Consider the following 57,671-nt stretch of genomic DNA (forward strand, 5'->3'; position numbering starts at 1 on the left):
TTACTGTTACGTATACCTTTAAATCTTTAATTAAAGAAAAATATACGCGATTTTTAATCAAAATCAGCATTTCGATTGTTTCTATAAAATAAACCATTTAAATTAACATCTGATTTATAAAAACTTGAGGATTATGGAAGATTTTGAACTGAATGATAAAGAAACGAAAGAACTAAAAGCTTTGAAACGAAAAAACAGAAGGCAGAATGCCTTTTGGGTATTAGTTGCCTTGCAGGCAGGGTCGCTGCTGTTATCTTATTATTTGGGTCGATCTCATAAATAACAGCACTTGAAAAACAATATGGAGTAAGGCATTGTATACTTTTGCCTTACTCCATATTGTTTGTATCAATCGGCTATTTGAATTTATTGTTGAATTAAATGTTGGATTTCTCTAACGCGCCGTCCGGCTTGTTTTTCATTTTGCCTTGATGCAAAACGAAACAAAAAATCAAGGCTGCATCCCCCGGCGACCCAAAACCGCAGCTGCGGTGGGGCAAAATAATACGGAATCATCTTTTACCGGATTATCAGCCGTGTATAGCAGCTACCCTATTTTGCCCTACACCTCCGCTTTACGGATTGGGTGCCCCGCCTGTGGGACGAGGCCGTTACCGCGATGCGGCGACAGGACAGAGGCTCTTCATGCTTTAGCTCCGCGTGCGTCAGCCCCTGCGCATTAGCGACGCAGGCGGGGTACCCAATCCGTTGCAGGCGGCGTAGAATCAAACGGGGCGATAGCCCGTGTGTTTGATTCAGCCGTCAAAACGGTTTTGGGTCGCCGAGGAGCGGAGCGCTAGCCTTTTGGTTCGTTTTGGGCAATGCCAAAATGAACATTTAAGCGGAACGAAGTGGAGCATAAAAAATCCAACATTAAATCTCAACTACTGATTCGCATGAATAATTGATATTATTGTAAACTCTAATAATTGCAACTAAAATAAACGACTAACAACTATTATCTTTACTTTTGTATAAAACAAATAACAATATGAAAAAGGTAACATTACTTTGCGCCCTGCTCATCTCGGTTTCGGCCCTGCTTGCTCAGGATTACAACTACAAATTCCGACTGACACTCAAAGATAAAGGACAGACACCCTACACAATAGATAAGCCCGAAGAATTTCTTTCTTCCAAAGCGATCGAACGCCGTCATAGACAAGGGTTTGCGATAGACACTTCCGACCTTCCAATTTCATCGGAATATCTCAAAGCTATAGAAAATGTGGGAGGAGTTATCGTCGCTAAAAGTAAGTGGATGAAAACGGTAGCCGTCCATTGCAGCGACAGTATGCTGGTAGATAAATATAAAGAACTCCCCTTCGTATCCGATGCTCTCTTTGTCTGGAAAGGAAAGCCGAAGAGTGAAACAAAAACGGACAGTATTGTGAACTATCCGTCCACAGAAACAGTAGCATTTGGCAACTACTATTCAAAATCGGGTACAAATATCGAGCTGAACAACGGGCAGAGTTTGCATCATGCCGGATTCAAAGGCAAAGGCATGACTATAGCAGTTATCGACGCCGGGTTTAATCACTTACCTCAGATAGAAATGCTCAACAATCTGGATATAAAAGGATACAAAGGCTTTGTGTATGAAAACGAAGACCTGTTCAACAATGCTAATCAGCATGGATTGAACGTATTATCCTGTATAGGCACAAACAAGCCGATGCAGTTTGTAGGCACTGCGCCCGAAGCCAGCTTTTGGTTGTTTGGCTCGGAAGATTCCCGCAGTGAATTTCCAATAGAGGAAGACTATTGGGCTACAGCAATAGAATATGCCGATAGCGTGGGAGTAGATGTGGTAAATACATCGTTAGGATATAACAACTTTGATAAGCCTGCAAAAAGCTATACCCATAAAGATCTAGACGGTAAAACGGCTCTTATTTCACGGGCGGCAGACAAGGCGTCTCAGAAAGGGATGCTGGTAGTAATCAGTGCAGGCAACTCCGGCGATTCGGAATGGAAAAAGATAACCCCTCCGTCTGATGCAGTGAATGTACTGACTGTGGGTGCTATACAACAGGATTCAAGCATTGTCGGTTTCAGTTCGCGTGGTCTGACCGCCGACCTGCGGATAAAGCCTGATGTGATGGCATTAGGACTAGGAGCGGCAACTATCGATGACAAGGGACATGTAAGTTTCAAGGCCGGGACTTCATTTTCATCTCCTATCATGTGCGGGATGGTCGCATGCCTGTGGCAGGCATTTCCGACATTGACTAACCGGGAAATAGTAAATATTGTACGCCAATCGTCCAATAATTTCGAAACTCCCGACCAGGACTACGGGTACGGTTTGCCCGACATGGAAAAGGCAATGTCTCTGGCCCAATCTTTAGTGGAAAAGAAAGAAAAAGCAGCAAGTCAGGTTAAAGAAGCTTCAAAGAAAAAGAAATGAACAATCAGGCTATCTCTCTGTATGAACTGAACAACCTTATAAAAGGAGTGCTTAACGACACTCTCCCCGAAATGGTCTGGATCAGGGCGGAGATGAGCGACGTACGGGTCAATCAGAACGGCCATTGCTATTTGGAATTTATAGAAAAAGACCGTGCAGGCAAAACGCTTGTGGCCAAAGCCCGGGGCATGATATGGGCAAATACCTTCCATCTGTTAAGGGCTTATTTCGAAAATTCTACTAAACAGACTTTTTCTTCGGGCCTCAAAGTATTGGTGCAGGTGAGTATAGAATTTCATGAGTTATATGGTTTCAGTCTCACGGTTCACGATATCGACCCCAGCTATACGTTAGGAGACCAGGCCTTGAACCGGGCTGCCATTCTCAAGCAGCTCGAAGAAGACGGAGTCCTTTATCTTAACAAAGAACTGGAATTGCCTGTTCCATTGAATCGCATCGCCATTATTTCTTCTCCTACAGCAGCGGGTTATGAAGATTTTCTCGATCAGCTGCATAAGAATGCTTTCGGATTTGTATTCTATACAAAACTTTTTCCGGCCATCATGCAAGGTGACAGGTCTGAAGATTCTATTATTTCAGCTCTGGAGCATATATATGAATATCAGGATTGCTTCGATGCAGTCGTCATTATAAGGGGAGGGGGAGCCACATCCGATCTTAGCAGTTTCGATTCTTATCTCTTAGCTGCCAGTTGCGCTCAATTTCCACTGCCTATTATCACGGGGATAGGACACGAACGGGACGAAACCGTGCTGGATATTGTAGCGCACACCCGGGCAAAAACACCCACGGCTGTGGCTGAATTTCTCGTTGATAACCTCACAGAAACAGCAACAGAGTTGACTGAAATATCTCAGGATATAGTATCTTTGGTTTCGCAACGGCTACAGGATGAAACCGTGCGCCTGAGCGTATTCGAAACTAAAAATTCATTTGCCCTGAAAGGCTGGTACAAAGAACAGCTTACCGTCCTTTCATCTGCGAGAAACGTATTGGCAAAAGGAATGATACGGATACAGCGCGAAAATCAGAATAAGTTTGCATTCCTCGAAGACAATTTGAAGAGGAAATCTTTACAGTTATTGAAAGATAACCAAAGCAAATTTTCCCTGCTGGAGGATAGTTTGAAAAGAAGTATACAACAGCAATACAAAGAAGAAACAAATAGGTTGGAAACGTTGGATAAACAGTTACATTTATCCTCACCCGAAAATATATTAAAAAAGGGTTACACCCTGACTATAAAAGACGGAAAAGTAGTAAAACAAAGCGGGATGCTAAGAAAGGGTGATGAAATCACCACTTTTTTCCCGGATGGAAAAGTAGAGTCTATTATAAAATGAGGTTATACTCTCTTAAAATAACACTATGAACACAGATAAAAAACCGATTTCTTATTCATATGCTTTCAGTTTTATGGACGGAATGGCACATATAATACGCAAATCGGGTACAGGATTCATAAACAAATACGGAGAACTTGCCGTCCCGTGCATATATGAAATGGCGTATAGTTACTTTGACGGTCTGGCAATGGTACAGAAGAGCAAAAAAAGCGGCTTTATAGATAAAATGGGAAATGTAGTTATTCCTATCGAATATGAAAATGCCGATGCCTTTGCCGACGGTTTGGCAGGAGTTTCCAAAGATGGCAAATGGGGCTTTATAGATAAGCAGGGAAAGCAGGTCATCCCATATTTGTACGATGGCGTAAACTGGTTTTCGGAAGGCCTTTGTGGTGTATTTAAGGAAGGCAAAGCGGGGGTCATAGACAAGCAGGGTAATGAAGTTATCCCTTTTGGCGTTTATGAAGAAGTGATGGATTTCAACAATGGCCTTGCCTATGCCTGTAAAGACGGGCATGGTGGATATATCGACCGATCAGGCAATGAGGTTATCCCTTTTATATATGATTGTAAAGGCAGCGGCCTGTTTAAAGAAGATCTTATCTGCATTTCGAAAGAGAATAAATGGGGAGTATTGGACAGTTCAGGTAACGAAGTTATCCCTTTCATCTATGATGATATGGCAATCGAATTTTCCGAAGAACTCCTTGCTGTAGGAAAAAATGGGAAATACGGCTGTATAGATAAACAAGGACGTGAAATTGTTCCTTTTGCATATGACGACCTGCGTAATTTCTCGGAAGGGCGCGCGGCTGCACGTATGGGAAATGTCTGGGGATTTATAAATAGGGAGAATAAAGCAGTCATACCTTTTGCTTTCGAAACGGTTTACAGCTATTCCGAAGGGCTGGCTCTGGTAATGCCAAAAGGACGTAATGCTTATTTTATAGATAAAAACGGTGAAGTAAATATTGCTTTGAGGAGGAGTTATAATATTCTCGATTATGCAAAGCTAGGATTTCTGGGGCTTGCTGCGGCAGCCTTGATATTTATGCTGATCAGAGCATTGGTATAGAGTAAAATAAATAAAAGGATATGGCAAAGAAAGAACAAACATACGGAGAAGCGATGCAGGAACTACAAGATATTATGTACCGCATCGAAAATGAAGAGCTTGATGTGGATGTGCTTCTCGAGGAGGTGAGAAAAGCAGCTACACTTATCAAGTTTTGCAAAGATAAATTGCAAAAGACCAACATTGAAATACAAAAAATACTCGATAAAATAGAATGAGCAATAGAAGTGTCATTATCGTTGCGGGCGGTAAAGGCCTGCGTATGGGAAGCGATCTGCCCAAACAGTTTATCCCGGTTTCGGGTAAACCTGTTTTGATGCGTACTATCGAGGCTTTTCACTCTTACGATAGCAATATTGATATTATCCTTGTGCTACCATACTCTCATCAGGTATATTGGAAAGAACTATGTGCCAATTATCACTTCGGGATACCTCATACAATCGCGATGGGTGGAGAAACCCGCTTTCATTCGGTAAAAAACGGATTAGGATTGATTAATGGAGGAATAGTGGCCATACAGGATGGAGTGAGACCCTTTGCCTCAAAAGAAATGATTGAGCGATGCTTCGATGCTGCTGAAAGATATCATGCCGTTATACCGGTGATAGACTCTACAGATAGCCTTCGGGAGATGACCGATGGCACAAAGAGCAGGATAATAGACCGCTCTAAAATCCGGTTGGTACAGACCCCGCAGGTTTTCCATACGGATATATTGAAAAAAGCGTATGAAACAGAATTCAAAGATACATTTACCGACGACGCATCAGTAGTAGAGGCCATGGGTATAGATGTACATCTGGTAAAAGGTGAAGTGACGAATATAAAGATTACAACTCCGCTGGATCTGAAAATAGGGGAGTTGATAGTGAGAGGTGAATAGTTTTGTTTTTAAAATTTAAATAAACAGGCTGTGAATTTAGACAAGATACCGGAAGACCGTATTTTTCAGAATAATACACGTGAAGAAATCAAGCGGTGGGGCAACCGGCTGCAATACTTCCACTACATGCGTTCGAGAGGAGGGCATAACTGCGAAGGTGATTCTTTTTGCGCCTATTTCAAATATGCCGATAGAAAAGACCTTGAGGTAAAGCTTGCGGAATTGGGGGTAACACTTAATAAGATTGAAGAAGGTTGTATCCCTTTCGACCCTACAGTCTCTTATTCTTTCGACGATCTGGACAAACTGAGAATCACGATCAATCATTTTCCCGATCTGGAACAACCTCAGCATGTTTCTATTTTAGATAATAAGGTGCATGTATGGGTATTGCCCAACAGCTTCGAATTGTCGGTATCGGGAACAAAAGCAGGATTAGCATACAAGGTGTCGGAAGATGATTTTCAGGTTTGCATGGCATTGGAGGAAATTTTTGAGTCACTTAATTGGAGTAGATTTATAGATGATGATATCAGTCATCAGGTACATTGTATATCCAAGCAACTGTACCCCGAACTATTCGAATAGAAAATGGCATGATAGATATACTTTCAAATTATTACCTGAATAAGGAAGAACCTCCGAAAAGCAGCTTATTAGCCTTGCGTAGCATTATCCTGAATATGGACAAAGATGTTTCGGAGACTGTAAAATACGAGATGCCCTGTTTTTGTTACAAGAAAAAAATGTTTTGTTATTTATGGACAGATAAGAAGACCGGTGAGCCATATATCCTGATGGTTGAAGGCAAGCTCCTCAACCATCCTGAATTGGAGCAGGGTAGCCGTTCACGGATGAAGATATTGAGAATCGATCCGAATGAAGATCTGCCAATCGAAACCATTAAACTTATATTGAATGATGCATTGAATTTGTACAGAAACGGAATAATAAAAATCAAGAAATAAAACCATTTATGGAATACGATATCGACGCGCTATACTACAATGCTGTAGACCTGCTGAAAGATATGATAAAAACACCTTCTTTCAGCAGAGAAGAGCATAATGTGGCAGAGATCATAGCAACATGCATGCATAAGGCTGGTTACGAACCGCAACGAAAAGGGAATAATCTTTGGATACAGTCGAAAGACTTTGATGAAACCAGGCCTACCATCCTCCTCAATTCTCACATGGATACCGTACGCCCTGTATCGGGATGGACTAAAGACCCTTTTACACCTGAGGTGGATGATGGCACATTGTTTGGATTGGGGAGTAACGATGCCGGAGCTAGCTTGGTCTCTCTACTTCATACTTTCTTTATCCTGACAGCAAAGAAACAGGATTATAACCTTATATTCCTGGCCTCGTGTGAAGAAGAGGTTTCGGGAAAAGATGGAGCAGAGGCCGTTGTCCCTCTCCTTCCCAAAATAGAATTCGGTATTGTGGGAGAACCTACGCAAATGAATCCGGCCATTGCCGAAAAAGGACTTCTGGTGCTTGATTGCACTGCATACGGAAAAGCAGGTCATGCTGCCCGTAACGAAGGAGAAAATGCGATATACAAAGCGTTGAAAGATGTAGAGTGGTTTAGAACATACCAATTTCCCGAGGTCAGTGATCTGCTGGGTCCTGTAAAAATGACAGTATCGATGATCAATGCCGGAACACAACACAACGTAGTTCCCGACAAGTGTGATTTTGTCGTAGATGTCCGCAGCAATGAATTATATAGTAACGAAGAACTGTTCAACCTGATAGACAGGCACACCGGATGCGAAGTGAAACCTCGTTCGTTCCGTCTCAATTCATCCCGTATAGCTCTGGAAAATCCTTTTGTCCAGCGTGCTATAATGATAGGTAAAGAACCTTATGGTTCACCTACCCTATCAGACCAAACATTTATGCCGTTTCCTACATTGAAGATGGGGCCGGGAGATTCGGCCCGTTCACACACAGCAAACGAATATATCCTGCTTAGCGAGATACGGGAAAGCATAGAACTATATGTAAAACTGCTGGACGGTTTACGACTCTGATTCATCCGCTGATTGCTTCAACAACTCTTTTAGCTGCTCCTCGGTATGATCGATCTGCCTTAGCGGAACTGTTTCCACTACGGCCAGTGACGGGTCTATATCATACATCTGAGTATCGGAAGTGGTGAGTTTCTTTACCAGATTATAGCAGGCGAGTACGATCTGACGCGATGGATTCATGTGTACATTGCGAAATATACGGTCCACTACCATATACTTGAAATCGCCTCTCTTATCATTTCCTTCCTGCATAGAAGGATAGCGCGTGGTGAGGTCGACAAGTCCGTGACGCTCCAGTTCATTTGCGATTAGTGTTACATACTTATCGGTATGGATACCCAGCTTAAATCCTGCTCTGATATTGATACGGAATACCTTTTTCGGCACATACACCGTCGTTTCATAGCTGAATTCGTATGGTTCATCCGTCCTTTTGATACGGACAAACCAATAAGTGTCGGCGCGCTTAGGAGTCCCTTTAAATAAAGAGTATGCTATTTTACTTTCAAGGAAGTTCTTGTTGTTGGCTTTTACTATATACACCAGATGAGTTGCCGCTTTAGGTACGGTTTCATCCTTACTGATACGGATAATCTGATTGATATATTGCTCGTCTACCTGATCGTAGACAGTATAATGGCGTTTTATCCTCCGTCCGTTATACCATGAGTACATGAATAGCAGTAGTATACTAGCTATAACGATAGGTACAAAACCTCCGTGGGCAAACTTCTGCATATTGGCAAGGAAGAAACTGAATTCAATAACCACAAAGAATAAAGTCAACGGAATACTAAACCATAAGGGCCTGTTATTCTTCATAAAATAAAGGAACAACAGCACACTTGTCATCAGCATGCTCAGGGTAATAGCAAGCCCGTAAGCTGCTTCCAGTTTCATAGAGGACTGCATGGTAAGAATGATAATGATACATAGGACCATCATCATATGGTTGATGGAAGGGATATAGAGTTGTCCTTTTATATTAGTCGGATATTGAATTTTTACATTTGGCCAGATATTAAGGGATATAGCCTCACTGATGACTGTGAACGAACCGCTGATAAGTGCCTGACTGGCTATAATGGCGGCAAGTGTAGCCATTAGCACCCCGATAAGGCTAAACCATTCGGGCATCATGGCAAAAAACGGGTTGATGTCGTGGGTTACTTTGCCGTGACTGTTAATTATCCATGCTGCCTGTCCCAGGTAGTTAACAATAAGTGCTATCTTCACATATATCCATGATACGCGGATATTCTTCAGACCGCAATGTCCTAAGTCGGAATAAAGAGCTTCCGCTCCTGTGGTACAAAGAAATACTGCACCCAGTATAATCATTGTTTGTGGAACAGCAATGAGAAAGTTAATCGCATACATCGGATTGAACGCCCTCAATACAGTGACATCAGTGACTAGCTGGCTCATACCCATAACTGCCATCATAGTAAACCATGCTATCATCAACGGACCAAAGTATTTCCCCAGGGAACCTGTACCAAATGGCTGGACGAGAAACAGTATGAGAACTATAGCTATAGTGACGGGTATAACAGGAATATGGGGGGCAATTGTATTCAGCCCTTCCACTGCCGACATTACGGTCATTGCAGGAGTAATGATACCGTCGGCAAGCAGTGTGGCTGCTCCCAGCCCTGCCAGAACATATGCCCAACGGTATTTCTGACGCACGAGAGCATATAGTGAGAGTATTCCACCTTCCCCTTTATTATCGGCGCGAAGGGTAATGATAACATATTTAAGAGTGGTCTGGATCGTCAGCGTCCAGATAACACAAGACACAGCACCCAAAATATAGTCGGGACGTGTAAGTTGTCCGGCAGGCAGGGCATTCAGAATAGCCCTCATCACATACAAAGGGGATGTACCTATGTCGCCGAATACGATACCGATAGCAAGCGTTACACCGAGAGCGCTAAACGGGACTTTATGATTTTCTTTCATGCATTCTCATATTGAAAATTGCCCCAAAAGTACAAGATTATTCCATATAAAAGTACTATCTACGGTTAATTTTTCTTACAGTCTATAGATTGTTTATTCTTCTCTTTTCAACTGACTTAAGAACCTCATACTATTTTACGGAGAAATAAACTTCAGAGTTATTAACAACTCTAAAGTCCGAAAGTTTTAATCTTGCACAGGAGTTTTTAATGTTTAATAGAAGGTTGGTTTAGCAGTAGAGTGTACGACTAGCAATTCCTATTTATGTACCCTTGTATTAGCAACACGAACCCCCCGCCAACCGAAGCACCTCGTAAAGCCGAACCTATTATTCCTCCTTCCTCTATAAAGGGCGCCGCCGCTATCCCTATAAAGATAAGTGCAGCTCCAATAATGAGATAACGCAATCCCATACTTTTCCGGTAACTTTTCAGTCTTTCCAAGGCATCGTCAATTGCGACCAGATTATCAGGATATTCCTGACTCAGAAACTCCTGGATTTTATTCATATTAGTAATCCTTTTCTTTTTGAACAGGTGAAGTGCATCAGGGTACAGATCTCCCTTGTAATGTGTATTTTCCATAGTTTTGAAAATATTGTATTGGTTTCTAAAAATAATGCTTGTGTAAGTTAAATGTTTTGATCATAATAGCCAAATAACAACTAATCAAAAATAAGTTTTACCTTTTTCCGAAAACTTTATCTATATTATAAAAGAAGGCATGAATTATAGAAAATTTAAAATTCTTCGAATTGTTCCTGATATAAAGAATAATATTTGCCTTTCATCTCCAGCAATTCTTTATGGCTGCCTTGCTCTATGATTTGTCCATGATCCATTACCAGAATCCTATCCGCATTCATGACTGTAGACAGGCGATGGGCTATAATCAGGCTGGTACGGCCTTCCATCAGTTGGTCGAGTCCTTTCTGTATAAGCAGTTCGCTGCGTGTATCGATATTACTTGTAGCTTCGTCGAGCAGTAGTATCGGAGGGTCGGCTACAGCCGCACGTGCGATATTGAGCAACTGACGTTGCCCCTGACTAAGGTTTGCCCCATCATTTTCGAGTATAGTATCATAACCTTGCGGCAAACGTTTGATAAAAGAATGTGCGGCTGTCAGCTTTGCGGCCTGTACTACCTCTTCGTCAGTTGCGTCGAGTCGTCCGAAGCGGATATTCTCGCGCACAGTCCCCGTGAATAAATGAGTATCCTGCAAAACGATGGCCATTGACCTGCGAAGATCTTCTCGTCTGATATTCCGGGTAGAAATACCATCTATAGTTATTTCCCCCGATTTGATATCAAAGAAGCGGGGCAGCATATTGAGTATCGTGGTTTTGCCCGCTCCGGTTTCACCGACCAGTGCAATCTTAGTTCCGGGAGTAGCATGCAGGGATACCCCTTTCAGAATGAGTTTCTCAGGTTTGTAGCCGAAGTAGACGTCTTTCATTTCCAGATCGCCCTTTACATTACGGAGGCTGACGGCATCGAGTGCATCACCTTGTTCAGGATCTTCATCTATCACCTGAAAGATACGTTCAGCCCCTGCTATCGCAGCCTGGATGCTATTGTACAGGCTCGCAAGCTCGTTTATCGGCCGCCCGAACTGGCGTGAATATTGCAGAAAAGCAGCAAGTCCACCGACATCAAAACCTCTGAATATAGCAAGCAATGCTCCCACAATGGTGATAATGACATAGTTCAACGTGTTCAGGTTCTGCATTACGGGCATCATCATACCTGAATAGAACTGTGCTTTCTCGGATTTTCCTTTCAGATTCTGATTGATTACATCAAAGTCGGCTTCTACCTTCCTTTCGTGTCCGAATACCTTGATGACCTTTTGCCCGCTTATCATTTCTTCGATGTATCCGTTTACCTCTCCCAGTGTTTCCTGCTGAGCCTTAAAATACTTACGGCTGCGTTTTACGATCAGTTTAGCACTAATAAACATAAGCGGAACGGTAATCAGGGTTACCAGCGTTAATATCGGGCTGATGTATATCATCAGTGCAAAGATGCCTACCAGCATCAGCGCGCTGGAAAGCATATCGGACAGGCTGTCGGTGAGCGCTGTACTTATCTGGTCTATATCGTTCGTATAGCGGCTCATCAGGTCGCCATGCTGATGGGTGTCGAAATATTTGATAGGTAACTGTTCCATCTTTTTGAACAGGTCGGTACGCATGCGGGTCACTGTATTCTGCCCTATTTTATTCAGAAGAATGTACTGGATATAAGTAGCTACGACTCCGGCCAGATAAATACCTGCCAATACGAGAAGTATTTTTACAAGCCCGTTGAAATCACCCGGCAGAATATAGTCGTTGATAATAGGACGAAGCATATATGAACCCAGCAAACTGGATACTATGCTGACAATAATAAGAAAGCCGATCACCGAGAGCAGCTTCTTATCGCAGGTAAGATATGACATTAGCCGCAGGAATGTTTTCCTTCCCTCCGTTGGTTTTCCTGTATGCTTGTAGTGGTCTCCGTGTGCCATGTCTCAGAATGCTATTTGCTGTGAGTTATATATTTCCTTATACACTTCCGAATTTTCAATCAATTCAGATGGCTTGCCGATGGCATCTATCTCTCCGTCTTCGAGTACAATAACTCTGTCGGCAGACTGCATCGTGTTTATCCGTTGTGTGATGATAAACACAGTTGTGTCGTGAAGCAGGTTGTCGAGGTTGTGGCGGATCTTTTGCTCGGTTTCCGAGTCCACAGCACTGGTACTATCGTCGAGAATGAGTATCTTAGGCTTGCGTAACAGGGCGCGGGCTATACAAATCCGTTGTTTTTGCCCACCTGACACGTTTATGCCACCCCTCCCTAGCAGTGTATTGTATCCGTCAGTGAAGGACATAATGAAGTCATGTGCTTGTGCTGCTTTAGCTGCTTCCTCTACCTCTTCTGTCGTAGCATCGGGTTTTCCCCAACGGAGATTATCTATAATAGTACCTGTAAACAATTCGTTCTTTTGCAATACCATGCCTATCTCCGAGTGAAGTTCATCCAAACTATAATCTTTCACGTTTATCCCGTCTATCAAAACTTCGCCCCCTGTAGTATCATACAGTCGGGGAATAAGCTGGAGCATTGAACTCTTTGCCGCGCCTGTTGCTCCTACCACCGCTATGGTTTCTCCCTGGCGGGCATGGAAGCTGATATCTTTAAGGACATCGTTCTCTCCTCCGCTATAACGGAAATAGACATTGCGGAATGTGACCTCTCCTTTAACCATCTTGTGTTTATTCAGCAAGCCTTCTTTAGTATCGGCCAATGAAGGCTCTGTATCGAGTACCTCCAGTATGCGTTCCGATGAAGCCGAGGCTCGAGCAATTCCCATTATTACCATCGAAAGCAGCATCAGAGCCATCAATATTTGCACCAGATAATTCACGAATGAGATCAGTTCTCCTACTTTCAGTTCACCGGATATAACCTTTCCCCCGCCTGCCCAAAGGATGGCGATGGTAGATACGTTCATTATCAGCTGCATGACAGGAAACATCGTAACAACTATATTGGATGCCCTGACAACCATGTCGCGCAGGTCTTCGCTACTACGGGTGAACTTTTTACTCTCAAAATCTTCTCTGACAAAGGATTTCACCACCCGGATATTAATCAGGTTCTCCCTTACTACGGCATTCAGGTTATCGACTTTTTGCTGTACCTTCATAAATAATGGAAAACCTTTACGAAGGATGAGGAATACACTGATTCCCAGAACAGGCACAGCTCCGATAAGTATCAGGGCTAAATCGGTATTGATCTTGATTACAAAGAATATAGCCATAACCAGCATCAGCGGGGAGCGCAGCATCAGCCGCATTCCCATCAGTATTACCTGCTGGATGCGTGATATATCGTTTGTAAGCCGGGTGATTAATGACGCCGAATTGAAACGGTCTATTTCGGTAAATGAAAGCTGCTGTATTTTGTTGAAAAGGCCCGACCTCAGGTCCGTGCCAAATCCGATGGATGCGCGGGACGATACATATACGTTAATGATACTGACTATCAATCCTATCAGAGACACTGCAACCATCTTGATGCCGACACCGGTTATTACCGACAAATCCTTCGGCATTACACCATTGTCAATTATGTCAGCCATATACAGAGGCTGTATGGTTTCGCTCATTACCGTTATCAGTACAAGAAAAGGGCTGATAATAAGACTAAGCGAATATTTTTTCAGTATTTGCCAGTATTTCTTCATTTATATTCTATTGGCTCGGTTCAGTTTTGTATAAATGCGTACAAAGATAAATGTATTTGCCGATAAGTTTTTAACTTTTGAAACATACATTTAAGGTCGCGGACCTATTTATTACTTTTGCATCTACAGCAACAAAGTAGGTCACTATTAGATAATGTTGCATTAAATACTATTCTTCACTTAATTAAACGATAAACATTAATGATTGTTTTTGATATTTTTTAGAAATATAATTATATATATTTTATTATAGTATTTGAGATAGCCGGCTTTATAGTTATTATCAATATCCTGTTAACAAATATCTATATTTTTTGATGAGTTAATATTATATTTGTAATATTGTATCTAAATTGTTCAGAACAATAACTATCATCAAAAATATCATTATTATGTTAAGTAAAAAATTAGAAGCCGCATTAAATGCGCAAATCAATGCAGAATTCTGGTCTGCATATCTTTATCTATCAATGTCTGCTCACTTTGCTGCAGATGGTAAACCCGGTTTCGCTCATTGGTTCAAAAACCAGTTTGACGAAGAACAGCAACATGCAATGAAACTTTTCAATTATGTAATTGAAAGAGGTGGTAAAGTGGATTTAAAACCAATAGCAAAAGTTGCTCAGTCATGGCAATCTCCGTTGGCAGCCTTTGAAGACACGCTGGTACATGAGCAAAAAGTAACCGCTATGATTAACAATCTGGTTACTATAGCCCGTGAAGAAAAGGACTATGCTACAGAAAGCATGCTGCAATGGTTTGTAAACGAGCAGGTAGAAGAAGAATCTACAGCACAGGGATATATCGATGCGCTGAAAATGATCAAGGATAACGGATTCGGTATCTATACTCTTGACAAGGAGCTGAAAGCAAGATCATAACGATTTTGAATACGAATAAGGCAAGTCTCCCTGATTAATGTCAGGGAGATTTGTTATTTTTATACCCTTAATTATTAAAACAGAAGTATTTGATACAGATAGAACATATATCGAAGAGCTATGGCAATCAGGTCGCATTATCGGATGTGAGTTTCTCTATGAATAAAGGGGAGATTATCGGACTGCTGGGTGTCAACGGAGCAGGAAAGTCTACCCTGATGAAAATTCTGGCGGGAATTATCCGGCCGGATAGCGGGCATATAAGTTTTTCAGGGAAAGACCTTTTTGAGAATGCTCTGGAAATAAAGCGGCAAACAGGCTATCTTTCCGAGGATAACCCTTTATATGAAGATATGTATGTAAAGGAATACCTTAGTTATGTCGCCGGAATATACGATGCAGGTAAAGAACGTATATCAGAAGTGATGGAGCAAACAGGCCTGCAAAAAGAGTATAAGAAGAAGATAAAGGACTTGTCGAAAGGAAACAGGCAACGGGTAGGAATTGCACAGGCTTTGGTTAACGACCCTTTATTCCTGATTCTGGACGAGGCAACCAGTGGACTGGACCCTAACCAACGCGAAAGTCTGAATGATCTGCTTATAGATTTATCTATAAATAAGGTGGTGCTGTTTTCGACACATATCCTGCATGAGGTAAAAGATATCTGTTCAAGATTTATCCTGTTGGATAAAGGTCAGCTTATCGCAGACCACGAAATAGCGGAAATAGACTCGATAGAAAATATGTTTCATAAATTGACTAATGAAAATAATAGCAGATAAAAATATACCCTATCTGAAAGGAATAGCTGAGCATTTTGGAGATGTAACTTATCTCGATGGTTCAGCTTTTACACAGGATACGATAAAAAATGCGGACACATTGATTGTTCGTACAGTGACCCATTTTGGCGAAAGCATATTGAAGGAAAGTAATGTAAAGCTAATTTGTTCCGCTACCATTGGTTATGACCATATAGATACTGCATATTGTGATGCGCATGGTATTATCTGGAAAAATGCTCCTGGGTGTAATTCCGGTTCAGTAATGCAGTATGTGGTGTCTTCCCTTATTACCATTGCCCGGAAAAAAGGTTTTGACTTAAGAGATAAAACAATAGGCATTGTCGGGGTGGGTAATGTAGGTAAGAAGGTAGCAAAAGCCTGTGAAATATTAGGAATGAAAATTCTTCTGAACGATCCGCCAAGACAAGCGCAGGAAAAAGATAATAGCTTTGTCAGCCTGCAAACGATAATGGATGAGGCGGATATAATTACATTCCATACTCCTCTGATAAAAGAAGGTGAATATAAAACGTATCATCTGGCGGATGAAGAATTCTTCTCTTTACTGAAGAAAAAGCCTGTTATCATTAACTCTGCACGTGGAGGGATAATAGACACCGGAGCTATTAAAGACGCAATTAAGGAGAATAAGATATCGGGTGCCATTATCGACTGCTGGGAGAATGAACCCCGGATCGATTTGGAATATCTCAATATGGTGGATATCGCCACTCCTCATATCGCAGGTTATTCTGCCGACGGCAAAGCAAATGCAACGCGTATGTCGCTGGGATCGATTGCAGACCTTTACGGATTTAATAAACAGCCTGTTTCGTTGGTTAAAGAACCTGCCCCTGTCAATCCGGTAATAGACATGGAACAGTATTCTGGAATGGACGACCGGATTCACGAAGCAATACTGAATACTTATAATCCGCTGAATGATTTTAGCCGTTTAAAGGCTTCTCCTGATGCTTTCAAAAAGTTGAGGAATGAATACCCGTTACGACGGGAATACTTTGCCTATACAGTTATAAATGCTTTGGAAGATGAGAAAGTCATCCTGAGTGATTTAGGTTTCAAACATGAATAAAGAAATACCAGATTTCATTCTCTCAAAACGAGTTTTACTTAGACCCATAGCCATAACTGACGTTGAGGATATTTTCTCTTATCGTTCACTAACGGAGGTTGCCAAATACTAATATTGGGAACCATTCACAAAAGAACACACTCTGGACTTTGTAAATAGAAACAGTAATCCCGACTTTAGAAAAAGAGGAGAATGGATTGGGCTGGCTATTATCAGTAAGAATACCGGAAAACTTATTGGTGACTGTGCTCTAAAGATAGAAGACAATAGTACTGAAATCGGATGCAACATTTCTCCCAAATATCAGAACTGCGGCTTTGCAAAAGAGATATTGAGACTGCTCATAGATTATTCTTTTAAGATAACCAGAGTAAATGAAGTTTATGGAATAACCGACTCGGAAAACACGGCTTCCATCAGATTGATGGAATCGGTGGGAATGGTCAGGACTCCAGTTTTCGAAGAACGGATTATATGCAAGGGTATCCTAAGCGTAGAACATAAATACTCTATACAAAGATAATAAAAAGGGGTGAAAGAGACTGGCTTGAGGTAAGCTATCAGTCCCTTCCAAGATTGATACATCACTGCATTATAGTGTTTGTATGATGCCCGTTCTTTTGAAGTTGAGGGATGACACGGACATAATTCCCCCCTTTTAGTATAAAGCCCGAGGCAATAAGAACTCCGGGCTTTTGATTTTACAATTTATTATTGATCAGCAATTTTTAGTCTTCAGCCCAACCAGTGAAACGATAGCCTTCTGCTTTATAAGTCTTTCCTGGGAACCGTGAATTTGTAAAAGTGAAAGATATAGCATCCGCCACAGTACCTGACGGCGCAGTTGCACCTTTTAGCGTGACCTTTCCACCTGTAAGGGTAAATGTGGTGGTAGAGGTGGCTACATTCCCGGCTAAGTTCTCAATATTAGTTCCTGAAAAAGCAAGAGAACCTAAATCACAATTGATTTTTCCATTAATTGAATAAGCATTTGATCCACTAAGAGCATAACCTCCGATGCGCAACCAGCACTGAGTAGTGGAACCATCTATTGTATTGGAAATTTCACAATAGTTTTTATACACCTGTGTCCCCGCTTCATCTGTTACTATCACTCTGTATTTACCACCTAAGGGATGAATGGAAGAATATTCAATTTCATAATCTCCATATGTATCGCAGGAAAAGAATCCCAGAAGTAGCAAGAATAAGAATGGAATATATTTTATTTGTTTCATATTTTATTTTATTAAGTACTGAATACTAAAATTGGAATTGATGTTTCATATTACTTGTCTTTAGCGACCTGCCACCATAGAGGTTCTTGTGTAGGTTGAGTCGCCGGAGCATTAGGATTGTACAGAGCCGACACGTTTGGTACAGGCAATCGCCGAGGGATCTCTCTTGGCTGAAGGACTGTTTCACCTGGAGCGATCAAAGTTCCCAACTCATAATCTGCCTCTAATCCCGGAGTAACATTGCTTACACGCACTTTTTGAGCATCGCTAATTGCAGGAATACCTGTACGGTTACGATCCATCCATGAATCCCACGAATTGGCTTTTACTCCTGCTATCCATTTTTGAGTTAAAATGCTCTTCAACATAGTATCTAGAGATGAGCTATTGAAAGCATACGCCCCCCCTGTTTTTATGAAATCAGCCGCATTATATCCCCAACGTGCAAATGCCTGACGCACACCTTCTTCATAAGCAGTTTTAGCCTCTGCAGTTTTACCTAGTCTTGCCTGCGCTTCAGCTACCTGAAAATATGATTCTGCAGTATTCATCAAATACACAGCATCGGAGAAAGCTTGCTTGTACGCTGACGATTTGGTAAGAGGCACAGGATCTTCTCCTTTAGGATCTGAAGATGGTTTGGTACCACATGGTAGTCCTCCGTACATTTCTCTTGTTGTAAGTGTTTGTCCTTTAGCAATAGAGTCTGTCGCAGCAGAAGTTATTTCATATACTTGTTCGATGCGTGGATCATTTGAGGCTAACAAAAATTCAAGAAACGTATGACAAGCTCTTATATTTACCCGTGTATTTAATTGACGGATATTATACTCATATAAAGGATTTCCTTTGTTGGTTGCATCCTCAAAAGCCGTAAAGGCACAATCTTCTGTAAGCAACCCTCCAGCGTTAATCAAAGAAGCTATCTGTGTTTTATTTGCCTCAAAATCGCGCATATAAAGTTTCAGTTTCAAACTTTTAGCAAAAGCAATCCATTTGTCAATATTTCCTCCAAAGAAATAATCTCCTGTAGTAATAACAGGATTCGATCCTCCTTTAGCATCTGGAGCCTTTGCAATTGCTTCATCTAAGAGATTAATAATTCCTGGATATACAACAGTCTTACTATCATCATATTTTGGGGATCTATATTCATTCGCATTGAGAGTTTCTGTAAATGGTATATCACCATAAAAGTCTGTAAGCATATGATAGTTGTACGCTGTCAATATCTTACCAATTACCCAATAGTTCCAAGCACTCTTTTCTTCTGCAAGGGAAACCATTATTTTTAAGTCAGGCAATGTATTAGCATAAGCATTGGTCCAAAATGCATTGTATGAATCCTGATTTAGGGTATAATTTACAGTTGTATTATACTGATTAGTAGTATTTCCCTGAGTCACATACTGATTCCATAAATCACCTAGTAACTGCCCGTTTAATCCCCATTGAGCTACAGTAGTGGCTCCCGTAGAAGGCAGTAAGGTTCCCAGTGTCGCTTCTGTAGGATAATTCGGGTTATTGTTGATATCTAAATACTCATCACATGAAATAAGTGATATACTTGACAAAAACACCAACAAGGTTTTATATAAAAATTTCTTCTTTTTCATATTTTTTTCTTCGTTAGATTGATTAAAATTCTACCTTAATAGCTCCTCCTAAACTTCTGTAAGAAGCAGCACTGGATATTTCTCCGAATTCGGAAGTCAGGTCGTTACCCATATTTGCAACCTCAGGGTCTACATAGTTATTTTTCTTAGGAGTAAATAAGAAAAGGTTTCGGCCAATGAAACTTATTACAACCTTACTTAAAGGTGTAGAGTTTAGAAACTTCTTCGGCACATCATAAGATAGTGTTATTTCACGGATCTTAAAGAAATCTTTAGGTATAACCATATCATCCCTAACCAAAGGGTTGCTCGAATAATTACCAAAAGAACTGAATGAACTGCTTGATACAGGAATATTGTTTTCCACATACTCGCCATTTACTATTTTAACAGAATGTGGATAAATAAAGGTATTACGTTCATTAAACACTGTTTGAGTTGAATTACCATTGAAATGCGTAATATACGATGTATTGGATGCCATCCATCCTCCTTTATGCCAGTCTCCCACAATTGTTAATCCCCAGTTTTTGTATTTAAGAGCAGTATTTAATCCCAAAATAAAATCTGGTTGTGATGAGCCGATCACTTTTTTCTTAGTGGTTGACGGGGTAGGCAATCCATTGCTGGAGGTAATGATTGTATAACCATAATAAGGGCTATTTTCATCCTCTACGCGGGCAACGTCCGGTATCTGAAACGTTCCTATTTCTTCGCCTAGTCTCATCTTATATTCTACACCGCGCCAAGAGTAGATATTGTATTCTTTTATTTCATCCCAAAGTTTAAGTACCTTACCTGTGTTTTTGGTAAATGTACCATTCACTGTCCATTCCCAGTCTTTTGTGCGGATCGGAGTCACACCGGCAGCGATTTCTACCCCTTTGTTTTCCAAAAGACCTATGTTTTTAGTTTCGGTTGTATAGCCTAATTCAGGAGCAAGTGTAGCCGGTATGATCTGGTTTTTGGTACGTTTGTTATAATAAGAAAAGTCTACATGAACCCGGTTATCGAAAAAGTTACCTTGCAATCCCAATTCATATTCTGTAGTTATTTCAGGTTTCAAATCCGAGTTTGGCAGTCTGTTATTTTCACTAAGTCCCGATACACCACCAATAGGTAAACGTGTGTAATAGAAGGTGGAAGAAGTTAATGGTGTATACCATGACGAAGTCCGGTAAACATCTGTATCATTACCTGTTTGTCCTAAAGCTGCACGTATTTTCAAGAAGTCTACTTTACTATTTTTCAGTGTAGGAAGCAGCTCTGTAAGAATAAGGGAAACATTGGCCCCTCCATAGAAATAGCTATTTTTATCTTTTGGCAATGTAGACGATAAATCGTTACGGGCCGATAGATTCAGATACACGAAGTTTTTGTAGCCTATTTCAGCTTGTCCAAATACTCCGATTAAGCGCCTTCTTTCGGAATACTGTTCGGAAATGGCGGCCGATGTTGTATTTTGCAAATTGTACCATCCAGGAACATCTAATCCATTTACATATCCTCCTGTATATTGATATGTACGTTGATTCAGGTTCCACCCCGCTGTACCGCCAATAGTGAAGTCTGCTATTTTATAATCTGCAGAGAGGAATGCTGTCGCATCTAACTGATCTCTGTTATATCTGTAATTTGAATAGTATCCATTTTGTGGAGTCGCACCTCCCAAATCGCTATAAGATCCTGGGGAAAAAGACGTTTTAGCATTTATATTTTCTCTGTCATAATTAAGAAAGTCTCCACCTAGCCGTGCAGTGGCTTTAAGTCCTCCAAACAATTGATAAGAAGCTTCAATCTTACCGTATGTATGGTTATCCTGATATAAATAATAGTTATTGTCAACCATCCAGTAAGGGTTAGTGGCATAGAAAGTATAATAGTTATCAAGATTATAACGTTCATCATTATAGTTCTTCATTTCTGAATAGTTTACATCCACTGCATGCTGTAAAAGTTCCATCTCCATTTGTTCTGTACGACGGATATCTTTACGAGCAAAGTTGACAGATACATCAAGTGAGAACTTATCCCATTTCGCATTTCCGCGCAAAGAAATTGTATTACGTGAATATTTATCACCATCATTAGGCAAGGTTCCATTACTGCTTACATTTCCATAAGAGGCATAAATTCCGAGTTTATCTGTTCCATAGCGTACCGATAGAACATTATTTAATTCGGAACCGGTCTTGTAAAAGTTACGGATATTATCTTTCACATACGAAAAAGGCTTTGTCATTACTGGATCCAGTTGATCTGACCCCCACTCATGGATAGTTCCATCGAGGCGTGGCCCCCACGAACCATTCTCTGCCCTGTCCCAAGCACCCCAGCCTTGTCCATACAGGTCTTGGGTCTGCATAACACGGAGAACATTTGATGCAGTAAACGCACCGTCATAAGATATAGTGAGCTTTTCATTTTTTGCTCTTTTAGTTGTTATCATTATAACACCATTAGCTGCACGCGAACCGTAAAGTGCAGTTGCTGACGCACCTTTCAATACAGTTACGGATTCCACGTCTTCAGAGTTTATGTCATTGGCACTATTGCCAAAGTCTACATAATCAGTCCCTAAACGCTCATTCGTAATTGGTACACCATCAACAATATACAGAGGATTATTATTATTAAAAGAAGATATACCACGGATCAGTACCTTTTGTGAGGTTCCGGTAGGTCCTGCTGTCGAAATATTAACTCCGGCTACCTTACCGTTCAAGCCACTCATTACAGATCCGGATTTCGCTGCTGATATTTCATCTGATTTGATTTGAGTAGCAGCATATCCTAATATCTTCTGATCGCGTTGTATGCCCATTGCTGTTACCACAACTTCATTCATTACTTTGGCATCTTGTTCCAATACCACCCTCATCTCTGCTCTGGCAGTTTCTTCTTTCGATTTCATCCCTATCAGGGAGAATACCAATGTTGATTTTCCTTCGGGAAGATTAATAGAGAACACTCCCTCAACATCAGTTACAGTACCGATAGTAGTACCTTTCACTACCACAGATACGCCTATGGCGGGCTCTCCCAGATCATCAACAACAGTCCCCGTGATCTTTGTTGTTTGTGCCGCAATGTATCCGATACTTAGAAATAAGCAGGATAGAATCAATAACAACCTTTTTTTCATATTACACACACTCTTTTTAGATTAGTACTACATATTCGACTGTTTCAATATGATTTTATATTTGCCATGTTATTTTCATTATGAAATAATAAAACTCAGAAATGACTCAAAATGATTATTAATCGACAAATAAACGTTCATAGTGATAGATCTCATTTTTATAGTCGACAAATGTACAACAATTTTTCAATTATGTACAAAAATTTATAAAAAAGTGCAATATTTAACAATTATGACTATTTTATATACTAAAAGAATCTTTATGTCATTTTTGAGCATTATTTGTGTCATTTTTATAAAGATTCACTTGAGCTTAGATAGTAGAAAAGAGGAATGTTTTTTAGATAGCTTTTTTTTTAGAAATTGATAATCAACGGTTACAGGAACATAGCGTATTTAAATTGAAGCATTTATACACTTTTTATCCTGTCACTTTCCTAAACAATGGAAACAAAGGCTTAACAGGAGGGATAGCCTATCAATTCTTAACTAACTTCCAAGAAAATACAAAAACAAAATAATTGATATTCCGATATAGTACTTTACAGTCCCGTTACAAGGCGACTTGCAATCACCGGCTTGATATTATCACAACATAGAGTACGGCAAATGGGATGCTTAAAATTTGTACAATAAAAAAAGAGGAGTGACATTACATCACCCCTCCTTCTAACTATATAAAAGAATAATTAATTATTCTACGGCGTCAAAATCTACAACAGTCTTTCTCGTAGCAGCAATTCTGTCAAAGTCTTCTTTGGTACCAACTACAAGTTTTTCGAATTCACGCTGACCTGTACCTGCAGGAAGCAAGTGTCCACAGATTACGTTCTCTTTCAAACCTTCCAGCCTGTCCACTTTCGCGTTGATAGCAGCGTCGTTCAGTACTTTTGTAGTTTCCTGGAACGAAGCGGCCGACATAAAGCTTTGAGTTTGAAGGGCTGCACGTGTGATACCCTGAAGTATTTGGTTAGCTGTAGCAGGAATTGCATCACGCACTTCTACCGGGCGAAGGTCTCTACGTTTGAGCATAGAGTTCTCATCTCTCAGTTTACGTGCGGTTACAATCTGTCCCGGCTCGAATGTTGCAGAATCACCACCATCAAGGACTACTTTTTTGCCCCAGATTCGGTCATTCTCTTCCATTACATCGTATTTATCGATAACCTGTTGTTCAAGGAAGCGTGTATCTCCCGGATCAATCACTTCTACCTTGCGCATCATCTGACGCACAATTACTTCGAAGTGTTTATCGTTGATCTTCACACCTTGCAGACGATATACATCCTGTACTTCGTTTACAATGTATTCCTGAACAGCTGTTGGTCCCATGATAGCCAGAATATCCGAAGGAGTGGTTGCTCCGTCCGATAATGGCATACCTGCTCTTACGAAGTCATTCTCCTGCACAAGGATCTGTTTCGAAAGAGGAACAAGGTACTTCTTCACTTCTCCAAGTTTAGACGTAACTATAACCTCTCTGTTACCACGTTTGATCTTACCAAATGAGATTTCTCCGTCGATTTCAGATACCACAGCAGGGTTGGAAGGATTACGAGCCTCGAACAACTCGGTCACACGAGGCAAACCTCCCGTGATATCACCCGCTTTACCTACGGCACGAGGAATCTTAACAAGTACATCTCCGGCTTTGATAGTGTCATTATCATCTTTTACTATGTGAGCACCTAATGGTAAGCTGTACATTTTCATCATATTCCCTTTTTCGTCAAGGATATGAGCCTCCGGTGCTTTGGTTTTATCACGTGATTCAACGATAATCTTTTCTTTCAAACCGGTTTGTTCGTCCGACTCAACTTTGTATGTTACATTCTCAATAACATTTTCAAATTTGATACGTCCGGTTGCTTCAGAAATAATAACTGCGTTAAACGGATCCCATTCGCAGATAAGGTCATCTTTCTTCACTTTGGCCCCATCTTTGAAATAAAGTTTGGAACCATAAGGTATATTGTGAGTAAGAAGGACAATTTTAGTATTCGGGTCAACCAAACGAAGTTCAACCAAACGGCTAACTACGATTTGTGTCTTTTTACCGGTTTCATCAATTGCTTCTACGATACGCAGATCGTCGATTTCCAATACTCCGTCATATTTTGCAACGATACTACTTTCGGTAGCAATGTTAGAGGCGATACCCCCAACGTGGAATGTACGAAGTGTCAGCTGTGTACCCGGCTCACCGATTGACTGTGCTGCGATTACGCCGACAGCCTCACCACGCTGAACCATTCGCCCTGTGGCAAGGTTACGTCCATAACATTTTCCACAAACACCTTTTTTTGATTCACAGGTAAGCACCGAGCGTATTTCAACACTTTCGATAGGAGAGTTTTGAATTTTGGCTGCGGTATCTTCTTTGATTTCTTCACCCGATTTAACGATTAGTTCGCCTGTCAACGGATGTTGTATATCGTGAACAGATACACGGCCTAAGATACGTTCGTAAAGAGAAGCCACAACTTCTTCGTTGTTCTTCAACTCTGTACAAACAAGTCCGCGAAGTGTTCCACAATCTTCTTCATTGATGATAACATCTTGAGAAACGTCAACCAGACGACGGGTTAAGTAACCGGCATCGGCTGTTTTCAAAGCTGTATCCGCAAGACCTTTACGCGCACCGTGGGTAGAGATAAAGTACTCTAACACCGACAGACCTTCTTTAAAGTTGGAAAGGATCGGGTTCTCAATAATCTGAGCACCTTCAGCTCCACTCTTCTGGGGTTTTGCCATCAAACCACGCATACCTGACAACTGACGGATCTGCTCTTTCGAACCACGGGCTCCTGAATCCAACATCATATATACAGAGTTGAATCCCTGATTGTCTTCCGATAATTGTTTCATCAGGATATTTGACAATCTGGAGTTAACGTGAGTCCATGTATCAATAATCTGATTGTAACGTTCGTTGTAGGTAATGAATCCCATGTTGTAGTTATTCATTATCTGCTCAACCTCGTCATAACCCTGAAGTACCAATTCATCTTTTTCTTCCGGTATGATTACATCCTCAAGATTGAACGATAATCCTCCACGGAATGCCATTGTATATCCTAAGTCTTTTATATCGTCGAGGAACTGGGCTGTTTTAGCAACTCCGGCTACTTTGATCACGTTACCGATGATATCACGAAGTGATTTCTTAGAAAGTACTTCATTGATAAAACCTACTTCTACCGGTGTCTTCTCGTTAACAAGAACACGTCCGACAGTAGTTTCACGCATCAGTTTAGCAACGTTTCCTGTTTCATCCAGATCATTTACATATACTTTAATAAGGGCATGAATATCTACTTTTCCTTCATTATAAGCGATGATCGCTTCTTCGGGTCCGTAGAATATAAGGCCTTCGCCTTTAGCTCCCTTGCGTATCTTAGTAATATAATATAATCCGAGAACCATGTCCTGAGATGGTACAGTAATAGGTGCGCCATTCGCAGGGTTAAGGATATTGTGAGATGCAAGCATCAACATCTGCGCTTCGAGGATAGCTTCATTACCTAGTGGTAAGTGAACGGCCATCTGGTCACCGTCGAAGTCGGCATTGAACGCCGTACACGATAGTGGGTGCAACTGGATTGCCTTACCTCCGATCATTTTCGGCTGGAATGCCTGTATACCTAAACGGTGAAGTGTAGGGGCACGGTTGAGCAAAACAGGATGTCCCTTCATTACGTGTTCGAGGATGTCCCAAACAACAGGTTCCTTGCGATCTACTATTTTCTTCGCTGATTTTACGGTCTTAACGATACCGCGCTCGATCAGCTTACGGATGATAAACGGTTTGTACAACTCGGCTGCCATATCCTGAGGGATACCGCACTCGTGCATCTTCAATTCAGGACCGACGACGATTACCGAACGGGCCGAATAGTCTACACGTTTACCCAACAAGTTTTGACGGAAACGTCCTTGTTTGCCTTTCAAACTGTCGGAAAGCGACTTCAACGGACGGTTAGCATCTGTTTTAACCGCACTTGATTTACGTGAGTTATCGAACAATGAATCGACAGCTTCCTGAAGCATACGTTTTTCATTACGCAAGATCACTTCCGGTGCTTTGATATCGATAAGTCTTTTCAGACGGTTGTTACGGATAATAACGCGACGATACAAGTCATTCAGGTCGGATGTAGCAAAACGGCCACCATCCAACGGAACAAGCGGACGAAGTTCCGGCGGAATAACAGGAACGATCTTAACGATCATCCATTCAGGTTTATTCTTGCCCTTCGATCCACGGAACGCTTCTACAACCTGAAGTTGTTTCAACGCTTCGTTCTTACGTTGTTGAGATGTATCTGTACTGGCTTTGTGACGCAGATTGTTTGCCAACGAATCAAGATTGATACGTGACAACAAATCGTAAACGGCCTCGGCTCCCATTTTAGCAATAAATTTGTTAGGATCGGTATCGTCTAACAATTGATTTTCTTTAGGAAGTTTATCCAGTATATTCAAGTATTCATCTTCTGTAAGAAGGTCTTTTTCTGCTACTCCTTCTTCTACCGCGATACCTGATTGGATCACTACATAACGTTCGTAGTAAATGATAGAGTCCAGTTTCTTTGTAGGGATACCCAGAAGATAACCCATTTTGTTAGGTAGAGAACGGAAATACCAGATATGAGCTACCGGAACTACCAGGTGGATATGACCTGTGCGTTCGCGGCGAACTTTCTTTTCTGTTACTTCAACACCGCAACGGTCGCAGACAATACCTTTGTAGCGGATTCTTTTGTATTTACCGCAATGACATTCGTAATCCTTTACAGGGCCGAATATACGTTCGCAGAAAAGCCCGTCACGTTCCGGTTTGTATGTACGGTAGTTGATAGTTTCGGGTTTCAAAACTTCCCCGCTCGATGCTTCCAGAATTTCTTCGGGAGAGGCAAGACTCACGGTTATTTTTGAAAAGCTACTCTTTACTTTATTTTCTTTTCTAAAAGCCATATTACTTTTTTCCTTTAAAAGCTGTTAGCTGTTAGCTATTAGCCAATAGCTGTTTGTTAGAGTATTTAGAATCCGTCAGCTAAAGGCTCAAAGCCAAAAGCTAACGGCTAATATTGTTTAGTCAAGCGATACGCTTAATCCCAGACCACGCATTTCATGAAGCAATACGTTCAGGGATTCAGGTATTCCCGGCTGTGGCATTGGCTCACCTTTCACAATAGCTTCGTAAGCCTTGGAACGGCCGACAACGTCATCGGACTTGATAGTCAGGATTTCTCTCAGGATATAAGCCGCACCGAATGCTTCAAGTGCCCAAACCTCCATCTCTCCGAAACGCTGGCCCCCGAATTGAGCTTTACCTCCAAGAGGCTGTTGCGTAATAAGGGAGTAAGGTCCGATAGAACGGGCGTGCATCTTGTCTTCAACCATATGGCCCAGTTTTAGCATGTAGATGATACCTACTGTTGCATGCTGGTCGAAACGATCTCCTGTACCACCATCAAATAAGCGAACTTTACCATAACGAGGAACTCCGGCTTTGTCTGTCCATGCATTCATATCGTCAAGGCTTGCTCCGTCGAAAATAGGAGTGGCAAATTTCACACCCAACTCTTTTCCGGCCCAACCTAATACAGTTTCGAATATCTGACCAAGGTTCATACGTGAAGGCACCCCTAACGGATTCAATACGATATCAACCGGTGTTCCGTCCGGTAAGAATGGCATATCCTCCTGACGAACGATACGCGACACGATACCTTTGTTACCGTGGCGTCCTGCCATCTTATCCCCTACCTGAACTTTACGCTTTTTAGCCACATAAACTTTTGCGATCTGAACAATACCGGAAGGAAGTTCATCCCCGATAGTCAGGTCGAATCGTTTACGTTTCAATTCCGCATCCAGTTCTTTATATTTGCGCAGGAAGTTAACGATTACATCTTTTATCAATTCATTCTTGTGCTCATCTGCTGTCCAGTTGCTCACCTGTATTGACTCATAATCGATATTGTCCAGTGCACTCTTCGTAAATTTGGAACCTTTGGCAATGATATCCACATTAAGATAATCTTTCACACCCTGAGATGTTTTACCATCGGTTAAGATCAATAGCTTGTCTACCAATACTGATTTTACTTTAGCTATCTTTTCTTCATACTCTTCATCCAACTTAGGAAGCAAGGCTTTGCTCGAAAGTTTCGTTTTACCTTTCTTGGATGCCTTAGAGAATAGGTTTGTACCTACAACAACTCCTTTCAGGGATGGAGAAGCTTTCAATGACGCGTCTTTCACATCACCGGCTTTATCACCAAAGATGGCGCGGAGCAGTTTCTCTTCAGGTGAAGGATCGGATTCTCCTTTCGGAGTGATCTTACCTATCAGGATATCCCCGGGACTCACGCGGGCACCGATACGGATAATTCCTCTTTCGTCCAGGTCTTTTGTAGCCTCTTCGCTCACGTTAGGAATATCAGAAGTCAATTCTTCTACACCACGCTTGGTATCACGTACTTCGAGTACGAATTCCTCTACGTGTACAGAAGTAAATATATCTTCGCGCACGATACGTTCGTTAAGTACGATAGCATCCTCAAAGTTATACCCCTTCCATGGCATAAATGCCACTTTCAGGTTCTTTCCGATAGCCAATTCCCCCTGTTCGGTAGAATACCCTTCTGTCAGGATTTGTCCCAGAACAACTCTGTCTCCCTTACGGCAGATAGGACGAAGGTCGATCGTTGTATTCTGGTTTGTTTTCCTGAATTTAGGTATATTATATGTTTTTACGGCATCGTCGAAGTTTACGAAATCTTCGTCAGCAGTACGGTCATATTTAATTTTAATGGTACTTGCATCCACATATACTACTTCTCCTGCACCCTCTGCCACAATCTGTGTACGAGAGTCACGGATAAGCTGTCCTTCGATACCTGTTCCCACAATAGGGGCTTCGGTACGCATTAATGGTACAGCCTGGCGCATCATGTTCGATCCCATCAGTGCACGGTTGGCATCGTCATGCTCTAGGAACGGAATCAAAGAAGCGGCGATAGATGCAATCTGAGTAGGAGATACGTCCATTAACTCAACTTCTTCCGGTGCAATAACCGGATAGTCGGCATCCTGACGAGCTTTCACACGTTTAAGGATAAACGTTCCATCGTCATTCAACGGAGCATTACCCTGTGCAATAAGCTTATCTTCTTCCTCTTCGGCAGCAAGATAAACAATACCGTTTGATGAAAGGTCTACTTTGCTGTCCGCAACTTTACGATATGGGGTTTCTATGAAACCAAGGTCGTTAATTTTGGCATACACGCAAAGAGATGAAATCAGACCGATATTCGGACCTTCAGGAGTCTCGATAGGACAAAGGCGTCCGTAGTGAGTATAGTGAACGTCACGCACCTCGAAACCTGCTCTTTCACGGGAAAGACCGCCCGGTCCCAGTGCAGACATACGACGTTTATGGGTAATCTCGGCCAATGGATTGGTTTGGTCCATAAACTGAGACAATGCATTCGTACCGAAGAATGTATTTACTACGGATGAGATTGTTTTCGCATTGATCAGATCGATAGGCGTAAACACTTCATTGTCGCGTACATTCATTCTTTCACGAATGATACGTGCCATACGGTTAAGACCAACTCCAAACTGGTTGAAAAGTTGCTCGCCAACTGTACGGACACGACGGTTGCTCAAGTGGTCGATATCATCAACGATAGCTTTTGAATTAATCAGCTCGATAAGGAACTTGATTATTTCAATAATATCTTCTTTCGTTAATACACGGATATCGGTACTTGTCGCCAAGCCCAATTTCTTGTTAAGTCTGTAACGGCCTACTTCACCTAAGTCATAGCGTTTTTCAGAGAAGAACAAGTTGTTTATAACCTCGCGTGCGCTGGTATCGTCAGCCGGTTCAGCACTACGAAGCTGTCTGTATATATGACGGACCGCGTCTATTTCCGAGTTACTCGGGTCCTTTTGCAATGTATTGTAGATAATGGCAAAATCTGAAATATTTTGCGTATCCTTATGCAATAAAATAGAAGCAATGTTCGAATCTATAATCAGATCAAGATGGTCTTTATCCAGAACTGTTTCACGTTCAAGAATAACTTCGTTACGCTCGATTGAAGTCACCTCACCGGTATCTTCATCCACGAAGTCTTCCATCCATGTTCTTAAAAGTCTGGCTGCAAGCTTACGACCTAATACTTTCTTAATATTTTGTTTTGTAACTTTAATTTCTTCGGCCAGATCGAAAATCTCAAGGATATCTCTATCGCTTTCGAATCCGATAGCACGAAGCAATGTAGTTACGGGTAATTTTTTCTTCCGGTCGATGTATGCATACATGACATTGTTGATGTCGGTAGCAAATTCGATCCAAGAACCTTTGAACGGAATGATACGGGCTGAATAAAGCTTTGTACCATTGGCGTGCATCGTTTGTCCGAAGAACACACCGGGTGAACGGTGCAACTGAGACACTACTACACGTTCTGCTCCGTTGATGACAAAGGTACCTTTCTCAGTCATATATGGAATCAGTCCCAGGTATACATCCTGGATAACTGTATCAAAATCTTCGTGGTCAGGGTCTGTACAATAAAGTTTTAGCTTTGCTTTCAAAGGAACACTATATGTCAGTCCTCTGTCGATACACTCATCAATAGTATAGCGCGGAGGGTCGATGAAGTAGTCCAAAAACTCTAATACAAAGTTGTTTCGTGTATCGGCTATAGGAAAGTTTTCAGCAAAAACTTTGTATAGGCCTTCGTTTTTCCTTCTTTCAGGAGGGGTATCAAGTTGCAGAAAGTCGCGGAATGACTTTAACTGTACTTCAAGAAAATCCGGGTAAGGAAGCGGATTTTTGATTGAAGCGAAATTGACTCTTTGATTTGTTGTTGAAGACATGGATAACCTATTTTATTGAACTTATTACTTTTGACGCAAAAAGGTTAAGAACCTTCTTCGAGGAAGGTTCCTAACCAAATATCCTTTCTCAGGACTTATCTTTACTTAAGTTCAACTTCGGCTCCAGCTTCTTCTAATTGTTTTTTCAATGCGTCAGCTTCATCTTTAGTTACTCCTTTTTTAAGTTCACCAGGAGCACCATCTACTAGATCTTTAGCCTCTTTCAAACCAAGTCCTGTAAGTTCTTTTACAGCTTTAACAACTTGTAGTTTGTTAGCTCCTGCTGATTTCAAGATTACATCGAAAGATGTTTTTTCTTCTACTACTTCAGCAGCAGCAGCTGGTCCTGCAGCAACTGCAACAGCAGCAGCGGCCGGTTCAATACCATATTCAGTTTTTAGAATTTCAGCTAATTCGCTTACTTCTTTTACTGTCAAATTTACTAGTTGTTCTGCAATAGCTTTGATATCTGCCATTTTTGTATAAATTAAAATTGTTTATTATTCTTTTGTTTAAAATTTATCTCTTAGATAATGTTTCTAAGACGCCATGGATAGTATTTCCACCCGATTGAAGGGCTGAGATAACATTCTTGGCAGGGGATTGAAGGGCTGCAATAACATCGCCGATAAGTTCATTTTTGCTCTTGATATTTTCCAGTGCGCTCAGATTTCCTGAACCGATATAGAAGCTTTCTTGAACATAAGCTGCCTTAAGCGAAGGTATTCCTTCTTTTTTATATTTAGCAATCAGCTTAGCCGGAGCATTAGCCGAATTAGAAAACATGATAGCAGTATTTCCTTTCAATGCAGCATCCAACTCAGCGTAATCACCTTCAAGGCTTTCCAGAGCTTTTTGCAACAATGTATTCTTTACAACCATCAGTTTGATCTCCTGCTTAGCACATTCTCTTCTCAACTCGCTCGTTTTAGCAGAATTTAGAGAAGCAATATCGGTAAGGTAGAAATGATCATATCCTTTGATTGTTGCTGCTATAGTTTCTATGATAGTGCTTTTATCTTCCTTTCTCATAATTTTCAGTCAATTTTTTATTAATTTTCTACTGATTTAGGGTCTATTTTTACACCCGGGCTCATAGTACTTGAAAGACAAACACTCTTCACATAAGTTCCTTTTGCTGCAGTTGGTTTCAATTTGATAAGCGTAGCAATAAATTCTTTCGCGTTATCTTTGATTTGCTCAGGAGTAAAAGATACTTTACCAATAGAAGCATGGATAATACCAGCTTTGTCTACTTTAAAGTCAATTTTACCTGATTTAACCTCTGTCACAGCTTTAGCAACATCTACAGTCACGGTTCCGCTCTTAGGGTTAGGCATTAGACCACGAGGTCCTAAAACACGTCCCAGAGCACCAACTTTACCCATGATAGCAGGCTGAGTGATGATAACATCAATATCAGTCCAGCCACCTTTTATTTTTTCGATATACTCGTCCAATCCAACATAGTCGGCACCTGCTTCTTTAGCAGCAGCCTCAGCGTCCGGAGAACATAATACCAAAACTCTAACTTGTTTTCCTGTTCCATGAGGAAGAGACACAACGCCTCTCACCATCTGGTTAGCTTTACGTGGGTCTACACCTAGGCGTACATCCAAATCGACAGAAGCGTCGAATTTAGTTGTCGTAACCTCTTTTACAAGAGCTGATGCTTCGGTTAATGTATATAGTTTCCCTGCTTCAATCTTGCTGAAAGCTAACTTTTGATTTTTAGTAAGTTTACCCATTTCTCAATTGAAGTTTAATTATTGAACATCAGGGAAAGCCCCTTTTACAGTAATACCCATACTTCTTGCTGTACCAGCAACCATTCTCATGGCTGATTCGACTGTAAAACAGTTAAGGTCGACCATCTTATCTTCAGCAATAGCTTTTACCTGATCCCAGGTAATTTCAGCTACTTTCTTACGATTTGGTTCTGCCGATCCGCTCTTCACCTTAGATGCTTCCAATAGTTGGATTGCTACAGGTGGTTGTTTTACAACAAAATCGAAAGACTTGTCAACATAGTAAGTAATTACCACTGGTAATATTTTACCTGCCTTGTCTTGAGTTCTGGCATTAAATTGCTTACAGAAATCCATGATGTTGATACCTTTAGAACCTAGAGCAGGTCCTACAGGAGGAGATGGATTTGCTGCACCGCCTTTAATTTGTAATTTTAATTGTCCAGCAATTTCTTTAGCCATTTTTGTTTCTAATTTTTAGTTTTGTTAAAACTTAAGATTAAAGCATTCAGAGTTGCGTAACCAATCTTACTGCTCTTTTTCGACTTGCATGTAATTCAACTCGAGAGGAGTTTTCCGCCCGAATATCTTTACCATTACTTTCAGTTTCTTTTTCTCTGTGTTCACTTCTTCAATGATTCCCGAAAATCCTGAGAAAGGACCATTAGTCACTTTTACATTTTCTCCGACAATGTATTGAACATCCATGCCTACTTCCTGCTCATCCAGTTCGTCCATAGTACCCAGTATCCTGTTTACTTCTGACTGGCTCAAAGGCTGAGGGTTGGTTGTATTCGGTAAAAAACCGGCTACGTAATTTATGTTACGCAATTCATGGATAACTTCCCCTATAAGGGCAGCTTCGATCAAGATGTAGCCGGGAAGATAAGCTCTTTCTTTCAGAACTTTCTTTCCGTTACGCATGATATAAGTCTTCTCTGTAGGGATAAGAACTTGAGAGATATACTTTCCTAAGTCTGATTTCTTTATCTCAGCTTCAAGATACTCTTTGACTTTATTTTCTTTTCCACTAACAGCACGCAGAACGTACCATTTTTTTTCGATTTCAGTCATAGCTTTTGATAAGGATTAAAGACTATAGAAAAACTTGACAATTGACTCAAATGCAGAATCAATACCCCATACGATCAGTGCCATTATAATGGAAGCAATCATGACAATCACCGCACTGTTGGTCAGTTCTGCACGAGTAGGCCAAGAAACCTTGTATACAAGCTCGTTATAAGAATCTTTAATGTAATTAATTATTTTTTTCATTACTCTTCTTGAGTTTTTTAGCACGGGCGGAGAGATTCGAACTCCCGACATTTGGTTTTGGAGACCAACGCTCTACCACTGAACTACGCCCGTAAATTAAAGTCGGTTATATCGCAAACCGACTTTATTATATAGATTGAAATTTCTTATGCAGTAATTTCAGTAATCTGACCAGCACCTACTGTACGACCTCCTTCACGGATAGCGAAGCGAAGACCTACGTTACAAGCAACCGGATAGATAAGTTCTACGTTGATAGTCACGTTGTCACCAGGCATAACCATGTCTGTTCCTTCAGGAAGAGTGATTTCACCAGTAACGTCAAGAGTACGCAGGTAGAACTGAGGACGATATTTGTTGTGGAATGGAGTGTGACGTCCACCTTCTTCTTTCTTAAGGATATAAACCTCAGCTTTGAAGTTAGTGTGAGGAGTAATCTTACCTGGGTGGCAAATTACCATACCACGTTTGATTTCTTCTTTGTCGATACCACGAAGCAATAAACCTACGTTGTCACCGGCTTGTCCGTCGTCAAGAATCTTACGGAACATTTCTACTCCTGTAACAACTGATTTCTTGTTTTCTGAACCAAGTCCGATGATCTGAACTTCTTCACCAGTTTTGATTTTACCAGTTTCGATACGACCTGTTGCCACTGTACCACGACCTGTGATAGAGAACACGTCTTCAACCGGCATCAAGAATGGTTTATCAACGTCACGTGGAGGAAGTGGAATCCAAGTATCCACAGCGTTCATAAGTTCCATTACCTGGCTAACCCAAGGCTCAACACCATTAAGTGCACCTAGAGCAGATCCGCGGATAACTGGAGTATTGTCGCCGTCGAACTCATAGAATGAAAGAAGTTCTCTCATTTCAAGTTCAACTAGTTCTAGCATTTCTTCGTCTTCAACGATATCGCATTTGTTCATGAAAACAACCAGTCTTGGTACGTTTACCTGACGTGCAAGAAGGATATGTTCGCGAGTTTGAGGCATCGGACCATCAGTAGCAGCAACTACGATGATAGCACCGTCCATCTGAGCAGCACCAGTAACCATGTTCTTTACGTAGTCGGCGTGTCCAGGACAGTCAACGTGAGCGTAGTGACGGTTAGCTGTTTCATATTCAACGTGAGAAGTGTTGATAGTAATACCACGTTCTTTTTCTTCAGGAGCGTTGTCGATTGAATCGAACGAACGAGCTTGAGAAAGACCTTTGTCAGCCAATACTTTAGTGATAGCAGCAGTCAAAGTAGTTTTACCGTGGTCAACGTGACCGATTGTACCGATATTTACGTGCGGTTTCGCCCGGTTAAAATGTTCTTTTGCCATAATTAATCTTCTATTATTTAGTTAAATGTATATATTTAATTCTATTGAATAAATTCACTAAAATAAACCAGAGCCCATGACGGGACTTGAACCCGTGACCTCTTCCTTACCAAGGAAGTGCTCTACCACTGAGCTACATTGGCATAAACAGTAAAGAACTTTCTCTTCAATTTACCTTATATCATTATAAGGAGTTGACCTTTTTATTGAAGAGAACCGGGAAGCTTTATCAATAAACTCTTAAGTTATTTCAAGTTTACAAGAACTTCTTTTTCCATACCTTGAGCCTCTTGTCGGATTCGAACCAACGACCCCGAGATTACAAATCACGTGCTCTGGCCAACTGAGCTAAAGAGGCATAACAACAAATTTTGCCGCCATTACGACTTTTAATAGCGAAACGGCGACAAAATTAGAAATTATTTTTTAGAATAACAATACTTTATGTATTTATTTTTCCGGAGTTCTTTCTTTTGGTACATATTCCTCTATCCGTTGAATAGAAAGCGGATGCATAAATGTTTGTTATTATTTGGCTTGCGTTTTCTCCTTTACTTTGAGTATCTGTTTTTCGAGGGCTTCTACGTTCAGCATAACAGCCTCTTCGAACGAGTCGGCAGTCTTATTGGCAAAGAGCTCTCCGCTTTTGATATTTAATTTTACTGATGCTTCTTTATTGTTCGCAACTTCGGGTTTTACTACTTTAAGTATTACTTCGGCATCTACAATCAGGTCAGAAAATTTATCCAGTTTAGATAATTTCTTTTCTATAAACTCTTTTAACTGAGTGCTTGCATCAAAGTGCACTGACTGAATTGCAATATTCATAATGTTTCCTCCTTTACTTTTAGGCTCTCGGATGAGCCTTGTTATAAATTTTCTTTAATTCTTCGAATGAAGTGTGTGTGTATATTTCTGTAGCCGCAAGGCTTGAATGTCCTAATAATTCTTTTACCGCATTTATATCCGCTCCATTATTTAGCATGCCGGTTGCAAATGAATGGCGAAGCACATGGGGACTCGTTTTTGAAAGAGTCGGTATTTGCTTCAGATTTTCCGTCACAATCCTGTGCACAAGCATCGGGTAGAGCTGCTGCCCATCATTCTTAACAAATAAGTAACCGGATAAGTTTCCTATCTCCTCGTTCCTTGCATTCAGATATTCTTCGAGCATGGCTTTCATCCCATCGCTGAAGGGGATAAGGCGTTGTTTGTTCCGCTTACCTGTCACTTGTATTGTTTCGGCACTGAAATCCACATCGACATCTTTCAATCCGATCAGCTCTGCCCGGCGAATACCTGTAACATAGAACAATTCGATCATTATATGATTGCGGAGCGATTCGAATGTGTTGTCGAAGTTTGATTCCTCCAATACTTTCTCCATATCTCCATTGTTCACAAACGAGGGAATGGGTTTTGGCGTTTTGGGCCCTGTAATTTTCTTTACCGGGTTTACTGAGACTTCGCCTATCCGCAACAAATATTTGTAGAACGATTTAAGGGTGCTCAGCTTACGGTTTACTGACCGCGCGGCGATCTTTGCTTCCATAAGTGATACAATCCACATGCGAATGATGTCGCTGTCTACGTTTTTCACATCTATTTCCGGAAAATGTTCTTGCAGGAATCCGACAAACTGGTGAAGGTCTGTAGAATAAGAAATCTCCGTATGTAAAGAGAAGTTCTTTTCATAACGGAGATATCTGCTATATTTGTCAATTAGTAACATCATCTATCCGAATTTCAATCCTGAATGACGAAGTTAATAATTTTATGCGAAAAAGACAATAGTATTTTATTCTTCCGAACGGTGCATCGCCTGAACGTATACGGCGTGCAATCTTTGTTCTCTTTTCACCACTGATGGCTTACGGAACTCCTGACGTCTTCTAAGTTCTTTTACTACACCTGTTTTTTCGTATTTTCTTTTAAATTTCTTCAAGGCTTTTTCAATATTTTCGCCTTCTTTTAATGGTACAATGATCATAATTGTCGTTTTATTTTTTATTTATTTTTTGTTTTGTTTAATGCAATTTAATTAGTGAGGAGAGCTTTCCTCATTCGTTTTTATAATAGGCGGCTTATGTATAACAATCTTCTGAACACTGCTCTGCAAGCAGCATCTGACTATAAACTAATTATGTTCTGTTCAAAAGATCATTAAACCTCCTTTCTATTTTCGGGCTGCAAATTTAGGGATAAAATATTAAATTCCAATATTTTTCGTAAGGATTTTATTGTTTCTTCATTTCTATATGCGGTATGCCATCTTCGAGATACATCTCGCTCGTTTGCCTGAAACCATGACTCTCGTAGAACTTTTTCAGATACAATTGCCCGGATATCGTGATCTTTGTTTCACCGAATACGGACTCCTCCAGTTCGATAGCCTTTTTCATCAGATCTTTTCCATAACCGTATTTCCTGTATTCCTCTGCTACAATTACCCGCCCTATACTGGCCTCGTCGAAATAATCACCGGCTTTGAATATGCGACAATAGGCAACCAGTGTATTATCGACGTAACCATGCAGGTGCAGCGCCTTCTGGTCTTTATAGTCCAGATCGAGGTAAGGAGCATCCTGCTCTACAACGAATATCTTGCACCGAAGATGTAATATGTCATATAATTCGTTTATCGTAAACTCGTCGAAACTGTTTACTTTCCAAAGTATATCTTTTTTCATAGATTTTTAATTTGGGTGCAAATATAATTCCTTTTTAGGGTAAACCCTCGAAATTTAATTTTTTTGAAATAGTTTATCTATGTATGTAGCTGATAGCCTTTAGCTGTTAGCTTATAGCTCTTTGATGTATTGATAGCCCCTCCAACCTCCCCCAAGGGCAGGGCTATTAAGTTCTATTTTTTTATACCCTCTGTGTCATGTTGAATGGAGTGAAACATCTCGTTTTTAAGGGTCGGGACTCTTCGTTCCACTCAGGATGACAGCAGAAAATAACAGAACAAAGTAGAGAACTTAACAGCCCTACCCCCAAGGGGAGGCTACAGAGAGAGTGAAAAGCTAATTAGCTTCGACCGTTGGTTCTTGATCTTTCATTCTTAATTATTAATTGTTTTCCGTGTTACCTTTGTTACCTTTTGGGAAACCGTAGGGGCGGAATATCTTCCGCCCGAAATAGAAAAGGTCTGCGGGCGGAAGATATTCCGCCCCTACAAAAGAATGCAAAACACTGTTACTTTTGTTACCTTTTAACTACATACAGTTAATGAATGTAAAATAAATAAGATAAAAACGGTAAAAAAACTGTCAGATGTGTCAGGTTTTAACGAAATACGGTTAATAAATATAAATAAGATAATGAGTTATGAATCTCACTTCAGTATAACCAAGCGCAACATTATTAACTGCTGACTGTTAACTGATATATCTGTTACCTTTGTTACCTTTTTTGAGTGGACAACTGAACGTGACAAAACAAAAAAACGAAAAAGTGTCAGATGTGTCAGATTTTAACACTATACGGCTAAAGAATACAATTCCCTGTTTTCACATTTTTGACCTTATTCCTTTTTTAAAGAAACCGCTTTCTAAAAAATAACTTATTAACTTAGAGGCTGTATTTTCACCAGTCTAAGTTTCTCTATTTATGGATAATATAAAAAAAATAAAAAGAACTGCGCAGGTAGCAGCCATCCTTTCAAAATACGGGTTCGAGACGCTTGTCACACAAACCGATATTAAAAAGCTGATCCCTGATGCATATATAGAGCACAGCGAAAAGCGAAAGGAGACTTTTTCGCTTAGCATCTATGAACGGATAAGGATGGTACTGGAGGAATTAGGTCCGGCCTATATAAAATTGGGACAGTTAATGAGCAATCGTGACGACCTGTTACCCGAAGAATTGACTATAGAATTACAGAAACTGCAAGATCAGGTACAGGTGAAAGATATAGACATATATGAAACATTAAAAGAAGAATTATCTTTAGAACCTGACGGGATATTTGAATTTATCGATACCGATCCCATTGCCGCGGCCTCACTTTCGCAGGTATATACCGCAGGACTTAAAGAAGGGCAGAAAAAAGTGGTGATCAAGGTAAAGAGAAAAGGAATCAGGGAAAAGATAGAGGCCGATATCCTTATAATGAAAGATCTGGCACGCATCTTTGAAAAGTATTATGATGCCGCACGCAAAGTCGGTTTATACAATATTGTGTGTACATTCGAGAAATCCGTGATCGCCGAATTGTCTTTTACTCAGGAGTTGGCTAATATAGAAAAGTTCAGGAATAATTTTAAGGGAAATGATGCTATCTATATACCCCTTACTTATAAGGAACTTTCCAACAGCAATATCTTGTGTATGGAATTTATTGAGGGGATAAAAATATCGGACAAGGAGACAATTCTGCAGAGCGGACTGGATATGAGACTAATAGCAGAAACGGTTGTAGATTTATATCTGAAGCAAATTATCGACTATGGTTTCTTTCATGCCGACCCTCATTCCGGAAATATCTTCGTTTTGCCTACAGGGCAGATAGCCTTTATAGATTACGGTTCGGTCGGTAAGATGTTGCCGAAGGATAAAGAATATCTGGGCGATTTCGTCATTTATGCCTTGCACAAAGACGTAAAACGGCTTATAAGGGTAATAAAGAAAGTCGCTGTAAAGTATAGTATAAAGAACGAGGCGCAGCTGGAGCGGGATTTGTATGAGCTACTCTATATTATGGATAACGTTTCCGTAAAAGAACTCAATCTGGCGGAACTGGCAAAAACCGTCTCAAAACTACTAAATGAGAACCAGACGATCCTGCCCGAATATATTTATTTGCTGGTAAGGGGAATTATTCTTCTCGAAGGTATTGGCCGCGAGCTTGGCATAGATACCAATATTATAGAAAACGTAAAGCCTTATGGCATAAAGCTGATGAAACAAAGGCTTACACCTAAGCACCTGACAAATAAAGTACTGGATAAGCTGTATGATATGGGCGACAGGCTGGAAGAGTTACCCGAAGATATCCACACACTGGTGCAAAAAGTGAATAATAATGAACTGGAGATTACGCACAAGCTACGGGGCCTTAATGATATACGGAATACAATCAGTCATCTGGTAGTGGCCATGATTATATCGGCATCGACAATCGGATCGGCCATACTGGTGCTGGCAGATATGCCGCCCACTGCATGGGGAGTATCAATACTGGGATTTCTCGGGTTCGTTGTCTCCGGTATTATGGGTGTTGTGGTTGTACTGTCTATCCTGCGTAATAAGAGATCGGATTGAATCTATTTCTTAAAAACAAGATATACCGCCGCAATAAGGAAGACAAAAGCCAGTATATGGTTCCATCTGAAAGTTTCGGTCTTAAACGCCAGTGTGCTGAAAAGAACGAAAACGGTAAGGGTAATAACTTCCTGTATAATTTTGAGCTGCATCAGTGAAAAAGGCCCTCCGTTGCCCTGGAAGCCCAAACGGTTTGCCGGAACCTGAAAACAGTATTCGAAAAATGCGATACCCCAACTGATAAGTATCACACCTAAAAGCGGGAGTGCGGCAAACCAAGAATATTCTTTCATTTTCAGATGCCCGTACCAGGCGAAGGTCATAAACACATTAGATACGATCAATAATAATATTGTATATAAGCCGGCAAGATTCATAATTGTATAGCGTTAATATTTTGCGACGCAAAAATAACTCAAATTTTGATAACAAAGACCGCGGACTCATTTTATTATTTTGATAGCTAAAAACATGAGAATATCATTAAAATTTAAACAGGCTCTAAGAATGTGTTGTTAAATTCTATTCGCCACTTATAATATCTTATAATTTTAAATGCTTATCTTTGAAACCATTAATAATCAGTAGTCAATTTATGAAATCGGTATTTATTTATATAGTGCTTTCCTTCTGTTGCTTACCTGTTGTATTTTCCCAAACATTGGCGGAAGCAAAAGACCTCTACCTGAAAGGAGAATACGCAAAGGCTCTGCCGGTATTCGAAACGGAATATGCGGCTAAGCCCAACGACGCTAATATCAACCACTGGTATGGAGTATGCCTGTTCGAAACAGGAGGCGACCGTGTACAGGCAGAAAAAAGCCTGTTGCTTGCATCACAAAAAAGGATACAGGATTCGTTCTATTATCTTGGACAACTGTACACTGACGAGTTCCGGTTTGCCGAAGCTGGCGAAGCTTTCAATAAGTATGAATCTATGTTGAAAAAGAAAGATGATGAAGCGCGTGCCCGCCTCGAAGAGAAGCGCAAAGAGATGTCGCGTCTGAACCGTGTGGTTTCCAACACTGAAGATATACAGATAATAGACAGTGTAGTAGTGGATAAAGCTAGTTTCCTGTCAGCCTACAGGCTGAGTCACAGCTCGGGACGCCTCGATTATTTTGATAAGGTTTTCACTTCCAATAAACGGGTAGAATCTACTGTCTATTTTAATGAAAAGGAAACGAAGATATATTATGCGCAACCTGAGAAGAACGGTTCGTATACTTTATATTCGATGGAGAAATTATTGGACAAGTACGGCAATGAGAAGAAACTCTCGGCTACCAACTTCAACCTGACAGGCGACCTTAATTATCCTTACGTAATGGCTGACGGGGTTACTATTTATTTCGCAGCAAAGGATTATGACAGCCTGGGAGGATACGATCTGTTTGTTTCGCGATACAATATGAATAACGATACCTATCTTGCACCCGAACGCCTGAATATGCCATTCAACTCTCTTTACAATGATTATATGATGGTTGTGGATGAAGAGAAAGGGATAGGATGGTTTGCTTCCGACAGGTTCCAACCCGAAGGTAGGGTATGTATCTATACCTTTATTCCGAACAAGACCGTGAAAATCGTAGAAAGCGACGATGAAAAATATATGGCCGGCAGGGCTCGTATCACATCTATAAAAGATACATGGCTGAAAGGACAAAATTATTCGCAACTAATCGCTCTTGCCCGTAAAGCGCCTAAAGAAGAGGTGAAAGTGATACGCGACTTTGAATTCGTAATCAATGACGAAAATACATATTACAAACTTGCCGACTTTAAAAATAAAACCGCCCGCGATACATATTTCCGGGTAGTGCAGATGAAATCAGATTTGAGGTCTGTATCCGAGAAGCTGGATAATCTGAGAAGTACCTACAGTAAGTCTTCGCAGGAAGCAAAACGCACGATGGCTACGGAAATCACCGATTTGGAAAAGAAACAGGAGCAATTGCAACGACAAATCCCTCCGCTGGAAATACAGGCCCGCAATCAGGAAATACAGGGCTTGCAATGATGATGTAATCTGTATACTAATTTCAGAAAATCTTCAACATCCATTACAGAACGTCACAATCTATAAATACAGGTTATACTTTATCCAACCGACAGACAGACCGAAGAATAAAGTGTCTTTGTTCTTTTGATTTATATATCAAAAGGATAAAAATAATCTTTGAATATCATAGTAACTCAATCACTAATTCGCATCAATATATTATTTGCCTGCAATAAGGCCTCTCCCCTATTTTTCACTGGCGACTTACCGAATGTTTAAGGTTAAAACAAAACACAAAATACAATTCACTAACTATCAGATCTTTGAGGGATATTTTTCATTTTAAATAAAAAAAGTTATTAAAAAGTTTTGTCAGTTCAAAAATACAACTTAGATTTGCAGTGTACTAGTAATCTAATACACTAATAAAATAATAAACAAATAACTTAAAGCATACAATTATGAAAGCAACAATCCTAACTTCAGTATTTGCGGTATTAGTTTCAACAATGAATCTCAGCGCAAGGAATGTAATGACTTACAGCAATGTAGAAAGCGGAGAGTTTGGAGTAAAGAAAGAATATGTTTCTATCAATAAAGAAACTTCAAAACCCGAAAGCAAAGAATACTACCACTACGACCAAAACGGCAACATCGTAGAAAAGACAATAAGCATATGGAATGATAATACCGGATGGGAAAATTTCGCGACATACTCTTATCAATACGGAGAAGCAAACAAGGTGGCTTATGTGGCATATACAAAATGGGACAAAGACAATGAAAGATGGTCCGATAAATCCGACATTACCGTTCATATATATAACGATAAAGACGAATTTCTGACTACAAAGCAGATCCAAGTAGAGAATAAGACCACCTTCAACTTAATTTCTCAAAAGTAAATACGACGGATTATATATCCGGATAAATATAGTAATCACAACAACCAATAAATAATACAATTATGAAAACAACTATTATAACTTCAGTATTTGCAGTGTTAGTTTCAACAATGAACCTAAGTGCTAAAAATGTAATAACTTACAGCAATGTAGAGAATAATGAATCCGGGGTAAAGAAAGAATATGTTACTATAAACAAAGAAACTTCGAAACCCGAAAGCAAAGGATGCTACCTCTATGACAGAAAAGGCAACATAACTGAAAAAACCATAAGTGTATGGAACGACGGAAAAGGATGGGTAAACACTGCTAAATATGAGTATCAATACACAAGTGCAAACAAAATATCAGGTCTGACTTACACTGAATGGAATAAAGAAACGAGCAACTGGGCAGACAAATCATCTTTCATTGCCCACATATATGATGAAAATGATGAACTTCTCTCTATAGAACAAATCAATATACAAAACATGGCGAATAACGATAATAACTTCATTACCCAAAAATAAGTTAGGATTAAAACAACAACAAAATAAGGCTGCCTGAGAAGGTGGCCTTATTTATTTCATTTATTTCCCGGACAGAAAAAATGTTGAATTGTATCAAAAATGGACACTTATGTAAAAAATATTTACAGTACAAAACACACGCATTTGCGTAAAGCGTTGAATATAAGAAAATAAATTCTTTTGGCACAGAATTGGCATATTATATTGTAAATAAGAGATACAAATTATAACTATAAAAACATACAATTATGAAAACAACTATTTTAACTTCACTATTCGCAGTATTAGTTTCAATAATGAATCTTAGTGCTAAAGACGTAATAACTTACAGCAATGTGGAAAATAATGGATCCGGGGTAAAGAAAGAATATGTTACGCTTGATGACAAGACTTCCATCCCTTTAAGAAAAACCTCCTATTTCTACGACGAAAAAGGTAGACTTCTTGATAGAACAATACAAAAATGGAATGATAAAGGCGGATGGGTAAATCTTGCTAAATTTGAATATAGATATAACAAAGCGGGCAGAGCCAGTATGATAACTTTCACACAATGGAATAACAAGAAAAAAGACTGGGCTAATAAATCGGATATTTACACATACATATATAACGATAGCAATGAGTTCCTGTCAATAAAACGAGAAATAGTAGATAACAAAATCAAAAACGAACTACTTACTCAGAAATAAGGTTGTTCGAAAATAAAAAGATAAGGTTGCCCATATGGAGCAACCTTATTTTCATTTAAATATATACTGGTTATAGTAAATTACCGATTTTAAATCCAAGAAACACAGTACGAGGCAAACTTGGTCCGTAAATATAAGAAGGGTCCCGGTCAATACCTTTATCAAAATCCTTTTGATAAGAATTGAATATATTCTTCATGCCGGCAAACCATTCAACTGTCACACCACCTGTTATCTTCATATCGTAATGAAACTTAAGACCGGCATCGAAAAATGTTTTTGATTTGCGCAGTTCCCCGGCATCGCGGGCATCTCCCTCCGGCAAACCAACTCCAAAATAGGGAACCAGCATCCTGCCTGTATAATTACCTGTTGCAGACACGCCGAAGTTGCGGGCAAACTCCCAGTCCACAGTAAAGAAACCATATGTATCCGGAGTCCTGAAAAAGTTCTTTTCTCCAAAAGTCTCCTCAGCTGTCTTATATTTACTTGATTGAATCGTAAATCCGGCACTCGCACTCAGCTTATCTGACGGCATTACTTTCAATTCCAGATTCAAACCTTGTACCGACGCCCCGTCTTTTGAATTGATACGGGTATAGATCACTGTACCATTCTCATCCGGCTCACCTATTTCATTCCTGAAAGGATTATGCAATTTATTGTAAAAGCCTTCTATCAGGATATTGGTATTGACGCTTCCCAGTTTCTTATTGAAATCAAAAGACAAAGTCAAACTGGAACTGTTTTCCTGTTTCAGGTCCGGATCATTCTTATTTATAACCTGACGCGAACCCGATGTCTCTATATGAAGATCCTCATCGAATATTTGCGGAGCACGGTAGCCTCTCGAGAAACCAAGGCGCGTTTGCAGATAATCTGTAAGATCATACATCACACTTGCCCTGGGTACAAGGACAGTTCCCGATTTGTCGCTATCAGTCTGTTTATCGTTGATAGAATAATGCTCTACACGTGCGCCGGCAAGAAATTTTGCCTTTCCCACCTTTATCTCATATTGAGCAAAAGCACCGGTGGTAGTAAGCGACTGGTCGGATACGATACGATTGGGAACATGCGTTGTTTCTATTTCACCATCATCATTCACCTTGTATTCAGGATACCCCAGCTTCTTGTCTGTCAGATGTGATCCGGTATGTTCAACACCCCCTATAATAGTCGAAATATCATTTATCGAAGCCTTATATTGAGCGCCTATATTAAATGTTTTATCTTTTGTGTTGCCATAGTCGCTTAACGACTGGTTAGCCCCGTAATATGAGTCTCTGTCCAGATACTGTCCCGAAGCAAATACGGTAAGCAGGTCGCTCTCACGCAGATATTGTTCATAAGTCAATGCTCCTGTCACCATATCATGTTTTACCGATTCCGAGATATCCCGTTCATGGTCCGGATAGTCCTGCTTATTACCCCCTTTGCGTTGTTCTCGGATATTAAAGAAGTCGAGGCTTATTTTGCTCCTGTATCCGGGACGGTGAAATATACGGGTACCGATAACGGTATTCTTCATTGGTGCTATTTCTGAAAAACTATCATCATTAGCATCAAACATTTTACGGTCACGCATATTGCCGAATACCGAAATTCCGGTCTTATGGTCTTCTGTAACCAGAGTAGCGTTCATGGTTGCATTATAATCGGCTGCCGGGCCATTGGAACCACTTAACCCCGTACCTATCAATGAAGTATTAAATCCGGCTTCGAATGAATTCGTTTTCGGGTCTTTCAGTATCAGATTGATTGTTCCGGCAATGGCATTCGACCCGTAAAGTACCGAACCTCCGCCACGTACAACTTCTATACGTTCCAGCATATTAGCCGGAATCAGTTCCAAACCATAAACTCCGGCAAGCCCGCTAAATATAGGGCGGCTATTTATCAGTATCTGAGAATAAGGGCCTTCCATACCATTCATACGTATTTGAGAAAAGCCACAATTCTGACAGTCGTTTTCATAACGTAAGCCGGTACAGTAATTCAAACCTTCTCCTAATACGACTGACTGGGTTGTTTCCAGCATTTTGGTACTGATGGTATTTACTATCACAGGGGCTTCGGCCCTTTTTTGAGAAGTACGGCCTGCAGTGACAACAACTTCGTTAAGATTCAGTGCGTCTTCTTCTATTTCAAAGTTCACTTCTAACGATTTCCCACGCTTTAGTTCTATTTCTTTTTCCTGTGGCTTGAAGCCGATACCTTCAGCAACAACAGTAAACGTTCCTTCGGGTAAGTTCTTTAGTGCATAATGCCCGCTTGCATCTGTAGCAACTCCTATGGTTGTATTTTTAAGGATAATATTGATATACGAAATATGTTGTCCCGTCTTACTATTAACCACATGTCCGAAAATATTGGCGTCGGTACGCACCAGATTAGCCTGCATTACTCCTGCAGACAGTATTAGTATAAATAATACTATTATATGTTTTTTCATCTTTTATTTTTAATTAATCAGTATCTGTAAAAGTAAAGTCTGGTTCCGGATGCCGGATTATAAGAAAGGTGGAGGACGCAGCAGAAAACATCCTCGTTGATACTGAAAATGGAGTACGGCACCCGAATTTGCAAGAAGTATGACCGGTTTAACAAAAGGAATACTTAAATCAATAATAGATGCGGATAAGTCTATTATTTCAAATGCCGATAAATGTTGTATTAATTGTAATTCTGTTTTTGTATGGGTATGCGCCGGTTTTCCATCACACCCTTTTTTATAGGGATGCGAATGGAGGATCATCGTATCATCAATCTTATGGATATGATGAAAGAAATTGATAGACCCCAGATATAAAACGGTTACAATCAATAAACCAAACTTACTGACTGTTAACGAATAACTGTTACGCATTAATTTGCGGTGTAATGATAAATAGCTTTTTAGTTGAGGTGCAAAGCTAAAGAAATCGGACTTTCCGGACAATCACCATTATTAGGTATATAAAAAAGCATCAATACCTAGATATAGGTATTATATATGCAAGATAGAAAAATATTATAACTAAAAAATCCGCAACATTTGTTACGGATTCAATTATATTGTTAGAACATCGGACCACCGGGTCCCCTGCCTCCTCCACCGGGACCAAATCGTCGTCCACCTCCGGGACCTTCCATATCACTGCTCTTCGCCCCGCCTTTAAAGGATTGGAAACGAATAGTAAGCCCAACCATGAAATAACTGCTGATTGTATTATAAGTACTATAAGTTATATTGTTGGCATTCGAACTACGGGAGATGTTGCTCTGATCCTGAAGTATATCATATATCTTAAAGCGTAGAGTAGCCGGAAGGTTGACTGTCCCTGACTCTTTCTTTATTTTTATATTAAATTCTTTAGCCAGAGAAGCATTCCATATCCATGAATTTTCCTGATAACCTCCGGTATATCCCGAATTGGATGAATAGTTCAAATCGCTTTCAAGGACAAAATTGTATGGCAGATACCAGGAAAAATCACCACCACCGCCATAGTTGTAAATCTCCTGATTATTAAGCGATTCATTCTCAGTGGATGCTAAGGAGTTTCTGGTATTCTCATAAGCAATATTACCCCTGATATTAAACTGGAATTTATCAGAGTTGAACTTTAATCCAAGGCCTTCACTGATGCTATATGTATTAGCTGTATTCTTCTGAGGGTCACCTCCGTTACGGTCCGAAATAAATGTATTATCACGGTTATAGTTACCGAATGTACGTGTATTGATAGAAAAACGCTTGTTTCTCAGTGGTGTATTATACATGACCATAAGCCGTCCTGTCATATTGCCATCGATATTCTCATATGTGGTATTCCGGCTATTACCCGCCCCGATACGTGTAATGCTGGCAATGGCATTCATTGTGTACCTGACATCGGCAAAACTCATTATGGACGATGCTTTTTCCTGTATATACTTCTGGTAACGTATATTTAACCGGTGTTCAAAGCTCGGTTTCAAATTAGGGTTACCCCGGGTGGTATCGGTCGCACTCTGAGAAAGAATACCATCGAACAACTGGTCGGTAGAAGCCTGTCCTGTTTGTCCGTTATACCTGATCCGGAGGTTATGGCGTCTATCCCAAAGGTAATTAAATTCCAGCCTTGGGGCAAAGTTCACAAAATTCCGGGCCCTGTCTTTATTTTCTTTCTCACCCGGCTCCACTACCGAAGTCTGTGAACGGGATGGTTCCAATCCTACACCTACTGTATAATTATACTTTTGTCTGTGAGCCTGAAAGTTTAATGATATATTCTGATTCAGAAAGTCATTCTTTGTATTGCGTGTATAGTCTTCTGCTATAACTGTATATTTCCCCGAAGCATCTTTTTCGTAAGTCTTCTTGTCTGTCTCGGAATGAGTATTCCTTATGTTATAGGCCAGTTCAAGGAAATTATTCCGTCCCACAGGTTCCAGGTATGACATACGGGCACGCCAATTGTTACTATTATTTTTTTGATTGTATACCTGATCCTGTATCCTGGACCTGGTTGGATCATTAGAATAATCGGTTTTCGAATATGTTATACCATCGGTATCTCCGTCCGATAACCCTCCTGATAGTTCTACGGTAACAGAGCGTCCTTTACTGTTCAACTTTCTGTTTATTAACAGATTTCCATCCAGCCGGAGCGTATGGCCATCCGATGACGATTCAGAACTAGTGGAAAAGTTATCTATTTCATTAGAAGCGCTCGTACGCTCCGACTTACTCATAGAAAACTGATTTGATTTGGAATAAGAAATATTGGGGCGGAATATAATATTAGTAAGGCTGTCGGGTGTCCATTCGAATTTGAAGCGGGTATTCATATTTTTATTAACGCTATTCCGCGAAGACACTCCATTTTCAATCATATCACTACCCGTATACGTTGTATTACTGGTTGTTTCCACTGTATTATCCGTACCCCGGTACTGGGCATCACCATCATACTTAAATTTCTTGGAAGGCTCCATAGCAACATTGACCCCACCCATTGTGGTCTCAGTGAGTCCTCTGTTATTACCCCAGCCACGTCCGCCACCACCGCCACCGCCGGCATTGTTATTATTATTGAAATTGCCCAACGCCGAGAGACGATTGTCCCCCCTGGCTACATTGACAAATCCGTTTGCTTCATAGCGGTCTTTGTTTCCGTATCCTCCCGATACACTACCCATAACTCCTTCTTTCATTCCTTGTTTTACTACCAGATTTATCACAGTTTGTTCTTCTCCGTCATCAAAACCTGTAATCTGAGCCATATCCGACTTTTGATCCAATACCTGCAACTTCTCTACCATCTTGGCCGGTAAATTCTCTGATGCGGTCTTAGGATCTTCACTGAAAAATTCTTTTCCATCTACAAGGATTTTGGTTATATCTTTTCCGTTTATGGTTATTTTGCCATCCGAGTCGATTTCTGCTCCGGGTATTTTCTTTATAAGGTCTCCCAATACTGCACTTTCCTGCACCTTATATGCTGCTGCATTATATTCTGCCGTATCCCCTTTTATAATTATTTCAGGAGCTTTAGCTTCTACTGTGGCTTCACTCAGCAAAATGCCATCCTCTTTCAGATATACATTTCCTATTGCAGTTTTTGTTTTTGTACTCACCTGAAAATATTGCTCAAGATACCCTAAGAACGAAACATGAACCAGATAGTTCCCCGGTTTTACAGCAACACTGAATTTTCCTGTTGCATTCGTAGCGGCACCTGTCACATAAGCACTATCTTTAGCGTTCAGAACACGGATGCTCGCCAATTCAATTTCCTCTTTGGTACCGTCATCAAATACGGTCCCTGTTATATTTACCGTCTGAGATTGTGCATTTAACTGAAAAAGCATGCACAAAAATAGAAGCAGGGGAATATTCCTTTTCATTATTTCCTTATATCTAATTTTTATTTACCTGACAAGTCTGACTTGATTAATTAGAAAAGGTTTAATTTCAATTCGCTTTTTTAATAAAAAAGTAGGGAATATTATAATTTTTGTATTATTCCTTTTTAAATTCTTTTACAAAAGATAAAAAAAGCCTGCGACGTTCCTTTCTAAAAAAGCGTTATATTTGTGTTTTATATCATTACAAAAATTAAAGAGATAAAGAGTATTCGTCTCACTTCACCATATGGCTAAAAAGACAGTCCAGAAAAAGAAAGCCCCAAGTAAAGGCTCTCGATTTTTAGAGTTTATAAAAAAAGAACGTACCAGGTTCCTGTTAGGCGTGTGCCTTGCATTTATCGGAGCATATATATTACTGGGGCAGGTGTCATTCTTCGTCACCGGAGCTGCAGACCAGAGCAAGGTTGTAAACAGATATTTCTTCGACCTTATATCCCATAAACAGCAGATTGCTAACTGGACGGGTGTTGCGGGTGCTTTTGTTGCAGAGAAATTTATAAACCAGTGGTTCGGCATTTTTTCATTACTTATCCCTGTCTATTTTATACTGATGGGACTTAAACTGATGCGGGTAATAAACATCTCCGCCATCCGTACATTCCTGCTTCTGGCCTTTGCGATGATCTGGGGTTCTATAACAAGCGCCTTTACCTTATCACGTATTTTCCCCGACAGTCATATTATATGGGGCGGCGCACACGGGCAATACATTGAACAAACCCTGGAAGCCGCACTGGGAATACCCGGAGTATTGATGATCATCGTCTTACTCCTGATTATATTTCTTATTATCACGAAAAAGGCGTCCATGGAGTTCTTCCGCGGATTGTTTAGAAATCCATTGAAAAATAATTCGGCACAGGATATAGATCCCGAACTTGAGAATTTCTATGACGAAGAAATAGAGGAAGAAGAACCCGCCAAAGAAAAGAAAAGCTGGTTTAGCTTCTTTAAAAGGAAAAAAGAAGACAAGGCTATAGAAGAAGAGGCTAATAAAGATATCCTTGAAGAAGATACAGAAATACTTCCGATAGAAAATACAAAGCCGAAAAAGACTTCGACAACTGTAAAAGTAGATCAGGACTTTGAAATTGTTGTACCAAAGGATGAAGAGTTTATTCAACCTGTTAGAAATGCGGATTCGCAACCTCCAAAACCAGCTGAACCTATTTTACCGGCCCTCGATGGAGAAACCGACATATTACCTGAAGGTGAAGAAATGGAGGATTATGACCCGACAAAAGACCTGTCTAACTTTCATTTCCCGTCCACGGAACTATTGAAAATATATGATACCACAGGTAAAGGGGTGGATATGGAAGAACAGAATGCCAATAAGAGCAAGATTATAACTACCCTGCAAAATTATGGCATAGAGATCACCTCTATCAAAGCAACCGTAGGCCCTACAATCACATTATATGAGATAGTGCCGAAAGCCGGAGTGCGAATTTCGAAAATCCGTAATCTGGAAGATGATATAGCTTTGAGTTTATCAGCACTAGGTATCCGTATCATAGCTCCAATGCCGGGTAAAGGCACAATCGGGATAGAAGTACCAAACAAAGACGCACAAATCGTATCCATGCAGTCGGTGATTGCCTCCCGCAGATTTCAGGAATGCACTTACGACCTGCCTGTTGCTCTGGGAAAGACCATCACAAACGAAATATTCATGTTCGACCTCTGCAAAATGCCACACTTACTGGTTGCGGGAGCTACAGGACAAGGAAAATCGGTAGGGCTGAATGCGATTATCACATCCCTGCTGTACAAAAAGCATCCGGCCGAAATGAAGATGGTACTCGTAGACCCTAAGATGGTGGAGTTCAACATCTATTCTACAATAGAAAAGCATTATCTGGCAAAGTTGCCCGATGCGGAAAAGGCCATTATCACGGATGTAACCAAAGTAACCCAGACTCTCAACTCACTGACAAAGGAGATGGACGACCGTTACGAATTGCTGATGAATGCCGGAGTACGTAACATAAAAGAATATAACGAAAAATTTCGTAAGCGCCGTTTGAACCCGTTGAAAGGCCACCGCTTCCTGCCATATCTCGTTATCATCATAGACGAGTTTGGAGACCTGATAATGACCGCCGGAAAAGAAATAGAAATGCCTATCGCCCGTATTGCACAGAAAGCACGTGCAGTAGGTATGCATATGGTCATTGCCACTCAACGCCCGACTACAAACATCATCACGGGTACAATAAAGGCTAACTTCCCTGCACGTATGGCATTCCGTGTAACATCGCAGATAGACTCACGTACTATTCTGGATATGTCGGGTGCAAACCAACTGATAGGACGGGGAGACTTACTATTCTCACAGGGGAGTGATCTGGTCCGCATTCAATGTGCCTTTGTAGACACTCCGGAGGTAGAAGGAATAGCTCAGTACATTGGTAATCAACAGGGATATTCACACGCATTCGAATTACCTGAGTATGTGGGTGAAGGCGGGGATGATAAGATTGGAAATATAGACCTTAACGACCGCGACCCGTTGTTTGACGAGGCGGCGCGTCTGATAGTCGTACACCAACAAGGTTCAACCTCACTTATACAACGGAAATTCTCTATCGGATACAACCGTGCCGGACGCCTTATGGACCAGCTTGAAGCTGCAGGTATCGTAGGCCCTACACAAGGCAGTAAGGCCCGTGATGTACTGATTGCTGATGAATATAGTCTGGAGCAGAAATTAAATGCATTTAATTAGAGGATAATGCTAGTCAGTAGTTGAGATTTAATGTTCCTTTTTGTATAGCTACTATCCCTATTTATTATTTGATACCTTAGTCTATTACTGCCGCGCCCTCCCGGGCTTGGCTTTCATTTTGCCTTGATGCAAAACGAAACAAAAAATCAAGGCTGCATCCCTCCGGCGACCCAAAACCGTAGCTGCGGTGGAGCAAAATAATACGGAGTCATCTTTAGCCTAATTATCATCTTAGCATAACAGCTACCCTATTTTGCTCTCCACCTCCGCTTTACGGATTGGGTACCCCGCCTGTGGGACGAGGCCGGAATCGCGATGCGACGACAGGACAAAGGTTCTTCAGGCGTTAGCCCCACGTGCGTCAGCCCTCGCGCATTAGTGACGCAGGCGGGGTACCCACACGGTGCAGACGGCGTAGAAAGGGACTGGGCGATAGCCCGTTCGTCACTTTCAGCCGGCAAAACGGTTGTGGGTCGCCGAGGGACGAAGCGCTAGCTTTTTGCTTACTTTTGGGCAATGCCAAAAGTAAGGACAAGCCCGGGAGGGCGCGGCAGTAATAGACTAAGGTATCAAATAATAAATAGGGATAGTAGCTATACAAAAAGGAACATTAAATCTCAACTACCGATTCGCATTAATAGTTATGCAAAATATCACTTACATAAAGACAAAAAATATGGTCGAAAATAAGAACAACATTATTTAACTTAATTTATTCCATTATTTTCTTTACCGATTATCTATACTGAAAGCTATATTAATAACTATTTAAATATTTCAGTATCATGGCAAAGTATAATCAGGAATTGGCGGAAAGAATTACTTCATTGATGGCGGAAGAACTGTGCAGTGTGTCCGATATCTGTAAAGCGACAGGAATCAGCAGAAATACCTTCTACAAATGGAAACGTGAAAATCCCGACTTCGATAAAGATGTTGAAGATGCAATGAGTTATCGTAACGAAGTATTGCTATCTATGGCATATTCGTCTATCAAGCAACGGCTCGAACGCCATACCCTTGTTGAAGAAAAAGACACATATACCCCTAACGAAGCCGACCCCGAGGAAATGGTGTTTAAATCGAAAACCGTGCACAAAAAAGAATACCTGCCCGACCTGAGGACTATAAAAATGATTCTCGACAGAGCCGATAAAAGTATAAAAGATAAGGTTTGCAAACGGGAATCTGCAATAAAGGATGTTGAAATAGTAGAACCACAAGTCGCTGCACACAACGCCTCCATAGCTGCCGACAAGCCCTTGCCCGAAGAAACAGATAATATGCAAGAGCCGCAACCATTCATTACTTCGGAAAATAGTCTGTCTCAAAAGAAGAAAAACAGTGTGGAAAATATGAAGAAGAATATGAAAATATTGAGTGGTGGCAAATCGCAAAGAAATGCACAGTACAGGAAACAATTTTTGAAAACAGCTTCTTAGAAATTTATGTAAAAGTGTAACTTTTGTAACTTTTTATATGAGATGTAAGTGAAACATTCTTAGAGCCTGTTTAAATTTTACCAAAACATTTTAATTACAGTTCCTAATTTGCTTTCACCATTTTTTAAACTTTTCTGTTTATTAATTGTCTATATTTGTATACTAAACAAAACAAGAAATGAAAATCAAATTATTCGCATTATTTATCCTTATCACATTCACAGCCGGATTATCAGCACAAAATGCCCGTGAGATTTTAGACAAAGCATCCGAGACATATAATAAATCAGGTGCTGTTACAGCGAATTTCACACTGGATTCGAAAGATACAAAAGCCCGGTCGGTTCACAGCTACGATGGTAAAGCCTTTATGAAGGGTAATAAATTCAAGATAGAAATTCCTGATGCCATCACGTGGTTTGATGGAACAACTCAATGGGTATATATAAAAGATACCGAGGAGGTAAACATAAGCAATCCTACAGGAGAAGAGTTACAGGCAATCAGCCCTTCGGTGTTATTCAATATATATAAGAAAGGATTCAACCTGTCATATAAAGGAGAAAAAAGGATAAACGGCAAATCATTATATGAAGTAGAGCTAATACCTCAGAAAAAGGGTGGAGATTTTACTAAAATAGCCGTATTGATAGATAAAGCAAGCAATATCTTCTCAAAGATCACAGTAACCGATAAAGCAGGGATAGAAAACATACTCACGATTAAGAGTTATCAGGCCGGGAGCAACCTGACCGACGATGTATTTCATTTCAATAAAAAGGACTTTCCCAGGGCCGAGGTAGTTGATCTACGATAGATAGATTCTGTTTATCATACTATAAAAAATATGAAATAGATAAGCTTTGGACCAATAAATATTTTCTATATATTTGCACTAAATATAAACAAAACATATAAATCTCACAACATGAACGAAAAAGTACGTTGCCTGATTATCGGTTCAGGTCCTGCAGGATATACTGCTGCTATTTATGCATCAAGAGCAAACCTATCACCTGTACTTTACGAAGGAATACAACCCGGAGGACAGTTGACAACAACTACCGAGGTTGAGAATTTTCCCGGTTATCCGGAAGGCATCACAGGCCCCGAACTGATGGAAGATTTGAAAAAGCAGGCTACACGTTTTGGCGCTGACATACGTTTTGGTATTGCCACATCTGTAGATTTCACCAGTTATCCCCGTAAAGTAACTATCGATGGAGAGAAAGTGATAGAAACCGATACTGTAATTATCGCTACCGGAGCCAGTGCTAAATATCTCGGATTACCTGATGAAACAAAATATGCAGGAATGGGAGTTTCAGCGTGCGCAACATGCGACGGATTCTTCTACCGCAAAAAAGTGGTAGCCGTAGTAGGTGGTGGCGACACAGCTTGCGAAGAAGCTATATATCTGGCCGGACTGGCGGAAAAAGTTTATCTGGTTGTACGCAAACCTTATCTCCGCGCATCGAAAGTAATGCAGGACAGGGCAATGCAGAATCCTAAGATAGAGGTTCTGTTTGAGTGTAATGCAGTAGGACTATTCGGTGAGAACGGCGTTGAAGGAGCCCATATCGTGAAACATCAGGGAGAAGCTAACGAAGAAAAATTCGATATCAAGATCGACGGATTCTTCCTTGCCATTGGTCACAAACCCAATACAGACATATTTAAAGACCAACTTAACCTCGACTCAGTAGGCTATATCCTCACGGAACCCGGTACACCAAAAACATGCATAGAAGGAGTATTTGCAGCGGGTGATGTTGCCGATCCTCACTATCGTCAGGCTATTACTGCCGCAGGCACAGGATGTCAGGCAGCGATAGAAGCTGAAAGATATCTGAGCGAAAAAGGATTATAATATATCCAACATATAAAGTTTAAGGAAAGTCTACGGTATCCATATCCGTAGACTTTTTTTATTATTTTTGGTATTCTAAATTAAAAAATAACCTTGATGAACTGGAAAGACTACTTATACTTTCAGAAACGGGACAGAGTTGCAATTATATTACTACTCGTCCTTATCACACTCACCGGAGGGATATATATCTTTACCAGACCACAACAAAAGGCAAATAAAGAAGAAGCTGAACCTTCCAGTGTGCGAGTAACTACAAATACTAATACTCCATATAGCAATACAATTCCTACTTTTTCTAAGCAAAATAAGGATAAAGCATCGGACTATCCCTAT

The 57,671-nt window shown here is 40.5% G+C and carries 46 protein-coding genes, 3 tRNA genes and 1 pseudogene (1 of these 50 only partly in view); 23 read left to right on the forward strand and 27 right to left on the reverse strand.

Features of this window, described 5'->3' with window-relative positions:
• Window positions 1-133 precede the first annotated feature (133 nt).
• The 9 genes from HMPREF9455_RS21540 to HMPREF9455_RS13095 all read left to right on the forward strand — a co-directional run bounded on the left by HMPREF9455_RS21540 (window position 134) and on the right by HMPREF9455_RS13095 (window position 7,785).
• Window positions 134-283, forward strand: a complete 150-nt coding sequence (locus HMPREF9455_RS21540; RefSeq protein WP_006800180.1) for a hypothetical protein — start codon at window positions 134-136, stop codon at window positions 281-283.
• Between the two features lie 708 nt (window positions 284-991).
• Window positions 992-2,413 (forward strand): S8 family peptidase, encoded by a 1,422-nt coding sequence (locus HMPREF9455_RS13060; protein WP_006800182.1) that lies wholly within the window; start codon window positions 992-994, stop codon window positions 2,411-2,413.
• Complete coding sequence (xseA, locus tag HMPREF9455_RS13065; RefSeq protein WP_006800183.1) at window positions 2,410-3,777, forward strand: exodeoxyribonuclease VII large subunit; 1,368 nt, start codon at window positions 2,410-2,412, stop codon at window positions 3,775-3,777. The genes HMPREF9455_RS13060 and xseA overlap by 4 nt, the downstream gene beginning before the upstream one ends.
• Window positions 3,778-3,802: 25 nt before the next feature.
• Window positions 3,803-4,855, forward strand: coding sequence for a WG repeat-containing protein (locus HMPREF9455_RS13070; protein ID WP_006800184.1), 1,053 nt, complete (start codon window positions 3,803-3,805; stop codon window positions 4,853-4,855).
• A gap of 20 nt (window positions 4,856-4,875) precedes the next feature.
• The gene (gene xseB, locus HMPREF9455_RS13075; RefSeq protein ID WP_006800185.1) at window positions 4,876-5,073 is read left to right on the forward strand and encodes an exodeoxyribonuclease VII small subunit; all 198 of its coding nucleotides are present in this window, start codon (window positions 4,876-4,878) and stop codon (window positions 5,071-5,073) included.
• Window positions 5,070-5,741 (forward strand): 2-C-methyl-D-erythritol 4-phosphate cytidylyltransferase, encoded by a 672-nt coding sequence (locus HMPREF9455_RS13080; RefSeq protein ID WP_006800186.1) that lies wholly within the window; start codon window positions 5,070-5,072, stop codon window positions 5,739-5,741. Before xseB ends, HMPREF9455_RS13080 begins: the two co-directional genes overlap by 4 nt.
• A gap of 30 nt (window positions 5,742-5,771) precedes the next feature.
• Window positions 5,772-6,329 (forward strand): hypothetical protein, encoded by a 558-nt coding sequence (locus HMPREF9455_RS13085; protein WP_006800187.1) that lies wholly within the window; start codon window positions 5,772-5,774, stop codon window positions 6,327-6,329.
• Window positions 6,330-6,337: 8 nt separating this feature from the next.
• A complete protein-coding gene (locus HMPREF9455_RS13090) occupies window positions 6,338-6,709 on the forward strand; it encodes a DUF1801 domain-containing protein (protein ID WP_006800188.1) in 372 nt (123 codons plus the stop codon).
• 8 nt (window positions 6,710-6,717) lie between these two features.
• Window positions 6,718-7,785 (forward strand): M20 family metallo-hydrolase, encoded by a 1,068-nt coding sequence (locus HMPREF9455_RS13095; protein WP_006800189.1) that lies wholly within the window; start codon window positions 6,718-6,720, stop codon window positions 7,783-7,785.
• Here the strand turns inward: HMPREF9455_RS13095 and HMPREF9455_RS13100 are convergent.
• The 4 genes from HMPREF9455_RS13100 to HMPREF9455_RS13115 form a co-directional block, all read right to left on the reverse strand.
• A complete protein-coding gene (locus HMPREF9455_RS13100) occupies window positions 7,774-9,750 on the reverse strand; it encodes a KUP/HAK/KT family potassium transporter (RefSeq protein ID WP_006800190.1) in 1,977 nt (658 codons plus the stop codon). The genes HMPREF9455_RS13095 and HMPREF9455_RS13100 overlap by 12 nt on opposite strands.
• Window positions 9,751-9,998: 248 nt before the next feature.
• Entirely contained in the window at window positions 9,999-10,334 is a 336-nt protein-coding gene (locus HMPREF9455_RS13105) for a hypothetical protein (RefSeq protein WP_006800191.1), read from the reverse strand.
• A gap of 155 nt (window positions 10,335-10,489) precedes the next feature.
• Window positions 10,490-12,262, reverse strand: a complete 1,773-nt coding sequence (locus HMPREF9455_RS13110) for an ABC transporter ATP-binding protein (RefSeq protein ID WP_006800192.1) — start codon at window positions 12,260-12,262, stop codon at window positions 10,490-10,492.
• 3 nt (window positions 12,263-12,265) lie between these two features.
• Entirely contained in the window at window positions 12,266-13,990 is a 1,725-nt protein-coding gene (locus HMPREF9455_RS13115) for an ABC transporter ATP-binding protein (protein ID WP_006800193.1), read from the reverse strand.
• Between the two features lie 392 nt (window positions 13,991-14,382).
• Between HMPREF9455_RS13115 and HMPREF9455_RS13120 the strand changes: the two genes are divergently transcribed.
• The 4 genes and pseudogenes from HMPREF9455_RS13120 to HMPREF9455_RS21085 form a co-directional block, all read left to right on the forward strand.
• Window positions 14,383-14,871, forward strand: coding sequence for a ferritin (locus HMPREF9455_RS13120; RefSeq protein WP_006800194.1), 489 nt, complete (start codon window positions 14,383-14,385; stop codon window positions 14,869-14,871).
• 89 nt (window positions 14,872-14,960) lie between these two features.
• Complete coding sequence (locus HMPREF9455_RS13125; protein WP_006800195.1) at window positions 14,961-15,656, forward strand: ABC transporter ATP-binding protein; 696 nt, start codon at window positions 14,961-14,963, stop codon at window positions 15,654-15,656.
• Window positions 15,637-16,752 (forward strand): 4-phosphoerythronate dehydrogenase PdxB, encoded by a 1,116-nt coding sequence (gene pdxB / locus HMPREF9455_RS13130; RefSeq protein ID WP_006800196.1) that lies wholly within the window; start codon window positions 15,637-15,639, stop codon window positions 16,750-16,752. Before HMPREF9455_RS13125 ends, pdxB begins: the two co-directional genes overlap by 20 nt.
• Window positions 16,753-16,885: 133 nt before the next feature.
• Window positions 16,886-17,275: pseudogene (locus HMPREF9455_RS21085) on the forward strand (GNAT family N-acetyltransferase); the annotation flags it as partial.
• A 205-nt stretch (window positions 17,276-17,480) separates the two neighbouring features.
• On the opposite strand, the gene HMPREF9455_RS13135 reads toward HMPREF9455_RS21085, so the two are convergent.
• From HMPREF9455_RS13135 to HMPREF9455_RS13225, 19 genes are all read right to left on the reverse strand, one after another.
• The gene (locus tag HMPREF9455_RS13135) at window positions 17,481-17,990 is read right to left on the reverse strand and encodes a lipid-binding protein (protein ID WP_006800197.1); all 510 of its coding nucleotides are present in this window, start codon (window positions 17,988-17,990) and stop codon (window positions 17,481-17,483) included.
• Between the two features lie 50 nt (window positions 17,991-18,040).
• Window positions 18,041-19,606, reverse strand: coding sequence for a SusD/RagB family nutrient-binding outer membrane lipoprotein (locus tag HMPREF9455_RS13140; RefSeq protein WP_006800198.1), 1,566 nt, complete (start codon window positions 19,604-19,606; stop codon window positions 18,041-18,043).
• A 22-nt stretch (window positions 19,607-19,628) separates the two neighbouring features.
• Window positions 19,629-22,751: a SusC/RagA family TonB-linked outer membrane protein gene (locus tag HMPREF9455_RS13145; protein WP_006800199.1), complete on the reverse strand. Its 3,123-nt coding sequence runs from the start codon at window positions 22,749-22,751 to the stop codon at window positions 19,629-19,631.
• A 693-nt stretch (window positions 22,752-23,444) separates the two neighbouring features.
• Window positions 23,445-27,728 (reverse strand): DNA-directed RNA polymerase subunit beta', encoded by a 4,284-nt coding sequence (gene rpoC / locus HMPREF9455_RS13150; protein ID WP_006800200.1) that lies wholly within the window; start codon window positions 27,726-27,728, stop codon window positions 23,445-23,447.
• A 117-nt stretch (window positions 27,729-27,845) separates the two neighbouring features.
• Entirely contained in the window at window positions 27,846-31,655 is a 3,810-nt protein-coding gene (gene rpoB, locus HMPREF9455_RS13155; RefSeq protein ID WP_006800201.1) for a DNA-directed RNA polymerase subunit beta, read from the reverse strand.
• Between the two features lie 101 nt (window positions 31,656-31,756).
• Window positions 31,757-32,131: a 50S ribosomal protein L7/L12 gene (gene rplL / locus HMPREF9455_RS13160; RefSeq protein ID WP_006800202.1), complete on the reverse strand. Its 375-nt coding sequence runs from the start codon at window positions 32,129-32,131 to the stop codon at window positions 31,757-31,759.
• Window positions 32,132-32,174: 43 nt separating this feature from the next.
• Window positions 32,175-32,687: a 50S ribosomal protein L10 gene (gene rplJ, locus HMPREF9455_RS13165; RefSeq protein WP_006800203.1), complete on the reverse strand. Its 513-nt coding sequence runs from the start codon at window positions 32,685-32,687 to the stop codon at window positions 32,175-32,177.
• A gap of 20 nt (window positions 32,688-32,707) precedes the next feature.
• On the reverse strand, window positions 32,708-33,403 hold the full coding sequence (gene rplA / locus HMPREF9455_RS13170) for a 50S ribosomal protein L1 (RefSeq protein WP_006800204.1): 696 nt from the start codon (window positions 33,401-33,403) through the stop codon (window positions 32,708-32,710).
• An 18-nt stretch (window positions 33,404-33,421) separates the two neighbouring features.
• Entirely contained in the window at window positions 33,422-33,865 is a 444-nt protein-coding gene (gene rplK, locus HMPREF9455_RS13175) for a 50S ribosomal protein L11 (protein ID WP_006800205.1), read from the reverse strand.
• Between the two features lie 66 nt (window positions 33,866-33,931).
• Window positions 33,932-34,477, reverse strand: a complete 546-nt coding sequence (gene nusG / locus HMPREF9455_RS13180) for a transcription termination/antitermination protein NusG (protein WP_006800206.1) — start codon at window positions 34,475-34,477, stop codon at window positions 33,932-33,934.
• Window positions 34,478-34,492: 15 nt separating this feature from the next.
• Window positions 34,493-34,681, reverse strand: a complete 189-nt coding sequence (secE, locus tag HMPREF9455_RS21090; RefSeq protein WP_006800207.1) for a preprotein translocase subunit SecE — start codon at window positions 34,679-34,681, stop codon at window positions 34,493-34,495.
• Between the two features lie 21 nt (window positions 34,682-34,702).
• A tRNA-Trp gene (locus tag HMPREF9455_RS13190) sits at window positions 34,703-34,774 on the reverse strand.
• A gap of 53 nt (window positions 34,775-34,827) precedes the next feature.
• Window positions 34,828-36,015 carry an elongation factor Tu gene (gene tuf / locus HMPREF9455_RS13195; protein WP_006800208.1) on the reverse strand — a complete coding sequence of 396 codons (1,188 nt, stop codon included), beginning with the start codon at window positions 36,013-36,015 and terminating at the stop codon, window positions 34,828-34,830.
• A 71-nt stretch (window positions 36,016-36,086) separates the two neighbouring features.
• Window positions 36,087-36,158 (reverse strand) — tRNA-Thr (locus tag HMPREF9455_RS13200).
• A 141-nt stretch (window positions 36,159-36,299) separates the two neighbouring features.
• Window positions 36,300-36,373, reverse strand: a tRNA-Thr gene (locus HMPREF9455_RS13205).
• Window positions 36,374-36,543: 170 nt separating this feature from the next.
• A complete protein-coding gene (hpf, locus tag HMPREF9455_RS13210; RefSeq protein WP_006800209.1) occupies window positions 36,544-36,843 on the reverse strand; it encodes a ribosome hibernation-promoting factor, HPF/YfiA family in 300 nt (99 codons plus the stop codon).
• A gap of 19 nt (window positions 36,844-36,862) precedes the next feature.
• On the reverse strand, window positions 36,863-37,750 hold the full coding sequence (locus tag HMPREF9455_RS13215) for a tyrosine-type recombinase/integrase (RefSeq protein WP_044216267.1): 888 nt from the start codon (window positions 37,748-37,750) through the stop codon (window positions 36,863-36,865).
• Window positions 37,751-37,813: 63 nt separating this feature from the next.
• On the reverse strand, window positions 37,814-38,005 hold the full coding sequence (gene rpsU / locus HMPREF9455_RS13220; protein ID WP_006800211.1) for a 30S ribosomal protein S21: 192 nt from the start codon (window positions 38,003-38,005) through the stop codon (window positions 37,814-37,816).
• Window positions 38,006-38,252: 247 nt separating this feature from the next.
• On the reverse strand, window positions 38,253-38,705 hold the full coding sequence (locus HMPREF9455_RS13225) for a GNAT family N-acetyltransferase (protein WP_006800212.1): 453 nt from the start codon (window positions 38,703-38,705) through the stop codon (window positions 38,253-38,255).
• A gap of 922 nt (window positions 38,706-39,627) precedes the next feature.
• On the opposite strand from HMPREF9455_RS13225, the gene HMPREF9455_RS13230 reads away from it, so the two are divergent.
• Entirely contained in the window at window positions 39,628-41,283 is a 1,656-nt protein-coding gene (locus tag HMPREF9455_RS13230; protein ID WP_006800213.1) for an ABC1 kinase family protein, read from the forward strand.
• 2 nt (window positions 41,284-41,285) lie between these two features.
• On the opposite strand, the gene HMPREF9455_RS13235 is transcribed toward HMPREF9455_RS13230, so the two are convergent.
• Entirely contained in the window at window positions 41,286-41,660 is a 375-nt protein-coding gene (locus tag HMPREF9455_RS13235; protein WP_006800214.1) for a DMT family protein, read from the reverse strand.
• Window positions 41,661-41,878: 218 nt separating this feature from the next.
• Here HMPREF9455_RS13235 and HMPREF9455_RS13240 point away from each other — a divergent pair, with 218 nt between their 5' ends.
• The 4 genes from HMPREF9455_RS13240 (at window position 41,879) to HMPREF9455_RS13255 (ending at window position 45,397) form a co-directional block, all read left to right on the forward strand.
• Window positions 41,879-43,306, forward strand: a complete 1,428-nt coding sequence (locus HMPREF9455_RS13240; protein WP_006800215.1) for a tetratricopeptide repeat protein — start codon at window positions 41,879-41,881, stop codon at window positions 43,304-43,306.
• Window positions 43,307-43,749: 443 nt separating this feature from the next.
• Window positions 43,750-44,193: a DUF3836 domain-containing protein gene (locus tag HMPREF9455_RS13245; protein ID WP_006800216.1), complete on the forward strand. Its 444-nt coding sequence runs from the start codon at window positions 43,750-43,752 to the stop codon at window positions 44,191-44,193.
• Window positions 44,194-44,255: 62 nt separating this feature from the next.
• Window positions 44,256-44,705: a DUF3836 domain-containing protein gene (locus tag HMPREF9455_RS13250; RefSeq protein WP_006800217.1), complete on the forward strand. Its 450-nt coding sequence runs from the start codon at window positions 44,256-44,258 to the stop codon at window positions 44,703-44,705.
• A gap of 248 nt (window positions 44,706-44,953) precedes the next feature.
• Window positions 44,954-45,397 carry a DUF3836 domain-containing protein gene (locus tag HMPREF9455_RS13255; RefSeq protein ID WP_006800218.1) on the forward strand — a complete coding sequence of 148 codons (444 nt, stop codon included), beginning with the start codon at window positions 44,954-44,956 and terminating at the stop codon, window positions 45,395-45,397.
• Between the two features lie 70 nt (window positions 45,398-45,467).
• On the opposite strand, the gene HMPREF9455_RS13260 is transcribed toward HMPREF9455_RS13255, so the two are convergent.
• From HMPREF9455_RS13260 to HMPREF9455_RS13270, 3 genes are all read right to left on the reverse strand, one after another.
• Entirely contained in the window at window positions 45,468-47,852 is a 2,385-nt protein-coding gene (locus HMPREF9455_RS13260; RefSeq protein WP_006800219.1) for a TonB-dependent receptor, read from the reverse strand.
• A 57-nt stretch (window positions 47,853-47,909) separates the two neighbouring features.
• Window positions 47,910-48,266 carry a hypothetical protein gene (locus tag HMPREF9455_RS13265; protein ID WP_052303092.1) on the reverse strand — a complete coding sequence of 119 codons (357 nt, stop codon included), beginning with the start codon at window positions 48,264-48,266 and terminating at the stop codon, window positions 47,910-47,912.
• Between the two features lie 191 nt (window positions 48,267-48,457).
• Window positions 48,458-51,271 (reverse strand): TonB-dependent receptor, encoded by a 2,814-nt coding sequence (locus HMPREF9455_RS13270; RefSeq protein WP_006800221.1) that lies wholly within the window; start codon window positions 51,269-51,271, stop codon window positions 48,458-48,460.
• Between the two features lie 247 nt (window positions 51,272-51,518).
• Between HMPREF9455_RS13270 and HMPREF9455_RS13275 the strand changes: the two genes are divergently transcribed.
• From HMPREF9455_RS13275 to HMPREF9455_RS13295, 5 genes are all read left to right on the forward strand, one after another.
• On the forward strand, window positions 51,519-54,023 hold the full coding sequence (locus HMPREF9455_RS13275) for an FtsK/SpoIIIE family DNA translocase (protein ID WP_006800222.1): 2,505 nt from the start codon (window positions 51,519-51,521) through the stop codon (window positions 54,021-54,023).
• Window positions 54,024-54,808: 785 nt separating this feature from the next.
• On the forward strand, window positions 54,809-55,465 hold the full coding sequence (locus HMPREF9455_RS20750; RefSeq protein WP_006800223.1) for a transposase: 657 nt from the start codon (window positions 54,809-54,811) through the stop codon (window positions 55,463-55,465).
• Window positions 55,466-55,643: 178 nt separating this feature from the next.
• On the forward strand, window positions 55,644-56,282 hold the full coding sequence (gene lolA1 / locus HMPREF9455_RS13285; RefSeq protein WP_006800224.1) for an outer membrane lipoprotein periplasmic chaperone LolA1: 639 nt from the start codon (window positions 55,644-55,646) through the stop codon (window positions 56,280-56,282).
• Between the two features lie 111 nt (window positions 56,283-56,393).
• Window positions 56,394-57,335, forward strand: a complete 942-nt coding sequence (trxB, locus tag HMPREF9455_RS13290) for a thioredoxin-disulfide reductase (RefSeq protein WP_006800225.1) — start codon at window positions 56,394-56,396, stop codon at window positions 57,333-57,335.
• 96 nt (window positions 57,336-57,431) lie between these two features.
• Window positions 57,432-57,671, forward strand: partial view of a helix-hairpin-helix domain-containing protein gene (locus tag HMPREF9455_RS13295; RefSeq protein ID WP_006800226.1) — the beginning only. 417 nt of this gene lie beyond the right edge of the window; 240 of the gene's 657 nt are visible here — the first part of the coding sequence; it begins with the start codon at window positions 57,432-57,434; the stop codon falls past the right edge of the window.

The organism is Dysgonomonas gadei ATCC BAA-286 (assembly GCF_000213555.1).
In the GTDB taxonomy this organism is placed as follows: domain Bacteria; phylum Bacteroidota; class Bacteroidia; order Bacteroidales; family Dysgonomonadaceae; genus Dysgonomonas; species Dysgonomonas gadei.

Coding starts and splice junctions, on each gene's coding strand:
- rpoC (WP_006800200.1), bottom strand. CDS start 27,728: ATGGCTTTTAGAAAAGAAAATAAAGTAAAGAGTAGCTTTTCAAAAATA.
- HMPREF9455_RS13245 (WP_006800216.1), top strand. CDS start 43,750: ATGAAAGCAACAATCCTAACTTCAGTATTTGCGGTATTAGTTTCAACA.
- HMPREF9455_RS13115 (WP_006800193.1), bottom strand. CDS start 13,990: ATGAAGAAATACTGGCAAATACTGAAAAAATATTCGCTTAGTCTTATT.
- HMPREF9455_RS13145 (WP_006800199.1), bottom strand. CDS start 22,751: ATGAAAAAAAGGTTGTTATTGATTCTATCCTGCTTATTTCTAAGTATC.
- HMPREF9455_RS13060 (WP_006800182.1), top strand. CDS start 992: ATGAAAAAGGTAACATTACTTTGCGCCCTGCTCATCTCGGTTTCGGCC.
- HMPREF9455_RS13140 (WP_006800198.1), bottom strand. CDS start 19,606: ATGAAAAAGAAGAAATTTTTATATAAAACCTTGTTGGTGTTTTTGTCA.
- HMPREF9455_RS13255 (WP_006800218.1), top strand. CDS start 44,954: ATGAAAACAACTATTTTAACTTCACTATTCGCAGTATTAGTTTCAATA.
- HMPREF9455_RS13090 (WP_006800188.1), top strand. CDS start 6,338: ATGATAGATATACTTTCAAATTATTACCTGAATAAGGAAGAACCTCCG.
- hpf (WP_006800209.1), bottom strand. CDS start 36,843: ATGAATATTGCAATTCAGTCAGTGCACTTTGATGCAAGCACTCAGTTA.
- HMPREF9455_RS13095 (WP_006800189.1), top strand. CDS start 6,718: ATGGAATACGATATCGACGCGCTATACTACAATGCTGTAGACCTGCTG.
- tuf (WP_006800208.1), bottom strand. CDS start 36,015: ATGGCAAAAGAACATTTTAACCGGGCGAAACCGCACGTAAATATCGGT.
- HMPREF9455_RS13120 (WP_006800194.1), top strand. CDS start 14,383: ATGTTAAGTAAAAAATTAGAAGCCGCATTAAATGCGCAAATCAATGCA.
- trxB (WP_006800225.1), top strand. CDS start 56,394: ATGAACGAAAAAGTACGTTGCCTGATTATCGGTTCAGGTCCTGCAGGA.
- nusG (WP_006800206.1), bottom strand. CDS start 34,477: ATGACTGAAATCGAAAAAAAATGGTACGTTCTGCGTGCTGTTAGTGGA.
- HMPREF9455_RS13215 (WP_044216267.1), bottom strand. CDS start 37,750: ATGATGTTACTAATTGACAAATATAGCAGATATCTCCGTTATGAAAAG.
- pdxB (WP_006800196.1), top strand. CDS start 15,637: ATGAAAATAATAGCAGATAAAAATATACCCTATCTGAAAGGAATAGCT.
- HMPREF9455_RS13105 (WP_006800191.1), bottom strand. CDS start 10,334: ATGGAAAATACACATTACAAGGGAGATCTGTACCCTGATGCACTTCAC.
- rplK (WP_006800205.1), bottom strand. CDS start 33,865: ATGGCTAAAGAAATTGCTGGACAATTAAAATTACAAATTAAAGGCGGT.
- HMPREF9455_RS13275 (WP_006800222.1), top strand. CDS start 51,519: ATGGCTAAAAAGACAGTCCAGAAAAAGAAAGCCCCAAGTAAAGGCTCT.
- HMPREF9455_RS13100 (WP_006800190.1), bottom strand. CDS start 9,750: ATGAAAGAAAATCATAAAGTCCCGTTTAGCGCTCTCGGTGTAACGCTT.
- HMPREF9455_RS13225 (WP_006800212.1), bottom strand. CDS start 38,705: ATGAAAAAAGATATACTTTGGAAAGTAAACAGTTTCGACGAGTTTACG.
- rplA (WP_006800204.1), bottom strand. CDS start 33,403: ATGGGTAAACTTACTAAAAATCAAAAGTTAGCTTTCAGCAAGATTGAA.
- secE (WP_006800207.1), bottom strand. CDS start 34,681: ATGAAAAAAATAATTAATTACATTAAAGATTCTTATAACGAGCTTGTA.
- HMPREF9455_RS20750 (WP_006800223.1), top strand. CDS start 54,809: ATGGCAAAGTATAATCAGGAATTGGCGGAAAGAATTACTTCATTGATG.
- HMPREF9455_RS13250 (WP_006800217.1), top strand. CDS start 44,256: ATGAAAACAACTATTATAACTTCAGTATTTGCAGTGTTAGTTTCAACA.
- rplJ (WP_006800203.1), bottom strand. CDS start 32,687: ATGAGAAAGGAAGATAAAAGCACTATCATAGAAACTATAGCAGCAACA.
- HMPREF9455_RS13235 (WP_006800214.1), bottom strand. CDS start 41,660: ATGAATCTTGCCGGCTTATATACAATATTATTATTGATCGTATCTAAT.
- rpoB (WP_006800201.1), bottom strand. CDS start 31,655: ATGTCTTCAACAACAAATCAAAGAGTCAATTTCGCTTCAATCAAAAAT.
- HMPREF9455_RS13070 (WP_006800184.1), top strand. CDS start 3,803: ATGAACACAGATAAAAAACCGATTTCTTATTCATATGCTTTCAGTTTT.
- HMPREF9455_RS13135 (WP_006800197.1), bottom strand. CDS start 17,990: ATGAAACAAATAAAATATATTCCATTCTTATTCTTGCTACTTCTGGGA.
- HMPREF9455_RS13230 (WP_006800213.1), top strand. CDS start 39,628: ATGGATAATATAAAAAAAATAAAAAGAACTGCGCAGGTAGCAGCCATC.
- HMPREF9455_RS13240 (WP_006800215.1), top strand. CDS start 41,879: ATGAAATCGGTATTTATTTATATAGTGCTTTCCTTCTGTTGCTTACCT.
- HMPREF9455_RS13265 (WP_052303092.1), bottom strand. CDS start 48,266: ATGCGTAACAGTTATTCGTTAACAGTCAGTAAGTTTGGTTTATTGATT.
- rplL (WP_006800202.1), bottom strand. CDS start 32,131: ATGGCAGATATCAAAGCTATTGCAGAACAACTAGTAAATTTGACAGTA.
- HMPREF9455_RS13110 (WP_006800192.1), bottom strand. CDS start 12,262: ATGGCACACGGAGACCACTACAAGCATACAGGAAAACCAACGGAGGGA.
- rpsU (WP_006800211.1), bottom strand. CDS start 38,005: ATGATCATTGTACCATTAAAAGAAGGCGAAAATATTGAAAAAGCCTTG.
- HMPREF9455_RS21540 (WP_006800180.1), top strand. CDS start 134: ATGGAAGATTTTGAACTGAATGATAAAGAAACGAAAGAACTAAAAGCT.
- HMPREF9455_RS13080 (WP_006800186.1), top strand. CDS start 5,070: ATGAGCAATAGAAGTGTCATTATCGTTGCGGGCGGTAAAGGCCTGCGT.
- HMPREF9455_RS13270 (WP_006800221.1), bottom strand. CDS start 51,271: ATGAAAAGGAATATTCCCCTGCTTCTATTTTTGTGCATGCTTTTTCAG.
- lolA1 (WP_006800224.1), top strand. CDS start 55,644: ATGAAAATCAAATTATTCGCATTATTTATCCTTATCACATTCACAGCC.
- xseB (WP_006800185.1), top strand. CDS start 4,876: ATGGCAAAGAAAGAACAAACATACGGAGAAGCGATGCAGGAACTACAA.
- xseA (WP_006800183.1), top strand. CDS start 2,410: ATGAACAATCAGGCTATCTCTCTGTATGAACTGAACAACCTTATAAAA.
- HMPREF9455_RS13260 (WP_006800219.1), bottom strand. CDS start 47,852: ATGAAAAAACATATAATAGTATTATTTATACTAATACTGTCTGCAGGA.